Here is a 57,671-nt window from a genome sequence, read left to right on the forward strand (position 1 = left end):
GCTTTTCCGGAACTTGTTTATGCCATCATTTTTGTGAAGATGGTAGGACCCGGACCGTTTGCAGGAGTTTTGGCAATCGGTGTTCATCAAATCGGTATGTTGGGTAAACTATATACAGAAGAAATCGAGTCGATGGATGAAGCACCAGTAGAATCGATGACAGCTGTGGGTGCTAATTTTTGGCAAACGATGTTTTATGCCCGTTTACCGCAGTTGATTCCAACATTTTTATCACTAGCATTGAATCACTTTGAAATAGCGGTTCGTAGTGCCGCAACGCTTGGGTTAGTTGGAGCAGGTGGGATTGGTGCACCAATGATTTTTGCGATTCAATCAAGAGCGTGGGATAAAGTTGGAATCATTTTGTTTGGGATCATTATTACAGTATTCTTGATCGATGCTGGAACTGGTTATTTACGTAAAAAATTACAGTAATTCGTGAGGATAGAAAAATGGATAAAGTAACGATTTTAAGTACAACAGATGTCCATGGTTTTTTGACAGCCGCAGCAAATGAAGAGAACGGTCTTTGTTCTCTTCCGGCGATTGCTGAAAATTATCATGCACCGATTTTGATCGACAACGGTGATTTTTTAGTGGGTAGTCCTCAGACTACTTTTTTTAATACAACAATGGACATATCGCCATTGATTGAACTAGCCAATATCATTGGATTTGATGTAATGATTCCAGGAAATCATGATTTTGATTATGGAATCGATTTTCTGAAACATCAAGTTGCTGCGTTTAATGGAAAGTATCTTTGTGCGAATGTATTAGATATGTCAGATGAACTGATTTTTGAGCCATATACAATCATTGAACGTGGGAATCTAAAAGTTGGTGTAATTGGGGTGATCACGGGTGCAATGCCGCAGATTACTGATTATGAGCAAATCAAAGACCTAAAATTCATCGATGTGATCGAAAGTCTAAAACACTGGGTACCGATTGTAAGAGAACAAGTGGATGTATTGATTGTAAGCTACCATGGTGGAATCGAGCGAGATATGCTCACAGGTCAGCCCACACAATATGATACGGGAGAAGACCAGACCTATCGGATAATCAGTGAGATAGCTGGAATCGATGGCCTGATTTGTGGACACCAGCATCGGGTAAACGCAGGTGTATTGAATGATACTGTGTTTGTGCAACCTGGCTACCGTGGGAATTATATTGGAGAATTAACGTTTTCTATGCAAATGGGTCAAGTGATGAATAGAGTGGGCAGATTAATTGATACCAAGGCTTATCCAGTAAGGGGTTATCAGTTATATAATGAAGCCGACTATGAAAAGTGGCTAGAAAATAAACTCGATTTAAGTTTTTTCGATCAGTATATCGCTAAAAAAGTGCCGGGGACATTTAACGCAGTGAAACTTCAAGGCACAACGATTGGCAGCTTTTTATCTAGTTTTAAGCCGCCATATACGCTTTCAACCTATCATATATCAAAAAATGAGATGGCTGAATTGTTATTAAAACATGAAGTTCAAGGAGTCAGATTAGAAAAAAATCAACTTCTGCCTGAGCAATTAGATTATCGTATAACGACCAATGTACCACTCTTTCCAAGCTATCGTTTGGAAACAAATTATATCTATAATATTTTTGATGAATATATAGCTCGTGTGAATACATATTAATCGAGAAGTGAGGTGAAACGAGATGAAACAACAACTAAAAATTTACTATACATCTGATGTCCATGGGTATTTATTCCCAACTAATTATGCCGATACGCAAGAAAAGGATATGGGGTTATTAAAATGTATCCCTAACTTTAAAAAAGATGAGAATACATTGATCATCGATGGCGGAGATATGCTTCAAGGTTCAGCGTTAGCAACCTACTGTCAAGATCATCCAGAAGAAGGATTTCCTCAGGCTAAAGTATTGAATCATGCAGGGTATGATTTTGTCACATTAGGAAACCATGATGTCAATTATGGCACGAGCTATTTATCTAAGTATTTAGAGTCACTAGATGCAGCTTGTGTTTGTGAGAACTTACTAGATAAAAGCAGCAATACAAAGAAGTTTCCGTGGATAATCAAAACGTTAGGTAACGGTTTAAAAGTGGGAATCGTTGGTATTGTGACCGATTATATCAATGTTTGGGAAAAAGCTGAAAACATCAAGGACATCATGATCACCAATCCGTTTATAGCTGCAAAAAAAGCATTAGACGAGGTCAAGCCGCAAGTTGATCTTACGATTTGCATTTATCATGGCGGGTTTGAAAGAGATGTAAGATCAGGGAAGCTCTTATCTAAAACAAGTGAAAACATTGGGTATAAAATCTGTGAAGAGCTTGATTTTGACTTGTTGTTGACAGGACATCAGCATTTATTGATTGAAGGACAGCTCTTACATGGTACTTATATTGTGCAGCCTTCATCCAATGCACTGAATTATTTTGAAATCGATATTGAAAAAGTGCAAAATAACATCGAAATAACGTCAACAGTGGGGAAACCCACATCTACTCCAGACACGGAGTTAACGAGTCAACTACGGCCATTGGAAATGAACGTACAAAATTGGCTGGACCAAGCAATCGGAACATTGAACAGCGATGCATTAGCTGAAGAAAAGTTGGAAATGGCATTGAATGGAAGCCAGTTGTGGCCTTGATAGGGGAAGTTCAACTACAAGCCAGTAAAGCACAGATTGCAGTGGTTTCTTTAGCTAATACGTCTCCAGGTTTTCATAAGAATGTAACGATGAGAGACGTGATCGCAACCTATCCCTATACCAATCAGCTGATTACATTAAAGATTACTGGGGCACAATTAAGACAGGTTATCGACAAAAATGCGGATTATTTTAGTTTAGATGAACAAAATAAAGTGATTATTTCGCCAAGTTATTTATATCCTAAAGTTGAACATTATCATTTTGACTTCTTTGTTGGGCTTGATTATACGATCGATCTTTGTGCAAAAGTGAGTAAGCGTGTAACGCGACTGTTGTACAACAATAAAATAGTTCAAGATACAGATGAATTTACGATTGCCTTAAGTGATTATCGTGCCAGTGGCGGTGGCGGATTCAAAACGTATCAGGAATGTCCTGTTATTGATGAAGGGGCAAAAGAAATTGTTGAACTGATCGTTGAGTATATTCAGTCAAATGAGGAGATTAAGATACCAAATAACCTGAACTATACAATCGATCATTCGTGTGTATAAAAAGTTTTGATCATCTAGTCAGTACTGAAAAAGCTTTTTCGACAATAGACCTTAAAACCCGTACAATGCGTCTTTTCTGCAGTGTACGGGTTTTAATAGTTCGTCTGTTGAAAAAAATTATGTAGAGGAAAGTATTGCCTATTGTAAAGATAACACTTGTCCAATATAAACAGTTGAATCAGTTAAATTATTTTTTAGCATTAAATCTTGAACAGATATCTTGTTCTTTTCAGCAATTACAGAAAGCGTATCACCAGACTGAACTGTATAAGAAGTTGCAGCAGGCGTTGATGCAGGTTCTGTCGAGCGCTCAGTTTGTTGTTCAGCACCCTCTGATGAAGGAGACGTTTGAACTGGTTGACTCGCACTTTCAGCAGTTGAACTGGTTTCATTCGGGCTGCTTGGTTGGGTAGAACTTTCTCTTACAGGAACATTATGCTCTGTAGTGTTCGTAACAGCTGCTTGATTGGTCGGTTCTTGTCCTTTGTTAAGTTGGTTAACTTGTTTTTCGATATTGTTTAACTGTGTTTCTTGTTTAGAACTTGCTTGAACATTTAAAAATAGCAATACGCCCAATGCGAGTGTATTTATTAATAACAATAAAATAACAGTTACAATAGTAAATTTTGAGTCAGATGCTGGACGCTGTTGTTTACGTCTTGAATATTCTTCTTCCAAAATAGTTTCACTCCTTTCATAACAAATTCACAATAGAAATACTGTGAAACAAAGCATCTCTAGTATATCATAATAGTATAGCACTCTCCAACAGGAAAATAATAAGAGGGATTATCGACTATTATTTGTTAATAAAAAAAGAGAAATAAAAAAACGTTAAAAATTAAAAAAATTATCTATTATTAAATGAAGAATTGAATTGTAGAGCTGAATCGTTTTAATTAAACAAAAAAGTGTTTATTTTGTTTTTTAATTTAGAAAAATACATTTTTTTTTAATTCAACATTTTTTCCTACCGCAATAAATTTGATTTAAACTCAATCGTTTTAGTAAGCATTTCAATAGCTCGTTTAGTTGCCACAGCTTAGTTAGTATATAGTTTCAGTTCTTTTATATTCAAAAAATTTTGACAGCATAAGGCAATTCCACCAAATAGAGTGGCTTGACTGCCTAATTTGCTATTTTGAATTTGAACATTTCTTGCAAAACGGCTAGTCAGATGAGTCTTGATCATGGATAGCAGTGCTGGGTTATTTCGATAAATAGAACTGTTGATCACAACGACTTCTGGATCGTACACCGTAAGAATGTTGTTGATTCCAATGCTAAGTAAAAAAGCATTGTCAGATAAGGCCGCAGCTGTTTTTTCATCATTGACCTCCACCAACTGTTGTACGATGGTGGAATCTACGTACTCTAATTGTTTGATCGAAGCTAAATTCTCGTATAGAACAGTGTTTGAAGCGTATTGCTCTAAGCAACCATGATTGCCGCAAGGGCATTTTTTTCCATTGGGATATAAAATAGAATGACCGATTTCACCGGCTTCTCCAAAATGGCCTTTTCTTAAGGTCCCTCCATCGACGATCCCAGCACCGATCCCACTATGAATACTTAAACTAACCAGCGTTTTACTATCTAAAGAAAAAACGTATTCTCCAAGTGCAGCAAGGTTGGCTTCATTTTCGATAAAGATTGGAAATTCAAAGGAATGGGACAACTTATGATGAAGATCGATCGTATCTAAATCATAATAGGGGGTAAAAACGATCTCGTTTTTATTCACTACACCATGAACGGCTACACACATTCCTACGATCAAGATATCGATGTTGACTGTTAATTCCTTGACACTTTGTTGCAGCAGGTCAATGACAGTTTCAGCTGAAACGACGATTCGTTTTTTCTGAATAGTGACGACTTCTTCACCGTCTAAATAGGCGAGTGTCCCTTTCAAATAATCTACACCGATATCAAAAGATAAAATCACGGCAGCTTTGGGATTGAACTGCAGTAAAATCGGTTTTCTTCCTCCTAATGTGCTGGCGTTGCCAATTCCTGTTTCAAAGATAAGACCGTCATCTAACAAGGTTTTAGTAATAGAAGAAACAGAAGCCTTATTCAAGCCGGTCAATACGGCTAGCTCTGCACGGGAAATATTTTTATGGTCAATGATTCCTTTTAAGATGAGTGATTCATTTTGCTCTCTGATTTTATATTTGTTTACTACCAATTTATCCACCTCTTTATTAAATATAATAAAATGTTTGAAAGCGCTTGACAACTAAATTCAATTGTTTTATATTCTTTATGTAAGTTAGTTTAACTTACTAACTAACTAGAAGCAAGTCATTTATGGGAGGAATTTAGATGAATTATTTTCCACAAGTAGAAAAGGTTTTATATGAAGGTCCTAACTCAAAGAATATGTTTGCGTTTCGTCATTACAAGTCAGATGAAGTGGTCTTAGGAAAAACGATGAAAGAACATTTACGATTTGCAGTCGCTTATTGGCATACGATGACTCAAGATGGTTCAGAACCATTTGGTAAACCTGTGAATCTTCGTTCGTGGGAAGTAAGTGATCCTATGGAAACCGCGAAAAATAGAGTCGCAGCTTTTTTTGAATTATTAGTTAAATTGGATGTGGAATACTTTTGTTTTCATGATGTGGATATTGCACCAGAAGGGGATTCGTTAGAAGAGTTTTTCACTAATCTAGATGAGCTGACGGATTTAATCAAGGTGAAAATGAATGAAACCGGTATCAAATTGTTATGGAACACAGCGAATATGTTTTCAGACCCACGTTTTACAAATGGGGCAGCTTCTTCTAATAATGCTGAAGTCTTTGCTTATGCGGCAGCTCAGGTCAAAAAGGGTTTAGATATCAGTAAAAAGCTTGGTGGTAAAAACTATGTTTTCTGGGGTGGGCGTGAAGGTTATGAGTCATTATTAAATACGGATATGCAATTAGAGCAAGATAATATCGCTCGTTTGTTTAAAATGGCAGTCGCGTATGCTAAAAAAATCGATCATGACGTTCAATTTCTCATTGAACCAAAACCAAAAGAGCCAACCAAACATCAATACGATTTCGATGCTGCAACAGCGATGGCTTTTTTACAAAAATACGATTTAACGGATGCGTTCAAGTTAAACTTAGAAGCAAATCATGCAACTTTAGCTGGACATACGTTTGAACATGAATTAACGGTAGCTCGTTGCTATGATGCGTTAGGATCGATCGATGCCAATCAAGGGGATATGTTACTAGGTTGGGATACAGACGAGTTTCCAACGAATATTTATGATACAACTTTAGCGATGTATGAAATTCTTGAAAATGGTGGGATCGCTCCTGGCGGAATTAATTTTGACTCAAAAGTTCGGCGCTCTTCATTTGAAATGGACGATCTACTCTTAGCTCATATTGCTGGGATGGATACCTTTGCGCGTGGACTAAAAGCTGCCGCTAAACTAAAAGAAGATCGCTTTTTTGATGAATTAAAAGAGCAGCGCTACGCTTCTTACCATACAGGGATCGGCGCTAAAATCCTTGAAAACCAAACCGATTTAGAGACGCTTACAACATATGCTTTAGCACATGACGATGTCACCTTGGAATCTAGCCACTTGGAATATGTTAAGTCACGTTTAAACGACTATTTAGTCTAAGAAAAAGGAGCGGGATAAGAATGAAACGGAGTAAACTTATTTTTTCAGCAACAGTTTTAACAACAGCAGGGCTATTGTTAAGTGCATGCAGCGGAGGTAGTTCTAGTTCGAGTTCAAAAGAGCAAGCCGTAGTAGATGTGTTCAATATCAAAGTTGAAACAAAAGATCAGCTGGATGAGTTAGCGAAAAAATATGAGTCCAGCCATGACGATGTAAAAATCAATGTGACAACTGTGGGCGGTGGACAAGATGCTAATGCAGCATTACAGTCGAAGTTTTCTTCAGGGGATGAGCCTAGTGTTTTTCTTTTGGGTGGGTTAGCTGATGTGGAAAAATGGGGAGATAGTTTAGCGGATTTAAGTGATACAACGTTAGCTAAAACTGCAATCGACGGAACATTAGATGGCGCAACAAAAGATGGGAAAGTTTACGGCTTACCAATGAATATTGAAGGGTTTGGGTTCTTGATCAATAAAGAGTTATTTAAAAAAGCCGGTGTCGATGTTGACAAAATAAAATCGTATCAAGATTTTGAAAAAGCAGTCAAAACGTTAGATAGTAAAAAGGACAGCTTAGAAATGAAAGCGGTTTTTGGTTTTAGTGCTAAGGAATTTTGGGTAGTCAGTCAGTACAGTACTCATTTTGTGTCACCGGAATTTGATGACAATTTACAAAAAGTTTATGATGCAAAAAATATTGAGTTTAAATATGGTGATCAATTTAAAAAATATACAGATTTGATCAATAAATACAATGTGCAGCCAATTTTATCGTTGGATTACAGTACATCTGTCGAGGAAGACTTTGCTAATGATCAAGTAGCGATCGTTCATCAAGGTAACTGGATCGTGCCGACATTGAATAGTTTAGATCCAGAATTTACGAAGGAAAAACTTGGTATTTTACCTCTTTACGTCAAAGATGATACCGATGGCAAAATCGCCGCAGGAGCGCCTTGGTATTGGGGTGTCAATAAAAATAAAGAGGAGAAAGTCGTTCAAGCTAGTAAAGACTTTTTAGAGTGGTTATATACAGATGAGGAGGCGATGAAAGTTGTAACCGACGAGATGGAATTCATCCCGGCCTATACCAACTTCTCATCAGATTCGATCAGTGACCCGACATCAAAAGAGATTTTCAATTATCTATCAGATGGTAAAGTCGTACCTTGGGCACACAATCAATATCCAGATGGCTTTTCTCAAACACAATTTTATCCTGAATTCCAAAAATATTTGAATGGTGATATTTCCTGGGATGAGTTAATGACAAAAGGAAAAGAAGCTTGGGCTGAAGATCGGAAGTAATTCAGACGCTAAAAGAAAGTTGAGACAAAGAAATAGGGTTAAAATTACTTCTTGTCTCTTCTTTCTTGATACATAAAGGCTGAGGAGGGAATCTTATATGAGTAATAAGTCAAAATCTTTTTGGTTGTTCTTAGCACCTAGTTTGATCGGGATGGCGGTCGTGTTGTTTATTCCGCTGATTACAGGTGTTTACTATTCAATGACTGATTGGAACGGAATCAAGATCGAGCAGTTTTTAGGGGTCGAGAATTATGTGCATGCGTTTAAGGATGAACGTTTTTTAAATAGTATTTGGTTTACGACTAAATTTTCTGTAGTAGCTATTTTATTAGTGAATGTGATTGGTTTAGGGTTGGCGTTGTTAGTTACCCAAAAAGCCGACAAATTGAATAACGTATTTCGAACGGTTTTCTTTATGCCAAATTTGATTGGTGGGATTATTTTAGGATTTATTTGGCAGTTTATTTTTATTAAAGCGTTCGCAGCAATTGGTGATGCGACAGGAATCGAGTTTTTTAAAGGCTGGCTTTCAACGACGAATACGGGCTTTTGGGGCTTAGTGATTTTATTTGTATGGCAAATGAGCGGCTATATCATGATCATCTATATTTCGTTTATCAATAATATTCCAGATGAATTGATTGAAGCGGCCGATATTGATGGCGCAACTGCATGGCAGACATTCTGGAAAATCAAGTTTCCGATGTTGGCACCAGCATTTACTGTGAGCTTGTTTTTGACCTTATCGAATGCGTTTAAAATCTATGACCAAAACTTAGCATTAACAGCAGGCGGTCCGTTTGATTCGACGCAAATGGTTGCGATGAATATTGTAAATGAGGCTTTTGCGGTAAGAAATATGGGGTATGCCCAAGCAAAAGCTGTGATTTTCTTAGTGATCATTGCTGTGATTTCTGTCGTGCAGATCAGCATCACCAGAAAACGGGAGGTTGACCTATGAGCAAGCAGAAAAAGAGAAAGGCACTCTGGATCAAGATTGCTGGTATTGCGCTCATCTTGTTGTGGTTATATCCCTTTTATTTGATTGTTGTTAACTCGTTTAAAACAAAATCAGAAATTTTTAAAAATACATTGAATGTCCCGCAAAACTTTACAACAGAGAATTATCCAGTCGCTTTTGAAAAGTTGGATTTTTTTAGAAGTGCGTTTAATTCAATCATGATCACAGCGATTTCCTTATTTGTGATTGTTATCTGTACATCGATGGCGGCTTATGCGTTGTCTAGAAATAAGAGTAAATTGAGTAACACTTTGTATTTTGTGATTGCTATTGGTTTATTGATTCCTTTTCAAGCAATCATGATTCCCTTGGTCTCATTTTTTGGAAAAGCTAATATGTTGAATCGCCCAGGGTTGATCATTATGTATCTTGGGTTAGCCAGTAGTATGGCCATTTTCTTGTATTTTGGTGCATTGAGAAGTATTCCGCAATCCTTGGATGAAGCAGCGACGATCGATGGGGCCTCCAAGTTTCAAATTTATTGGTACATTATTTTACCGTTGTTAAAACCAACCACAGTTACGGTGATCGTACTGAATGCGATTTGGTTTTGGAATGATTATTTATTGCCTTCGTTAGTAATCAACAAGGAAGGGATGTACACGATTCCTTTGAAGATGTTTTATTTCTTCGGACAATATTCAAAACAATGGCATTTAGCTTAGCGGCACTGTTTATAGCGATCGTGCCGATCATTATTCTTTATGTATTCCTGCAAAAATATATTATTAAAGGTATTTCGGATGGTGCTGTTAAGTAAAAAGATTGAATGAGCTTGTTTAGCTTCACGGGCTAGCACTTCGGAAAAAAGATAAATTATAAATGAGGCAAAAACCACCTCAGTCATAATTTTCTATTTTTCTGTCAAGGCTAAACGAGCCTGCTCAGCTTTTAAATTAGGAGGATTCTATGAAATTTACAGATGGTTATTGGATGACGAAAGAAGGATTTACGATTCAATCACCGAAAGAGGTCTTTTCGGTGCAAAAAAAGGCGGATTCAGTGATTCTATATGCACCGTATAAAAAAATTGAACGCCGTGGTGATACGCTGAATTTGGGGATGAGTACGATCACTCTGTCCAGTCCCCAACAAGATATGGTTTCAGTCAAGATCGTTCATCATGAAAAAAACAATTCTGGACCGAATTTTGAATTGAATACAGTAGAAGTTCAGCCGGTGATTGAGGAAACTGAAAATCAAGTGCTATTTACGACTGGAAAATTAAGTGTAGCGGCAACCTTGAATGGTGCTTTTCAATTACAATTCTTTGGTGAAAATAAACTGCTGACAGAATCAAAATTTGGCGCACAAGGAGAAATCACACATACTAGCGGCAAACATTATATGAGAGAACAGCTATCTTTAGGGATCGATGAGCAAATTTATGGGTTAGGTGAACGTTTTACGCCGTTTATCAAAAATGGACAAACAGTTGATATTTGGAATGAAGATGGCGGAACAGGTAGTGAACAGGCGTATAAAAATATTCCATTTTACTTAAGTAGCAATGGGTATGGCGTTTTCGTCAACCAACCAGAAAAAGTTTCGTTTGAGGTTGCTTCTGAAAATGTTTCAAGAGCACAATTTAGTGTAGAAGGTGAAAGTCTAGAGTACATCATTATTTATGGACCCACCCCAAAAGAAATTTTAGAGAAATATACAAATCTGACAGGTAAACCAGCCTTACCTCCAGCTTGGTCATTTGGATTATGGCTGTCAACGTCATTTACAACTGATTATAGTGAACAAACGGTCATGAGCTTTATTGATGGGATGCTAGAACGTGAGATTCCTTTAGAAGTTTTCCATTTTGATTGTTTTTGGATGAAGGCGTTTGAATGGTGCAATTTCAAATGGGATGAAGAATTATTCCCAGATCCAAAAGGGATGCTGCAGCGAATACACGATAAAGGGATCAAAGTTTGTGTGTGGATCAATCCATATATCGGACAAAAATCACCTTTATATGAAGAAGGAAAGAAAAATGGGTATTTCTTGAAACAGCCAGATGGTAATGTTTGGCAATGGGATTTATGGCAAGCAGGACAAGGAATCGTTGACTTTACCAATCCTGCTGCGGTGAAGTGGTATCAAGGCTATTTATCTGATTTGTTGGATATGGGTGTAGATAGTTTTAAAACAGATTTCGGCGAACGGATTCCAACAGATGCGGTTTATTTTGATGGTTCTGATCCAGAAAAAGCTCATAATTATTATAGTTATCTATATAATGAAGTCGTATTTTCATTATTAGAAGAAAAACGTGGGAAAAATGAAGCCGTTTTATTTGCCCGTTCTGGTACGGTTGGTTCACAAAAATTCCCTGTTCATTGGGGCGGTGATAACTTATCTGAGTATGTTTCGATGGCGGAAACGTTACGAGGCGGTTTGTCATTTTTACTATCAGGTTTTGGTTTTTGGAGCCACGATATCGGTGGTTTTGAAGAAAGTGCCTCAGCAGATATTTACAAACGCTGGACGCAATTTGGCCTGTTGTCTACACACAGCCGATATCATGGAAATATTGAATACCGTGTGCCTTGGTTATACGATGAAGAAGCTGTAGCGGTAACACGGAAATTTACTAAGCTAAAAGTTCAGTTGATGCCTTATTTATATACGCAAGCCGTATATACAGCAACAACGGGTGTCCCGATGATGCGTCCACTATTTATGGAGTACACCGCAGATAAAAATACGTATTTTATCGACAAACAATATTTCTTAGGCGATTCATTGCTGATAGCGCCTGTTTTTACTGAGACAGGTCAGGTCGATTACTATTTACCAGAAGGAAAATGGACGCAATTATTAAATGGCGACTATAGAAAAGTGGCTAAAAATGGTCAGTGGCAAACGGAAACGCACGATTATTTAAGCCTACCTGTGTGGGTCAAAGAAAATACGATTTTAATCACAGCACAAACAGAGCATAAAAGCGTAGACTACGCATATAATGACACGATCGAGATTCATTGCTATCAATTATCAGAAGGCCACCATGAGCAAATTATTGTAAATAGTAGTGGAAATCCTCTTGCTAAGATTATAATAGAGAAGGATAATAAAAACGTGGTGATTCGTACTGAAGGTTTAGTCGGAGACAATTACGTTTACATCCACGAAAATGAGCGTGTGATCGAAAGTAAACTGGAGCAAGATGAACAGATGATTTCGGTGACAACGCAATAAAACTGGAGGCAAGTGAAATGGAGCATAAACAACTGGATCAATTTCCTAAAGATTTTCTATGGGGATCAGCTTCTGCTGCTTATCAAGTAGAAGGTGCATGGCAAGAGGACGGCAAAGGTGTTTCTGTTTGGGATGAATTCGTTCGGATTCCTGGGAAAACATTTAAAGGAACAAATGGCGATGTGGCAGTCGATCATTATCATCGTTATAAAGAAGATGTTGCGTTAATGAAAGAACAAGGGTTAAAAGCATATCGTTTCTCTGTAGCTTGGACCCGAATTTTCCCGAATGGCCGCGGTGAAATCAACAAAGCTGGCTTACAATTTTATATCGATCTAGTAGACGAGTTGATCGCAAACCAAATTGAGCCTGTGTTGACCCTTTATCATTGGGATTTACCGCAAGCGCTTCAAGATGAATACCAAGGTTGGGAATCTAGAAAAATCGTAGAAGATTTTACCAATTATGCGACTGTTTTATTTGAAGCTTTTCGTGGAAAAGTAAAATATTGGGTTAGTTTGAATGAGCAAAATATTTTTATCAGTCATGGCTATTTGATGGCATCACATCCACCAGCAGTAAGTGATCCAAAACGAATGTATCAAGCCAATCACAATGCCAATCTGGCTAATGCGTCTGTTATTAAGAAGTTCCACGAAATGGCTATGCCAGGCGGAATCGGACCAAGTTTTGCTTATGGTCCAAACTATGCCTTAAACAGTGATCCTAAAAACGTGTTAGCAGCAGAAGACTCAGAGGATTTGAATGCGCATTTTTGGATGGATGTTTATCTATTCGGAAAATATCCGATAGCGGCTTTGAAAATGCTGAAAGAACAAGGTTTAGCACCCGTAATTGAATCAGGTGATGAAGAACTGTTAGCCGCTGGTAAACCAGACTTTTTAGGCATCAATTATTACCAAACTAACACAGTTGTCTTTAACCCTCTTGACGGTGTTGGCTTAGGCAAAATGAATACAACAGGAGAGAAGGGTTCGTCAGAAGAATCAGGTCTACCGGGTGTTTTCAAGCGTGTAGAAAATCCATTTGTAGAACGGACGAATTGGGATTGGGAAATCGACCCAGAAGGTTTGCGTATTGGTCTTAGAAGAATCACTAGCCGCTATCGAATTCCTGTATTGATCACGGAAAATGGGCTGGGAGAATATGATAAGCTAACCGAAGATAAAGAAATCCATGATGATTATCGTATCGATTATTTAAATAGTCATGTCCATGCGATTAGAGAAGCCATCACAGATGGTGCGGAGGTTTTAGGCTATTGTACTTGGTCATATACTGATTTACTAAGCTGGCTGAATGGCTATCAAAAGCGTTATGGCTTTGTGTATGTAGAACAGGATGAAAATCAAAATGGCAGCTTAAATCGTTATAAAAAAGACAGTTTCTATTGGTACCAAAAAGTCATACAAGAAAATGGCAACAATATCTAATCAACAGGACTGAAAAGAATAATTTAATAGGCTGGACCAAAGCTCAGTGAGTTTTAGCCAGCCTGTTTTAGTTTTCGAAAAAATGTAAACGCTATTATTTTGTAATCTAGAAAGGTGGAACGATATGTCATATGTAATTGGAATCGATCTTGGAACAGGGTCGGTCAAAGGCTTAGTGGTAGATCGAAATGGAGAAGTTGTTTTAGAAGCTGCTGCCCCCTATCCTTCGATCCATTCACAAAAAGGCTATAGCGAACAAGATCCAGCAGAATGGTTGAATGGAACAAAGAATGTTCTGAAGCAATTAATCACTAAGAAGCCTGAACTGAAAGAACAATTGGAAGCCATTAGTTTTTCAGGACAGATGCATAGCTTAGTTTTATTAGACGAAAATCAGCAGCCAATAAGAAATGCCATCCTTTGGAATGACGTTAGAACAACAAAGCAATGTAAAGAAATTACTGAAAAACTTGGTGATCGATTAGTAGAGAAAACTAAAAACCTAGCTTTAGAAGGGTTTACGTTGCCTAAGATACTATGGGTCAAAGAGCATGAACCTGATAACTGGGCTAAAGCGAAACATTTTTTATTACCAAAAGATTATTTAGCATTGCAGCTAACTGGGAATTTACAGATGGAGTATTCAGATGCTGCTGGGACATTATTGTTGAATGTTATGGAAAAAAAATGGGATATGGAAAGTGCGGATGTTTTTGATATTCCTCGTGACATGTTTCCAAAATTAGTTTCCTCATTAGAAAATGTAGGGCAAATCAAGCATTCCCTTCGGGCAGAATTAGGACTCAAAACAGTGGTCAATGTGTTTGCTGGCGGAGCTGACAACGCCTGTGCTGCGTTGGGGGCTGGAATTGTTACGGAAAACCGCGGTTTATGCAGCATTGGCACATCGGGCGTTTTTTTGGCTTATGAAGGAAACCAGGCGAAAGATTACCATGGAAAACTCCATTTCTTCAATCACGTCATTCCTGATACATACTATTCAATGGGCGTAACCTTGGCGGCAGGGCAAAGTTTAACTTGGTTTAAAGAAACATTTGCAAAAGAGCAGACCTTTGAGCAATTGCTAGAAAGTGGTAAAGACAGTAGCATTGGGGCAAATGGTTTGTTATTTACACCTTATATTATGGGAGAGCGGACGCCGCATATCGATAGCAAAATCAGAGGTAGTTTTATTGGCATGGATGCAAGTCACACCATCAATGATTTTACACGGGCCGTTTTAGAAGGCATTATCTTTTCATTAAAAGATACCCAAATGTTGATGGATGAAAATGCTGGGAAAGAATTTGAAGAAATCGTTTCAGTTGGCGGAGGGGCGAAAAGCGAATTGTGGCTACAGATTCAAGCAGATATCTTCAATACCAAAATCGTAACTTTAAAAACCGAACAGGGTCCAGGCCTTGGCGCAGCATGCTTGCGGCAGTTGGTGTTGGCTGGTTTGATACGCTAAAAGATTGTGTAGAGCAGTTTGTTGTCTATGAAAAAGAATACTCTCCTGATCCAAAAGCGGCTGAGAGCTATCAAGACTTCTATAAATTGTATCATCAAGTATATGCGCAAACAAAAGAACTTTGTGAGCAACTGAATGAATTAGAACAATAATTGGTAGGAGGAAAGAAATGAATATACTTGCATTTGACATTGGTGGTAGTGCTGTAAAATACGGGATTTGGCAGGAGAATCAGCTTGTATGTCAGCAGTCACTTCCACTACCTTCTGATTGGGAGACAATGAAACATACGTTAAAACATATTTTTGAGGAGAATAGCAGTAATTTGCCACTTCAAGGGGTTGCCTTCAGTGCGCCTGGTGTAGTCGATGATCAAAATGGGGAAATTCGTGGTGTGAGTGCGGTTCCTTATATCCATCATTTTCCAATCAAAAATGAATTAAACGCTCTATTTGGTGTCCCTGTTTCATTGGAAAATGATGCGAATTGTGCCGCCTTAGCAGAAGTTTGGCTAGGGGCTGCCAGTGATGTAGAAAATTCAGTCTTTTTTGTGATCGGTACAGGGATAGGTGGAGCAATCGTGATCGATCGTAAATTGGTCAAAGGCCGAAATCTTTTCGGCGGTGAGTTTGGTTATATGGCATTGAATGAGTCTGCTTCGTTGAGTGAGATGGGGAGTGTTGTCAAAAGTGTTAAAAAATATAATCGCCTCAAGGGAACTCAGATCAATGGGCATAACTTATTTGAACTAGCAGAGCAAGGGGATGAACTGGCTATCCAATTAACAACAACGTTTTATGTTGGCGTTGCTAGAGGTATTTACAACTTATTAGTTTGCTTTGATCCAGGTAGAATCGTTATTGGCGGTGGGGTATCCGCCAATAAACAATTAATTTCAAACATTGATCGACAGCTACAGCGACTATTATTAGCAAATGCCGTGACAGAATTAGAGTATGAACTCGTTGCATGCCAGTTTGGGAATGATGCGAACTTGATAGGAGCGGTCTATCATTTTATAGAAACCTATCAAAAATAAATCGATCGAAATTAAAACAAAAGTGTTACACTCTGAGAACTAATTAGAGTCTGCTTCTGCGACCACCGTTTATTCGGATTCTGGGTGGTTGGAGTTGTAACGCACATCATTATGATCCAGCCACCTCTAATCTTAGTATGTTTTCATTAAGTTTAGAAGGATGATGAGTACAACAGCCTATCATATGCACTTTATTCACTCCCTTGCTATAATTAAAGTAATCGATTCATTATGATAAATCTTGAGTAAGCTGAAATAAGGAGGATATCCCAATGGAAAATCTTGATGTAATCATCATCGGTAGTGGACCCGGCGGTATGGCAGCCGCTTATGACTTAGTTGCTGAAGGGAGAAAAGTAGCGGTAGTAGAAGCTGATCTTTGGGGCGGAACGTGTCCAAATCGTGGCTGTGATCCAAAAAAGGTTCTTTATGGTGCTGTCGAAGCGAAAGAAAAACTGGCGCAATTGAAGAATCATGGATTTGAGACGATTCCGAAAATCAATTGGCCAGAGTTGATGGCCTTTAAAGAAACATTCACTGAACCAGTACCAGTCGAACAAAAACAAGGATTGGTCAGCGCAGGCATCCAAACGATCACTGGAAAAGCCGTTTTTAAAGATAAGCATACAATCACAGTGGAAAATCAAGACTATCAGGCAAGTCAGTTTATCTTAGCAACAGGGCAACGATCTGCAATCTTGGATATTCCCGGAAAAGAGCACTTTGGAACAAGTACTGATTTTCTAAGCATGAAAGAATTACCTAAATCAATCGTGTTTGTTGGTGGTGGTTATATTTCTCTTGAGCTTGCGAATATCGCCAATAGCAGTGGAAGTGACGTTCATTTAGTGCATCACAATGAGCGGCCGTTAAAAGGATTTGATGAAGCGTTGACGAAAGAATTGATTGAGAATCTTAAAAAACGAGGGATTCATTTTCATTTTAATGAGTCAGCAGAATCTATTTCAAAACAAGGTACACAATATAATGTCACTCTGACGGGAAAAGGCTCATTGCTGGCAGATCGAGTATTTTGTGCAACAGGGCGCATTCCTAATGTAGAAGAATTAAACTTGGAAACAATCGGTGTTGATTATACTCGCAAAGGAATCGCCGTCAATGATCATTTACAAACGACTGTAGATAATATTTATGCATTAGGAGATTGCTTAGCGAAAAACAGACCGAAACTAACACCAGTTGCTAGTCTTGAAGGAAGTTATCTGGCCAAACTGCTTAGCGGAACGACAAATGAAGCTATTCAGTATCCTGAAATTCCAACCATTATTTTCAGCTCACCTAAACTAGCACAAGTTGGGTTAAAAGAGGACGAGGCTTTAGATAATGAAAAATACAAACAACAAACGGTAGATTTATCTCAATGGTTTACCTATAAACACCTCAATGAACCATTAGTCAAAGCTAAGATCATCACGGACAAAGAAACGGGACTATTGGTTGGAGCGACTGTTTTAGGCAATGAAGCAGACCAACTGATCAATTTGTTTACATTGATGATCAATCAAAAAATGACTTCTGACAAGATCAACGAAATGATCATGCTCTATCCAACTGTTTCAAGTGATCTGAGCTACTTATATTAAATTTTAGCTGTAAACAAACGATTTGTGGTCTGTTTACAGCTTTTTTTATTTTGAATAAATTAACTATTGACTTGATGGAAGGTCTAAGCAATAATAGGATAATTATATTAAAAAACAACTATTCATCTGATCAATAAATTTTATTTATCAATTGCATGAAAATAAAGCATTAGATATTATAAAGATTTATTCTTAAACTATAGATAGTGAAACATTGAACAAGGTTGAATTTTAACAGCTAGGAGAATGGCAATGGAAACGAAGAAAAAAAATTATACCCCTTTGATTGGCTCTTTATATACAAATTTTATATTTCAGGGTATGGCGGCGATTATTTTATCACAAAATCTTCATGCTTTGATGAATAGTTGGCAGGCGACTGTTCAACAAGTGACATTAGTTATCAGTGGTATCGGGTTGGGCCGAGTACTGATTTTGTATTTTGCTGGTTACTTTTCAGATAGGTTTGGTCGGAAGAAAACAGTGCAGTTGGGTATTATCAGTTATTTGATTTTCTTCATTGGAATCTTACTTAGTCAAAACTATTTACAAGGGCTCTTTTTTGCCTTATTTGCTGGGTTTAGTAACGCGTTTTTAGATACGAGTACTTATCCAACTTTAATGGAAGCTTACCCAAATGAAAAAGATAATAGTTCTCTTAGTGTGTTGAACAAGGCGTTTATTTCTTTAGGACAGTTTATTTTACCGTTGCTTACAAGATTTATGTTGGATCATGAGATTTATTACGGGCTTGTTTTTATCGGATGTGCATTGGGCTTATTTCTTAATTTACTGTACATTTCTAGGCTGGGTTTCCCTGAAAGAACAACGCTTAAGGAAACGTCGTCACAAGTAGTTGATGAAAACGAAGCAACAGTAAAAGTCAAGCAGCCGCTATTTAAAGTGGAAGGTCTAGCGTTGTTGGTTTTTAGTTTCACTTGTGTTTCAACGTTTAATATTTTTATTTTATGGGTACCTTCTTTTGCGGAATCATTGAATCTTATGAACCATTCAAATAGTTTAGTTCTGGTCAGTGCTTACAGTATTGGTTCCTTTGCATCTGTATTTTTGACGTCATTGATCGTAAAACGTGGTGTTGCACCAACTTTATTACTAGTCTGGTGTACCTTGATTTCATTGTTCTTATTGATCGGCATGACGCTCTTCCCAAGTGTTCCAATGTTTTTAGTTGGTTCGATCGGTATCGGTGTTTTTGCTGCAGGAGGAATTTGGCAGTTGGGACTAGCCGTGTTACTGGAGCTGTTTTCTAAAGGGAAAGGAAGAATCACCAGCTACTATTCGATTGCTACATCGGTTTCGGTGATGATCATACCTTATATCACAGGTCAGTTGGAGAAAATAAATGTGTCGATGATTTTTGGACTGAATATTGTGTTGACGGCAATCGGCGTTGTTGCAGCAGTGATCATCCGCTATCGTTATAAGAAAGTAACCAGTGACTGGCAAGAGAGAAAAGAAGAAATTGTAAAATTAAAAGAGCTCGTAGATCAATAAATAAAAAAAGTATGCTTGAATGTTGAGCATACTTTTTATTTGACGTTTGATGTTATCCAATTAAATTAACCAAGATCCCAGTAATGAAAACAGAGGTGATCGTCACGGTAGAAAACCCGGCAATGACCATTTTGGGTAAAATTTGACCTTCGATCAAGGCAATCTCTTCAGGTGTTCCATTGATACTTTTCGCTGCTTCCTGACTTAAAATCATCGTACCAGGGAAGCCGTATAATGAGGTCAAACCAATGGCAATCGACATAGATAAGCTATAACCAAGGAACTTCCCGGCGATTGCGGCAAATAATACATTTCCTGTGACTCCGACTAAGAATGAAAGTGTCAGAGGCAAAATCAATTCAATCAAATCATGAATAGAAATCGTTGCTAATGGACCGAAAATAATGATTAGAATAGCTAACATCATCAAGCCGTATGCATCAATACCATTTAAGATATTTGGTTTAAAAATGTTCAATTCTCTTAATGCGATCCCGAATAACAAACAAAGGATAAAGGTATTGATCATACCGTTTGTTAAATTATTAACGAATGTTGCTAGTAAAACAGTCACCCCAACAACAAATAGTGTACCTGCTGTTGTATGAAAAAGCTCAGGTAAACGTGTTTTCTTCGTTTCTTTTTCTTCAACTTTTTCAGCGCTAGCAAAAGCGGCTGGATTTGCTTGGTATTCTTGGTGTAATCGATTTGCTTCTTTTCTTAAAATCAGTGAGGTCAGTGGAAACCCGATCAATCCTTGAAACGCAGAAATCAAAACGGGTAAAACAGCAACAGACAATAAACCAGCGGCAATTACAGCGTCTTGAACCATGATGATCGAAATCGTACCGCCGGAAATCGCGCCGATAGCCGCAATTGCATAGCTTTGATCTTCAAATAAAGGACCAACAAGCAATAATGCTGCGACAATTCCCAATGTTGCAGCAACTCCGATTAAAAACGTCCGCCACTGTTGTTTGAATTCTTTTAAACTGATCGTTGTCCCAAGGTGGACTAAAATAAATCCGACTACAGTTGTACCTAAGGCTAATAAGGAAGAACTAGGCAACAGATCTTCTGGAAATAAGTTCGTTTTAAAACCAATCAAGAAGATCAATGAGGCAATCAATAAGGTCGAAAGTAGTGATTTTGTCTTTTTAGAAATATAATCACTGACCGTCCAAACAAGCATAATAATCGTAAAAGCTAACACAGAATTCATAATTTTTGCACTCCTTTTTTAATAGGTTATTTTTATTGAATAGGATGATATGTAAAGCCTAAACCGTGAACTTCAGCAACATTTGAAACAATGACAAATGAGGTCGGATCGATCCGATCAATGGTTTGCATAACTGCAGGGTACTCACTGTTTGAACTGACGATCATCAGCATCTGGTTTTCCTGTTGTGTTTTGCCACCAGTAACATTGAATAACGTGATCCCACGATTGACGGTTTGCAGTAATTCGTCTTTTATTTCAGTTGTTTTATCCTGACTAAAAATCAAAATGGATTTCCTTCGTTTCACGCCTGTTTCGATATAAGTCATGACAATGGATGTAACGATGATTGATAGTATCGCAAACAGAAATGATTCAACCCCAAAAATGAAAACATTCAGTAAGACGATAAAAGCATCTGTTACCAGTAGACCTGTCGAGGTATTGATATGCCAATATTTTTGTAAAATCAGTGGTGGAATCGTCGTTCCGCCGCTGGATGCACCGATTTTATACAGGATCGCAACGCCAATACCAAAAATGGCACTGCCGAAAAGAACAGAAAGTAAGCGATCGGAGGTCACCATTATTTCAGGGACGATAGCTAGAAAAAATGGGAACAGCAAACTGCCGATCAATGTATTGAAAAACACTTTTTTTCCTAAAAAGATGATCGTCAAAAGAAGCATCAAACAATTCAAAGCTAGAACAACAATCGACCGATCAATTGCAAAAGCAGCTTCTGCCAAAATACCTAATCCACTCACGCCGCCTGCTGCAATTTGGTGAGGACCTAAAAACATATTGATCGAAACACTAAGCAGCAAGACTGCGAGAATAATTAATAGAATATTTTGACCTTTACGCAGCGCAGCCATTATACTGAACCTTTAGAAGCTTCGTTGTCAGGCATTTCATTCACGATAGCCAAGGCCAACTCGACTGATTTAAGCATTTCAGCTACAGGAATATACTCATTGACTGTGTGGATTTCTTCATAACCAATCGAGAGATTTAATGTAGGCTTGCCATGAGCATTAAAAATATTAGCGTCACTGCCGCCACCGCTGATTTCAGGTGTGAAAGTACGGCCGATCTTAGTTGCTGCAGCTTTTGCGATTCTAACTGGATCAGAATCATCCGCTAGATGAAAGCCAGTTGCCTTTTGATCGACTGAAAGAGTGAATGTGCCGCCATGTTGTGAAGAGGCAGTTTTGAATTCTTTCTCTAAAGTAGTAAGGAAATCGCGGGCTTTTTCATCAGAGATCGACCGTACTTCGCCTTTGATCGTCAACTGTTCCATCACAACATTGATTCCTGCGCCGCCGTTGATTTTTCCGATGTTTGAAGTAGTATGCTCATCTAAGCGACCAAAAGGAATGTCTTCAAGTGCTTTTTGTGCAATCGTGAATGCTGAGATTCCCTTTTCTGGTTCTAAACCGGCGTGAGCCGCTTTCCCAGTTATTTCAATGTCAAACATATATAAGAAGGGGCTGGCAATGATCCCATTTCCTACAGCGCCAGAGTTATCAAGGACATACCCAAAGGTTGAATCGATCAAGGACATATCCAAGGCCGCAGCTCCGATCAAACCAATTTCTTCACCAGGAGAAAAGACGAACTCGATCGGCCCTGTTTCAATCTTATTTTCATTGATTGTTTCGATCATTTCTAAAAGAATGGCAATACCTGCTTTATTGTCGGCAGCTAAAATCGTTTCATCTTTAGAGTAGAGAATGTCGTTTTTTTCGATCACCTTGATGCCTTCCCCAGGCTCTACAGTATCTACATGGCAAGAAAAGAAAATCGGTTGTTTGTTCAAGTTTCCTTTGTATTTAGCAATCAAATTATTTGAGCCAAGTTTAGTTGTTTTCATTGAATCATCTTCTGTGACAGCTAAACCTAGTGTAGAAAGTTTCTGACTTAACAACTGGACAAATGCCCCTTCTTTTCCAGAAACAGAATCTACTTCTACCAACTCTGTAAAGGTTCTAATCAATCTTTGCTTATTCATTTAAAACATCCTTTCTTATTTAAAAACATTATTCTGTGACCATCCAAACTTCATCGATCAATTTGATTCGATGTAATTTAAAATCTTCTAACAAAGAGATATGAGCAATTATTTTTTCCATGGCAAGCTCTTCATTTGGTTCCATCGAAACAAATTGCTTTGCTATCGTTTCGCCATGTTTATTCAAAAGCTTAGCTTCAAAAAGATATCCGTAAGAAAAGTACTGCTCGATTTTCATTTCTAAACCTCCTTATCATAAAAGCGAGGAGGGCTCGTCCAGCCCCCACAGCTAGATAACATACGGTAACAACATTCCGCTCCGCTACACCTTGTACTTTTCAGCATCAGTTTATTTTTTTCTTGTTTTCTATATCACAAAGTTACCATGAGTAAGGGGCAGAAATGAATGGCAAAAAAAGTGCAAAACTGAACTTTTTTGTCATTTGATTATTTTAATTTAAGTAGAAATCAAGTATGACAAGGGATTGGGCAGGATACTGAATAAGAAGTGACAATATTTTCCTTGAAAGTGAAAAAAATGCCTGTATTCTTGTTTTTTTATCCGCTATTATAATGAATAAATAAGTTGTTTATCCAAGGAAACTCAAATTTATACTAGCATTTGAATTAAAAACTACTGTTATTTAAAAGGAGAAAATCATGAATCCATTATTTCGTCGATTTAGCATTGTTTTATTTGTTCTCATTATCACAATAGGTATTCTTTTTATGTTTTTACCTCAATTTATTTGGGGCATTCTAACTTTGTTTGAAGCGCTGTCGATTTTGTTAAGTATGTATATTGTATTTAAAAGAAACGATGTAACTAGTGTAAAAGTTGCTTGGGTGCTTACGTTGTATTTTCTTCCGATCATTGGTTTGTTCATCTATCTATTCTTTGGACGATCAAATTTAAAAAGCAATCTCGTACAACAGAAAGAGCAAGAGACTTTGGTTCATTATGTGCAAAGTATCAATAGAAACCAAGAAGTAGGATCAGTAAGTTTGTTGGAAGAAAGAAATGAGCGCTTATCTGGAAAGGCAGTGCTAAGTGGAAACGAATTTGATGTACTAACTGATGGGGAAGAGACGTTTTCAGCTATTTTTGAAAGGTTAAATCAAGCAGAGGATCATATTCATTTGTTTTATTTTATAATCAAGGAAGATCAACTTGCAGAGCAACTTAGAAAAATCTTGATCAAAAAAGCCGCTGAAGGTGTCAAAGTTCGCTTTGGGGTGGATGGCTTAGGCTCTATAAAACTATCCAATGAGTATTTGGAGTCATTAAGAATGGCCAAGATCGAGGTAGAAATTTTTAATCCGATCCGTTCGTTTTATCATCTTTCGAGAGCAAATTGGCGTAACCATAGAAAAGTGATTGTTATTGATGGAAAAGTCGGTTTTATAGGAGGATTGAATATAGGGAATGAATATCTAGGCATCACCCCTAAATTTTCACATTGGCGAGATACACATTTACAAATCACAGGACCCTTAGTAACACAATTACAGGAAAGTTTTTTATATGATTGGCTGTATATGAAAAATAGTTCTGGAAGTGCCAATGTATTTCTATCTGAACGGTATTTTCCAGAGATGAGCGTCGGTAATGATACGGGACAAGTGATATACGGTGGACCTTATGATCAAGAGCGAGTGGTTCGGGATGTTCTGTTTAATTTGATCGATTCAGCAAAGGAAAAAGTCTCGATTGCCAGTCCGTACTTTGTTCCAGATGATGAAATGTTGGCGTTACTTAGAAGAGTTGCTCGTAATGGCGTCAAGGTTGAAGTGATCATTCCAGGAAAAGGTGACCGTAAATTATCTTATTATGGCAATGATTTTTACCTCGAGACACTGGTCAGTGCAGGGATCGATGTTTATAAATATGATGATGCAGCTTTTTTACACTGTAAAGTAATGATTATTGATGAGGAGGTAGCGACAATCGGCTCCACAAATTTTGATATCCGTAGTTTTGATATCAATCATGAAGTCTCAGCTATTTTGTATAATGGTCAAGCAATTCATAGACTAGTAGAAAATTTTAAAAGAGATCGAGACAATTCAAAGAAAATCACACTTCGTGAATTAGCACAAAGAAGTACCTGGAAAAAAATCAAAGGGAAAATTTGTGGTTTGTTTGCCCCATTATTATAATGGACTAATCATATTTACCGTGTTTTAAAAGCACTCATGCTATACTATTACAAACGAGTGTAACAAAGAGAACGACACTTCCAAGGGGGCAAAAACATGCGTAAATTGTATATGGATTTAGTCACAGATAAAAAAGCGATCCGGTTGATTCATTTGATTTATTTTTTAGCGGATACCTCTGATCTACTAACAATGGAAGATGTTGCTGCAAACCTGGGTGTGACGAAGAAAACGTTAAAGAGCGATTTAGCATTATTGCAGGAATACAGTCCTGAAATAGACGGCTTTGTGCAAGTAAAAAAAGAAACGATTATTTTTAATCGGGATAGTACGTATACTATTGAAGAAATCTTATCAGATATTATTGACCAGCAACCGCTTTTTACATTACTTAGCGCTCTTTTAGACGGTGAAGAATATTCGATCGAAACTTGGTGTGAGCGAATATGGTTGTCGGAACGAACATTAAGGCGTTATCTGCCTAATTTGACGGAAGTGTTAGAACGATACAATCTGACCTTACAGTTATCGCCTTTCTTAGCCCTAATTGGTGAAGAATCGAGTATTAGATATTTATACTTTGATTACACAAGTCAGCGTGGCTGGCGAGAAGAAGATGTTCACTTGGATAAAATGATCCAAAAGTTTTATTACGAATTTCAAGAGTCTTTCTTGAATCAATATCAACGCGTGTTAACATTAGATGCTAATCGGGTAAAACTATGGCACCATGTTATTTTACAAAGGGTCACGAAGCACTTATTTATCCCACCGAGAACAGACATAAAGCAAAAATATCCAATGACAGAGCGTTTTGATGTATTCTCTGAAATTTATGATCAGTTAATGAAAAAATATTTTTCTATTGAAAATATACCTTATGAAGAACATATTTATGCCTATGTTGTAACGTTGGCCAGTGTGATTTATTTGCCTCCAGAAGGTGAAATCTATTCAATCAACCTTACTCGTAAACATTCATATGAAAATAAGTACAATACGGTTTTTGATTTTAATGGAAGTTTCCCGCTTGATCCTTTGAGAAGCAAGGAGATGTATCATTGTGTGAATTCATTTTTGGAAAATCTAAGTTTGCTTTCAAGAGTAACACCACTCTTTCAGCGTAATTCATATGAGCTGAATCAATATGCGCAAACAGAGTTTCCTGAAATGTATCAAGCGTGTTTATCTAAATTAAAACAAGTAACATTAGCGCATGATGCACCACTAGTATATCCAGAAGATATTGCAACGAATCTGAGTTTGCTTTTCAGCTCTTATTTGATTGATACGACTATTGAAAATAACAAAAAGATTCTTTTAAGTATTTCTGGAGAAGCTTGTTATGTCCAACATTTGATCGCTTTGTTGAAAAAAAGAATCCCAGGGAATTTTGATATTGTTTGGGTATTTAATGAAAAGATTAATGAAGACTATGTAAAAAAAGAAGCAATCGATGTGATTATTTATAATCATGTAATGTTGATCCCAATCGACGGCTGCTTGAATATCAAAGTTTCTCAGTTCCCGGCAACAGGAGAATTAGAACGATTGACGAAAAAGTTATTCGAGCTTTAAACATAGAGTTAGAACGAAAAAGACGAGAGTGCTTTTCCATCTCGTCTTTTTTGTTCTATTTAGTTTAAAAATTGTTTTGCAATGTTTTCGTTGATCGTGATCATTTGGTAAAAGTCATTGATGTTCACAAATTCATTAGGTTGATGTGCATATTTTGTTTCCCCAGGACCTAAAATCAAAATAGGCAATTCTTTTTTTACACGTTCAAATTGAGAACCGTCAGTATATCCTGTCATACCGAATGTATTTGCCGTTTTACCAGTAACGTCAGAAACAACTTTTTGGGTTAGTACAGTGAATGGATCGTCAAGTTCAGTTTTCATAGAAGGTAAATCATTGATGAACTCGATCTCTGCTTTAAAATCAGGAACGGTTGCTGTTAATTTATCCAGCATCTCTTTAAATTGTTGTTTTAATTCAGAATGATTTTGGGCTTTGATCGTCCGAATGTCGATTTCTACGGTACATTTATCGGGAACAACATTGGTTCCGTTACCACCATTGATAATATCTAAGCTGGAAGTTGAGGCACCTACTAAGTCATCTACAGATTGAGAGAAATCAAAGGTTTCTTTAAAGGCATTCAAAACTAAAAGCATATGTTCGATCGCATTCACTCCTTGATCGGGCATTGAGCCATGAGCTGTTTTTCCGTAAGTTGTAATACGAGGCCATAAGGCACCTTTGTGAGCCACGCCAATCTCAACATTTGTAGGTTCACCGATCACTAATGCATCTAAATCATCTGCATAGCCTTTATCAACTAATTGACCAGAGCCGATAGCGCTCGTTTCTTCTCCAACAGTTGCTAAAAGTTTGATGGTTCCTTTAAAATTCGAGCCTGCTTCTTTTAAACGAATCATCGCAACAACTGCTGCAATCAAACCTGACTTCATATCACAGGTTCCGCGTCCATAGAGTAAACCATCTTTTTCAATTGCCGCAAAGGGATCTTCATCCCAAGGAATCTCACCCACAGGAACAACGTCCATATGTCCAGAAAAACCTAGAACAGGACCTGCTTCATTGCCTTTTAGCGTTGCAACGAATTGATTTCGTCCCTCGCTATATTCTACTTGCTCACAAGGAATCCCATGTTTTTCAAAAAGGGCTTGTAGTTTATCTGCAACTAATTTTTCTTTTCCTAAAATACTTTTGATTTGAACGACTTCTTTTAATAATTGTAATGCGTCTTGATTATCCATGAATGCTCTCTCCTTATACTTGTTTTTCTTTTGGAATAATAAATACGATTGACCCTAAGGCTAAAACACAGAAAAGAATATTTGTCAGTAAACCGAATGTCGCTCCTTGAGTATAATTTCCTCCAGTACTAAGGCCGTTATAAACTGCAGCAGAAATGGCTACTCCTAATGCTCCGCCAAGAGAGCTGGCCATTTTATAAATACCGGAAGCGACGCCGGCTTTTTCATTTGGTACACTGGAGATCGCTGTGTCTGTAGAGGGTGTCGCATACATGCCAAGTCCCATTCCGAATAAACTATAACCAATAAAAACTAAGACGAAATAGGCAGTGCCTGTAACCATTGTTAACGCCATCAAACCAACACCTGTTCCAGAAAGAATCGTGCCCCATAACATTGGTTTTTTCGCGCCGATTGTTTGCAATAATTTTTCACCGATTCGAATCGTGATCAAAACCAGACACAAGTAACCGATCGATAACATTCCTGTTTTAGCAGAAGAAAGGCCGCGTCCTTGTTGAACATACGTATTGATAACGATCAAGGTGCCGGCCACAGCATTCAACAAGAAATTAGAAATCGTTGCACCAAGATAACCACGGTTTTCAAATAAAGAAAACTCAACAAAACTATTGTCGATCGCTTGTTCTACTTTATAAAAAGCAATCAGTCCTAAGATCACGACTACGGCTAAAATAAGCACGACTGGACTTGTCCAACCTAATTCAGATCCTTTAGAAACAACAACGTTTAAAGCAACCATTGAAACGATAAATAAAAGTAACCCAATTGAGTCAAATTTACTATTGCTATTACTTACGACCTTACTTTCAGGTGTACCAAAGATCAATAACGCACTACAAATCGAAACAATGATTGAAAAAATAAAGACATACCGCCAGCCTAAAGAACTAGCAATGGCGCCACCAAAGAACGAACATAAACCAGAGCCACCCCAAGAACCGATCGACCAATAACTTAGTGCTCGTTGACGGTCTTTGCCTTCATAATATGTTTTAACTAAGGCCATTGTTGCAGGCATGATACAAGCAGCTGATAATCCTTGTAAAATACGACCACCGATAAATAAAATAGGTCCGTGTGCAATGACTAAAGCTGCTGAACCGATAACACTTAAAATAAGTCCAATATATGTTAATTTCATTCTGCCTAATTTATCCGCTAGACCACCGGCTACGACGATAAAAATACCAGAGAATAAACCAGTCATGGAGATTCCTATGTTTAAAACGCCAGAAGAAACACCTAAATCACTTTGTACGGCTGGCGCCATATTTAGTAAAGATTGAGCAAACAGCCAATAAGTCAAAACGCTTAACACGATGCCTATCAGTAATTTGTTTGTCCCTTTATATGTTGCAGCCTCTGCTGCTGTATGTGTTGTTGCTTTCATGATTAAACTCCTTCAGATAAATAATGTAAAACAGCTGCACCCATTGATTTTGCAGCAATCAATAAACAATCTTCATCAATATAAAATTTGGGATGATGGTGTGGATACATTGGTGTTCCTTCTTTATGCGCACCAACGAAAAAGAAACAGCTTGGTCGCTCTTTAGCATAATAAGCAAAATCTTCAGAAGGGGTTTGTGGTCCACACTCAACTAATTGCTTCACTTCTGGAATTTGCGCTTCATTCAATGCTTTAGCAACCATTTCAGTAGTTTTAGCATCGTTGACACAGACTGGGTAATCATTAGCGTAATCAAGTTCATAGCGGATGCCAAATGTTTGACAGATGCCGTCTAGAATTTGTTTGAATTCTTTTTCTACGATGGCGCGAGTTTCTTCTTTCATGATCCGTACATCGCCTTCAAGCGTCACAGAATCTTTGATAACATTGGCTGAACCTTTGCCGTCAAATGAACCGATTGTGACTGTTGCAGTATCGAAAGGATCAATTCTACGACTAACGATCGTTTGGACAGCAGTGACAAATTGAGAAGCCGCTACGATCGTATCATTGGCATCTTGTGGCGTTGAACCGTGTCCGCCTTTTCCTTGCATCACGACTTTAAATGTTGCCCGACCAGTGTGAACAGGACCCGAATGATAAAGAACATCGCCAAGTGGCATCAAACTCATCACGTGAATTCCTAACACATGATCCACGCCGTCTAAACAACCAGCTTCAATCATCCCTTTAGCGCCACCTGGCGGTACTTCTTCGGCAGGTTGGTGGATCACACGAATCGTGCCGGCTAATTGATCTTTTAATTCAATCAGGGAGTCAGCCAAAATCATCATATAAGCTGTGTGTCCATCGTGTCCGCAGGCGTGCATGACATTTGGCGTTTTTGAAGCAAATAGCAAACCAGTATCCTCTTGGATCGGCAACGCATCAAAATCTGCCCGAATCGCTAAGAAAGGCCCTTTTTTGCCACCATGAATGTCGACTAAAATACCATTACCACCGCCTACATTTGTTTGAACCTCACAGTCTTTTCCAGCGTAAAAATCAGCGATGTATTTTGCTGTTTCTGTTTCGTGAAAAGATAGTTCTGGATTCTCATGAAAATGTCGACGAATCTTGATCATATCTGCTTCTTTTTGTTTAAGTTTTGTAAATAATTGTGTCCGTAAATCATCCATTTAAAATGCTCCTTTCAAATACACTACATATTCTATGCTTAATTAAAAACTTCACAATGCTAGAAATTTCTAAATTTAAGAAGTCACTTTTAGACTATAGCGATTGGAAAATAAAAGACTATCAAACGGACAATATTTTCCTATTTAAGTGCTATAATGAGAAAGAAATAAACAAAAGAGGGAAAAAAATGATTGTAAATGAAAATTATCAGATCGATTATCAACAGTTGCAGATCGAAGAAAGTGCATTTTGCAAAGAAACGGCTATTTTGATCGTTTTAAAAGGCAGTATGTGTATAACTATAGAAGAAATAACAGATCAAATAAGCTCGGGGGAATTAGTCGTAATCAATACAGGAGATCATTTTCTTTTGACTCCTGATAGAGCACAAAGCTGTTCTTATTTGAAATTAAGTATCAATAGTGTGTTCTTCGCCGCTCAATTTCCTGCGTTTTTCTATACACACTTTGACTGTAGACCTATCCAAAAAGAACACGGAAAGATGCATGCAATCGCTGCTTTAAGAAGACAGGTTGCTGAATTATGTTTAGTTGAGTTTAATGAGGACCCTTCAAAACGACTTAAAATCACTTTATTTTTAACGCAAATCATCTTATCTCTTGTCCAACATTTTCAAAGAGAGGAAGTCACAGCGTATCATCCTTCTGACAATCAAAAATTAAGAGAGATTTTAGAATATATCGAAGAGCATTACCACGAAGGAATTTTATTATCAGATGCGGCAGAACAATTTTTTATGTCGGAATCCTCGTTGTCGAAGTTTTTTAAGAAGGAAACGGGAGACTACTTTTCTCACTATGTGCGTACAGTTTGTGTTAAGCATAGTTTGTCCGAGCTGCTATACACGAAAAAAAGTGTGGAACAAATTGCCTTGGACAATGGGTTTAGCAATAGTAAGACCTATCGTCAACACTTTAAAAAAGTTTTTAACGATTCCCCCACTAGCTATCGGTCATCTCACATAACGGAATCGAAAATACCGCAGAAAAGTAAGCAAGCTGTCAAAGTAACTGAGCTTCAAATCAAAGAAATCTTAGTACCGTTGTACAGTTATATGCAAATGGGGCTGGAGGAGTCACGCCCATCAGAATTAACAATAAAGACGAAGCAACTGCATATTACGAAGGGGCAAATTGAGTCTGAGTATTTGAAAAAAGACATAATCATTCATGTTGGTTCGTGGGAAGCTTTAGCATCTAGGAAAATCCAAACAGAAATTCTGGATATAAAGAAACAAATTGGAATCAAGTATATTAGTATCCAATCATTATTCACACAAATCCCTTTATCTGTACAGATTCATCAGGAGGCTGGGATGAATTCCTTTCCTGCCTTTGAGCAATGGGACTATATTTTGGCCTTTTTAGAAGAGGCACAGCTGGGTATCTTTTTTCAGTTATCACTTGGGGAATTTAAACAACTTAATGGTAGAGTAAAAGACATTTGTCTTAAGTTTTTTCAACATATTCAAAATAAATTTGGCACCAAAATGACTGAGCAATGGAAGGTCAATTGTCTATTTAAAAGTCAAAATCTTGCTGATTATTATTCTGAATTTCTAGAGGTGAAAAAGGGCTTATTTGAGGTTTCGCCTAAAATAGAAGTAGCGCAGAAATTCCTTTGCCAGACCCATTCTTTGAGCAAAAAGACTCAGAGCAAACACGATTTTTTTGTGAGACGATTGCGATAAACAGTGATTTTCTGTCCTTTTCTGCAGAGCCTAACTATGTATTTCAAAATTTAGACAGCCCTTTTCCAGATTTGAAAAATTATCATCAATACGTGCTGAATAAAACCTTGCATATCAAGCACGTTTTGAAAGAATATGACATTCAACTACCATTGTATCTTACGGAATGGAACACATTGACTGGGATGACGAGAAATAGTAATGGCACATTCTTTAGAGGAGCGATTATTTTAAAAGATCTCTTAATGCTGGACACCTTAGTAGATGGTTTCGGTTTTTGGTTGAATATTGAATTGTATGAAAAACAGACACAAGATCGGCCGTTAAAAAATGATGGTTTAGAACTACTTCATTTTTATAGTGGGAAAAGACCTGTCTATTTTTGTTTATGGTTAGCTAGAAGAATAGCAGGATCAGTTTTAGCTCAAGGGGAAGAATATTTATTGACCTATCTGGACGGGAAGTATCAGCTGTTATTGTTGAATACAAATTATTTTGATCCTCATCTTTCTTCAGAGGAAGCGTTTCTGAAAAGTCAGGCAGTGGCTTTTGAAATAGAATTAACAAATGTTGAACCAGGCAACTATCAAATTAAGCAAATCGACTTTAACCGGCATAATGGCGCATTGTTTTATACGTATGAAGAGTTTCATAATGCAGATACACTTGATTTAGAGACGCAAAAATATGTTGTAGAGGGAACGCGACCGAAGATAAAGGTTTTTGATACTCAAATTAATGATATCTTTAACTATTATGCAACGCTAGATACGAATGGCATTGTACTACTAGAATTAACGCCAATTTTAGGATAAATCAAAGGTCGTTTCCTTGACGAAAACTATCCTACTAGCTAGTATTTAGTTAGACAGGTAACTTGAGAGGGAGAAGTAAAATGAGTATTTATGATTATCAAGTGAAAACAACAAATGATGAGACTGTTTCGATGGAAGAGTATCGGGGAAAAGTGCTCCTGATCGTAAATACAGCGACGGGCTGCGGGTTTACACCTCAATATGAAGGACTAGAAGAGTTATATAAAAAATACCGTGAACAAGGCCTAGAAATTTTAGATTTTCCGTGCAATCAATTTGGACACCAAGCACCTGGTACGAATCAAGAAATTAGTGATTTTTGCCAATTGACGTATCAAACGACGTTTCAAACGTTTGGGAAAATCGATGTAAATGGTGAACAGACTGATCCATTGTATGATTATTTAAAAGGTGAAAAAGGTGGGCTGTTGGGTGGTGCGATCAAGTGGAACTTTACTAAGTTTTTAGTAGATCGTGAAGGCAATGTGGTCAAACGCTTTGCACCAACTGTTGAACCAGAAAAAATTGCTGGAGATATTGAAAAACTGTTATAAGTAATACTTTTTCAGTTCTTGATATCAATAATCATCTCATAGTATTATGGTTTTGCTAAGAAAGAACATAAAGAGCAAGCTCCTGGAGAATTCGACTCTCCAGGAGCTTTTTTTGACTAATGTAACCATATCTACTGTTACTTCTTGTACTTATTATTCAGCAATACTCAAATAATGACAGTAAATTCACTTTTACGGATGTTTTGGCTTGGAATAAATTGAAACCCCTTACCAGTATAAAGATCGTATAAAGAACCAACCCCAACTTTAACACTATCTTTATATAAAATTTGATATCCTAATCTCATCAAATGAAGGAGAGGAATTTTGATGACGATTATTACTGGAATTATCGCAGGATTACTGCTTATTTATTTATTTTACCAACTACTTTGGGGGGATCAACAGTGAGTGCAATCATTATCCAACAAGCTATCTTTTTCATCATCTTGCTCGGCCTAGCCGTTCCGTTAGGTTTTTATATCCATAAAGTGATGACCAATCAAAAAACGATCCTGACAAAAATCATTAGTCCAATCGAAACAAAAATCTATCACTTTTTAGGAACACCAGCGCAAAAAGAAATGACAGCCAAACAATATGGATCGAGCGTTTTATTTTTTAGCTTCTTTTCACTTATTATCTTGATGGCGATGCTTATGTCACAAGGTTTTTTACCATTAAATCCAGAAAACCTACCAGGAACGAGCCTATCACTTGCCTTCAATACAGCTGCTAGCTTTGTGACAAATACAAACTGGCAAGCGTATGCTGGTGAAGATACGTTATCGATCTTTACACAAGCCTTTGGGCTGACGGTTCAAAACTTTGTTTCTGCAGGTGTTGGGATTGCGGTATTATTTGTTTTACTTCGTGGGTTCACGAATCGGACAACGAAGCAGATCGGCAATTTTTGGCAAGATTTAACGAAAATCATTTTATATGTCTTGTTGCCGCTTTCTTTTGTCGCATCCTTACTATTGATTTCTCAAGGCGTTGTTCAAACCTTTGCTGGTTCAGTTGAAACGACCAGTTTAGAATTAGGTCAAAAAATCTTTTTACCCTTAGGAACAGTTGCTAGTCAAGTAGCGATCAAACAATTAGGGACAAACGGTGGAGGCTATTTTGGCGCTAACTCCGCCCATCCATTTGAAAATCCTAATTTAATCAGTAACTTTATTGAAAATATTTCCATACTCTTAATTCCAGCAGCGTTGATTGTAGCTTTCGGTCTATTTGTGAAAGATTGGAAACAAGGTAGAACGATCATGATCGTTTCACTAGGATTTTTGATTGCAGCCTTGATAGGTGTGACGTTAAGTGAATATTACGGACCGCAATTCAGTCATGTAATCGGTCAAATGAATATGGAAGGCAAAGAAACACGTTTTGGTGTTGGCTGGTCTGCTCTTTGGGCAGTTAGCACGACGGCCGCATCTAATGGTTCTATCAATGCGATGTTGGATAGTTTTACACCACTTGGTGGGTTGATTCCAATGTTCTTGATGCAGTTGGGTGAAATCATCTTTGGTGGTGCTGGCAGTGGCCTTTACGGGATGATCGTTTTCATCTTGCTAGCCATTTTTATTGCTGGTCTGTTGGTGGGAAGAACACCAGAATATTTAGGGAAAAAAATTGAACCTTTCGATATGAAAATGGCTTGTCTAGTGATTTTGACCCCATTATTGCTGACATTGCTGGGAACGATGTTGTTTATTTTGAACCCTCAAGCAATGTCATGGTTGACCAATCAAGGACCGCATGGTTTTTCTGAGGTTCTCTACGCTTTTTCTTCTTTGGCTAACAATAATGGTAGTGCTTTTGCTGGCTTAACGACTGATACGACATTCTTGAATGTATTGGGAGGGATCATTATGATTCTTTCCCGATTTATCCCGATGGTGGCTGTCATCTATTTAGCTTCCAATTTAGGGAAAAAGAAAATCGTAGCGACAGGATCAGGAACGCTATCAACTACAAACGCAACATTTGTTACGATGTTGATCATTGTGATTTTAGTCATCGGAGCCTTAAGTTTCTTGCCGTCTATGGCATTAGGACCGATTGCAGAACACTTTATGACAAAATAAAGTAAAGAAGGGGAAACCAGTGAAAAATACACAAAATAAGCGCCACGTTTATCTTGATGCAGTTCGTTCATCTTTTAAAAAGTTGGCACCAAACATTCAAATCAAAAATCCAGTCATGTTAGTTGTTTATCTGGGTGCGATTTTAACAACGATTTTATATGTGCTAACCTTTTTTGGATATACAGATGCAAAACCATTCTTTATCTTAGCCATTACTATTATTTTATGGCTAACGATTTTATTCGCTAATTTTGCTGAAGCGATCGCTGAAGGCCGCGGAAAAGCGCAAGCGGAAAGTTTAAAGCAAGCGAAAAAAGATGTCATAGCGCATAAAGTTGCTTCAATAGAAGACGCGAAAACAAAAAAATTCATGGAAATAAAATCATCAGAATTGAAAAAAGGGGATCTCGTTTATGTAGCAGTCAACGAACAAATTCCGATGGACGGTGACGTGATCGATGGTGCAGCATCTGTTGACGAAAGTGCCATCACAGGAGAATCAGCACCAGTAATCCGTGAATCTGGTGGTGACCGCAGTGCGGTTACTGGAGGTACAACGGTCGTTTCTGATTATTTAGTGATCAAAGTGACCGCTGAAAATGGCGAATCCTTCTTAGATAAAATGATTTCCATGGTTGAAGGGACCGAACGGAAAAAAACACCGAATGAAATCGGTCTGCAAATTATTTTGATCATGTTGACGATCATCTTTTTAGTTGTTTCTGCAACCTTATTGCCGTTCACCAAATTCTCAAGTGAACTTGTAGGAAACGGTTCTGCATTAGCCTTAACAACGATTATCGCATTATTGGTTTGCTTAGCACCGACGACGATCGGCGCCTTGGTTTCTTCTATTGGTATCGCTGGAATGAGCCGATTAAACAAAGAAAATGTCATTGCGATGAGTGGACGTGCAATTGAAGCCGCTGGCGATGTAGATATTTTATTATTAGATAAAACAGGAACAATCACGTTAGGTAACCGTCGCGCAAGTGAGTTTATTCCAGTCGCAGGTATCAGTGAATTTGACTTAGCCGATGCAGCTCAATTATCTTCATTAGCCGATGAAACAGCTGAAGGACGCAGTATCGTTATTCTAGCGAAAGAAAAATTTGATATTCGCGGCCGTGAATTAAATCAGGTAGAAGTCGAATTCATCGAATTTACAGCAAAAACCAGAATGAGCGGTATCAATTATCAAGGGGATGAAATCCGTAAAGGCGCAGCTGATACAATGAAAAAATATGTGGAAGAAAAAGGCAATCGCTATCCTGAAGAATGTGATACCATCGTACAGCGAGTAGCCAATGAAGGCGGCACACCTTTAGTTGTGGTTAAAAATAATCAAGTTTTCGGCGTAATCTACTTAAAAGATATCGTCAAAAATGGTGTGAAAGAAAAATTTGAAGATATGCGTAAAATGGGAATCAAAACAATCATGATCACAGGGGATAATCCAATGACAGCCGCTGCAATTGCCGCCGAGGCGGGTGTAGACGATTTTCTAGCAGAAGCAACGCCAGAAAATAAAATGAGTTTGATCCGTGATTATCAAGAAAAAGGACACTTAGTCGCAATGACAGGTGATGGCACCAATGATGCGCCGGCATTGGCTCAGGCGGATGTTGCTGTTGCCATGAATACAGGCACACAAGCGGCCAAAGAAGCTGGAAATATGATTGATCTAGATTCTAGCCCAACCAAATTGATCAGTATTGTAAAAATCGGGAAACAATTATTGATGACACGTGGTGCATTGACAACGTTTAGTATCGCTAATGATATTGCAAAATATTTTGCGATCATTCCAGTCTTGTTTTTCAGTATTTATCCAGCGTTAGATGCCTTGAACATCATGAAACTGACAAACCCAACTACAGCGATTTTATCTGCGATCATCTACAATGCTTTTATTATTGTAGCGTTGATTCCCTTAGCATTAAAAGGTGTTTCATATAAAGAAAAACCAGCAAGTAAAATTTTAAGTCACAACTTATTAGTTTATGGATTAGGCGGTGTCGTAGCACCGTTTATCGCGATTAAACTAATCGATATCGTGTTGACATTTATTTTGTATTGACGGAATAATCCAACAGTAAATGGTACACGATATTGAAAAATTGTTGCTCATTTTTTATAGGAGAAGAGGACATATGAAAAAAATAATGATTGCTTCATTAAAAAGTATTTTGATCTTTACCATACTCTGTGGAGTGGTATACACTGCAGCCGTTACAGCAGTCGGACAAGTTTTATTTCCAACTCAAGCTAACGGTAGTTTGATCAAAGAACAAAAAACGGATAACCCAGTTATCCTAGGTTCAAAATTGATTGGACAGTCTTTTACAGAAGAAAAATATTTACATGGACGCCCTGTTCAGGTCAGCCAATTATCTCCCGTTTCCAAGGAACAAAAAGCTCGTGTAGAAGAACGAGTACAAAATGCTGAGACAAAAGAAGTTCCTATTGAGCTGGTCACGGCTTCTGCCAGCGGTGTTGATCCTGAGATTTCGCTAGAAGCCGCAATGACTCAAGTGGAGCGCATCGCTGTGGCCAGAAATATGAAAAACACGCAAGTCCGTGCTATAATCAAACAAAATACTACTGGACTTAAAATCGGACTAGTTGATTCAAAACGTGTGAACGTACTAGGAGTCAATCGATTATTAGATAAGTCTGAATAACTGTTAGAAATCAGAAGTAAATGATACTCCATTTCAAGCATATTCCATTCTAAGAGGTAAACCGCTTAGAATGGAAGGTCTTAGATGTTGGCGTGAAACACTTCTGCTCTAATCTATGAATAAAGGATGGCATAACAAGTGGAAGATGAACGCTTAGATCCAGAGCACCTATTAGAAAAATGGAAGAAAAACGAACAAAGCCTGAGGTCTGGTCGACTGAAGGTTTTCTTCGGTTATGCGGCAGGAGTAGGGAAAACATATGCCATGTTAAAAGAAGCTCACGAACAACTTGCAGAAGGCAAGAGCGTTTTAGTAGGCTATGTAGAACCCCATGCTCGCCCAGAAACGGAAGCGTTAGTAGCTGGTTTACCTACATTACCAACGAAACCATACGAATATAAAGGCATCACGATCAATGAGTTTGATGTGGACGCTGCCTTAAAAGCACAAGCAGAAATTATTCTAGTCGACGAACTAGCGCATACAAATGCAATCGGTGCTAGAAATAGAAAAAGATATCAAGATATTGAAGAACTATTAAAGGCTGGTATCGATGTCTATACAACCGTTAATGTTCAACATATTGAAAGTCTAAACGACGTAGTGGAGCAAGTCACCGGCATCCATATTTCTGAAACGGTACCAGATACATTTTTTGAAACGAGTGCATTAAAAGTCGTAGATATTGAAACCGAAGAATTATTGGAGCGGTTAAAACAAGGAAAAATTTATCATTCAGAAAATGCTAAAAAAGCGATGGCTAATTTTTTTAAATCCGATAATTTAACTTTACTAAGAGGGTTAGCGATCCGCAAGGCCTCAGATCATATCAATACAACCAATCAGCAAGAAACACAAAAGAATACAGGTATCCATTCTAAATTACTAACGATCATCGATGAAAAAAATCCTGATATGACAAAAAAATGTTTGCGTTGGACCGCTCGTCTGGCTCAAGCGCTAGGTACAGAATGGATCGCCTTAGAAATTTTGGAAGATATGTCTGAGCATTCTGAGTCTGATAATTCTAAATTAGCAACAAAACTTGGTGGCGAAGTGGTCACCTTAGAAAGTGACAATCAACGAGAAACGATCATTCAATATGTAAAAATGCGTGGTGTGACAGATCTCGTAATGGGCAAGGTCATCAAGCGCTCGCGTTTTATCCGTCTGTATCGACCAGATTTAGAAGACGAACTTGTTTCCTTTATTCCAGATGTGGATATTCATTTAGTTCCTTATCAATCATCTAAGTATTTATTAAACAACTATACTACTAAGAAAAAGAATTTGAAAAGTATTTTTACATGGAAAGATTTTTATATGACCTTAGGGTTGTTGGCCATCGCTACACTGCTATCTGAGTTAGGTTCCTATTATCATATTGGGGATCAAAATTTGATTTTGATTTATATTTTGTTTGTTTTGCTGGTGGCCCGGGTAACCACAGGATATTTATGGGCAGCTTTAGCCTCAATTGCCAGTGTATTGATGTTCAATTGGTTTTTTGTAGAGCCGCTTTATTCACTGACGGTGTACAAACAAGGCTATCCAGTGACGCTGATCTTTATGCTTTTAGTGGCATTATTGGTCAGCAATTTGATGATGCAGATCAAAAAACAAGCCTTTTATGCAATGAAACGTGAACATCAGCTAGAAATCTTATATGAACTGAATAAAAAGTACCTAGTGACCCATGATCAAAAAGAAATCTTGTCGACAACCGCTGAATATTTATCAAATATGTTGGATCGAGAAGTAGTTTTGTATGGCGAACAAGAAGTGAAAAATCCCGTGGGAGCGCCAATTAAAGGACCATTAAGAAGTCTAGAAGAGCTAGCTGTTGCTAATTGGGTTTTTGTAAATCAAAAAGAAGCAGGCTATGGGACAGATACATTGATGGGAGCGAAAGCTCTTTATTTACCTGTGTTATCAAATGGCGTTACATTAGCTGTGATCGGAATCGAAAAAAGCAAAGAAAATCCAATCACAGATGAAATCATCAGCTTTTTAGAATTGATTTCTACTCAACTTTCTCTGGCAATCGAACAAAATAAATTAACGTCAGAGCGTCAGCAAATTTTATTTGAAAGTGAAAAAGAACGGATGCGTGGGAATTTATTACGAGCAATTTCTCATGATTTGCGTACACCTTTGACTGGGATTTCTGGTTCAGTTGAAACGATTCTAAATGATCGTGAAACTGCAAAACTTCCAGAAGAAACCAAGCGTAAACTCCTTACAGGGATCAAAGAGGATGCAGATTGGCTAATTCGGATGGTTGAAAACTTACTATCAATTACTCGTATCAATGAAGAGACCATGAAGGTTGCAAAAAGCAAAGAAGCCGCAGAAGAAGTGGTTTCTACAGCTATTCAGCGCATCAGAAAAAGTTATCCAGATAGTGAAATCAATGTAACTTTACCAGAGGAGTTTGTGCTAGTACCGATGGACTCGATCTTAATCGAGCAAGTGCTATTTAACTTGATGGAAAATGCAATTAGACATTCAAATAGTGATTCTGCAATTTTTGTGACTGTTTCTTTAAATGAAAAAGAAATCACATTTGAAATAGCTGATCAAGGAAAGGGTTTGACCGCAGAGCAACTCAAACTGTTGTTTAGCGGGATGACCAAACAAAGTACGCCAGTGGATTCTAAGAGCGGAATGGGAATTGGTTTATCTATTGTAAAAACGATCATCATGGCACACGACGGAACGCTGACTGCTGGGAATAGACCTCAAGGAGGAGCGAGTTTTACATTCACTTTACCACTGGAGCGAAAGGAGTAGAGAAAATGGCGACGATTTTGATTATTGAAGATGATGATGTGATTGCTGAATTTATGGGGGCAGTTTTAGAAAAAGAGAAGCATACGATCCACTTAGCGCATTCAGCGTTAGAGGGCTTATCGACATTTCGGATGTGGACGATGGATTTGATTTTACTTGATTTAGGCTTGCCAGACCAAGATGGGATCGAAGTCTTGAAGAAAATCCGCGAAACATCCTCGATACCAATTATTATTATTTCAGCCCGTGATCATGAAAATAATAAGGTCGAAGCGCTGGATCTGGGTGCAGATGATTACATTACAAAACCCTTTGGCACACCTGAATTGCTTGCTAGAATTAGAACAGCCTTAAGGCACGCTACAAATAATGCCAGTCCTGAAACGGAACTGAAGAAAGTCACTAATGGGGATTTATGCATCGATATAGAACATCACACCGTCAGTAAACAAGGGCGAGTGATCCATCTAACACCTAACGAATATAAGATCATCCAAGTTCTTGGTGAAAATATTGGAAAAGTACTGACACATACTTACATTTCTCAAAAAGTTTGGGGACCGTACAGTAATGAAAGCCAAACACTTCGAGTCAATATGTCAAATATTCGCAAGAAAATCGAGGATAATCCGGTTGAACCAGAGTATATTTTAACAGAAATCGGGATTGGGTATCGCATGTTGGAAAAATAGCGTGAATCACATGCTGAAGATCAAAGAGTGGTAAAATAAGGAGTATCAATGTAGATAGACGGAGGGGAGAAAATGAATATTGTCACAGCTATTGACTCTATGAAAGGCTCGTTATCCAGTATTGAAGCGAATCAAATTGTTGCAAAGATCTTTAAGGAACAAGGACATGCAGTGAAAGAAGTAGCTATCGCAGATGGTGGTGAAGGAACGGTCACAGCTGTTGTAAAAAATGGCGCCGGGCAGAAAATATCTGCACAAGTAAAAGCGTTAGATGGACAGCTAGTCACAGTTGATTTTGGCTGGTTTGACTCAGAAAAATTAGCTGTGATCGAATCCGCCTCAGCTTCAGGGATTCACTATTTAGACGGAACGGAAAAGACCCATCCTTCAAATACGTCTTCTTATGGTACAGGAGAGCTGATTTTGGCAGCCATGGATCAAGGGGCTAAAACGATTGTTATCGGATTGGGCGGAACAGGGACAGTCGATGGTGGAATTGGTTTATTAAGTGCTTTAGGGCTTAGATTTTTTGATCAAGCGGGACAACTATTGCCAGCTAAAGGAAGCAGCTTAGAAAAAATCACTCATTTTTCAGATGAATGTTTGGACCCACGTTTGGCAGAAATCACTTTTTTGATTGCATCTGATGTCACGAGCCCATTATTAGGTGATTCAGGGGCCGTTTACATGTTTGGCCGCCAAAAAGGTTTAACAGAAAATGAAGTAGACAGATATGAATGTGGCATGAAGAACTATCAAGAAGTAGTGAGCGGAACCTTAAATTCTTTTGTAGGAGATGGTGCAGCTGGGGGATTGGGCTTTGCTATCAGAGTGTTTCTAAAAGGAACCGTGCACTCCGGGTTTGAGTTTATTTCAGCACAAGTAGATTTAGAAAATGCAATCAAACACGCTGATTTAGTCATTACTGGCGAAGGGCAGATGGATGATCAAAGCCTTCAAGGAAAAGTCCCGATTGGAATTGGCCGGATTGCCCAAAAATATAATGTACCAGTGATCGCATTCGTAGGTAGTTTTAAGGGGGACCAAAGACGATTCAGTGAAGAAGGCGTTTCAGTGGTCATCCCCATCATTGATCATATAACAACATTGGATGAAGCGATGAGCGAAGCCAAAACAAACTTAGAAAAATCAGTGAAGCGTACATTAGATATATTAGTACTGATGAAAGAATCTGAGAAATAGTTCAATTTATTTTTGTTATAAAAAGTAATATAAAACAACACTTGTTAGCGCTAACAGCTGATGGGTGTTGTTTTTTATCCATCTTAAGTCCGTAAAATATAGGTCTTAGGTACCATGACAAGTTCGTTGAATTACCGCAAAATAGTAAGAGAAAGAAGCAGGAAGGAGTAAATGAAAAAGAAAAATTAGGTTTGTAAAATAACAATGGAATGTGTAACAAAGTGATAGAATTAATGGAGGGGAAAGCATGTCTGTAATTGAAGCAAGAAACATAAAGAAAAGCTACGGCCGTAATGAATCAAAATTTGATGCATTAAAAGGCGTGGATTTAAAAATAGAAGAAGGTGAATCGGTTGCGATCATCGGAAAAAGTGGATCAGGTAAATCGACCTTTATGCATATTTTAGCATTACTAGATAAACCGACATCTGGTGAAATTTTACTGAATAACCAAGATGTAACGAGTATTGGTAAAAAAGAATTAGACAAGACAAGAAACAAACAGTTTGGATTTGTGTTTCAGCAATTTTTCATGAATTCGAAAGATACAGTACTAAATAATGTCATGTTACCACTAAAAATCGGTGGTATTTCAAATGGTAAACGCAAAGAAATGGCACTTGAAGCGCTAAAAGCGGTTGAATTAGACGATAAAATCAATAACAAAGCCAACAATCTATCTGGTGGTCAAAAGCAACGAGTGTGTATTGCGCGAGCGTTGGTCAATAATCCTAAAATCATTTTTGCAGATGAACCAACAGGAAATCTAGATTCAACCACAGGGGATAAAATCGAGCAGCTATTATTTGATTTAAATAAAGAAAAAGGGATCACACTGATCATCGTCACTCATGATCCAGAACTTGCCGCACGTTGTGATCGTCAAATCCATGTGCGTGACGGATTAATTGTAGGAGGGGACGAGTAGATGAAATTTAGTGATATTTTAAAATCAGCTAGTTCAAATTTAATGCGCAATAAAGGGCGGACGATATTAACGATCGTAGCCATTTTTATAGGAGCCTTTACCATTTCGCTGACAACAGGTGTTAATATTGGGGTCAATGATTATATTGATAAACAAGTTGGCAGTGTTGGTGGAGAAAATCAAATCATGATCCAACCTAAAATGACTGGTGGACCAAGTGAAGATGGCGAGCCACAAAAATATGATGAAGACAAAAAAACAAGCTCGATGCAGCAACAAGAAGCATTAGATAGCAAAGATCTTGATAAAATCAAAGCGATCAAAGGAATCGAAAATGCAGAAGCAATGCAATCTGTTGCGATAAGTTATATTTCGGGAAAGAATAACGAAAAATATGTCTTTTCTGCAATGCCGATTCTAGAGGAATTAAGTGTCGATCTTGAAGCAGGGAAGGCAGCAGATCAAAATAGTTCAGAGTTTCAAATCAATTTAGCACCAGAGTATGTAAAAGCTTTAGGTTACAAATCAAGCGAAGAAGCCATTGGTAAAACAGTTAAAATTGCGGCACCTTCTACTGCTACTGGAGAAGAAAAAGTAGTTGAAGCGACTATTGTTGGTGTACGTAATACGAGCTTGATCCAAGGCGGAATGTCTCTTTTGAACCGTTCACTTGTTGATGAAATCTCAAAAATCAACGAAGAAGGATTACCAGAAACGATGACTGGACAATACGGTTTGATCATGGGTGAAATGAGTAAAGATGTAACAAAAGCAGAAATCGCTGATGTAAAAGAACGTTTAGATAAAGCAGGTTATGCGGGACAAACCGTTGAAGACCAAATCGGCATGATCAGAAACGTGATCAATGCGATCACAGGTGTTTTAACAATGTTTGGTGCCATTGCGTTATTAGCTGCAAGTTTTGGGATCATCAACACATTGTATATGTCAGTCCAAGAACGTACGAGAGAAATTGGCTTGATGAAAGCGATGGGACTTAGCAGCGGCAAAGTCTTCACGATTTTCAGTGTGGAAGCAGCGTTGATCGGATTTTTAGGTTCCCTTTTAGGTATTTTAGGGGCAGTTGGTGCAGGTGCGTTGATCAATCAAATTGCAGCTGACTCATTCTTGAAATCATTAACCGGCTTTACCTTGATCCAATTTTCAGCCTCTTCATCTGCAGTGATCATTCTAGTCATCATGGGAATCGCATTCCTTGCAGGAACATTGCCAGCTAGAAGAGCAGCGAAATTAGATCCAATTGAGTCATTACGTTATGAATAAACGTTAAACGATGAGAACAAAGCATTTATTGCTTTGTTCTTATTTTTGTAAGCATATTTTTTACCTAAATAAACGATAAGGAGTATACTAAATGCACATTTAGTTGAAAAATGGAGGAATCATAACTATGAAAGCAGTAGTCATCAATCAATATGGCAGTAAAGAAGAATTAACCGAACAAGACGTGACCTTACCTGAATTGAAAGAACATCAAGTACTTGTCAAAGAGCATGCAACATCGATCAATCCGATCGACTGGAAATTAAGAGAAGGCTATTTAAAACAAATGTTTGACTGGCCGTTCCCAATTATTTTAGGGTGGGATGTCGCTGGTGTTATCACAGAAGTCGGTAGTGCCGTGACTGACTGGAAAGTTGGCGATAAAGTTTTCGCTCGTCCGGAAACAACACGTTTTGGAACGTATGCAGAAGAAACGATCGTTGATGATAACTTATTAGCGAAAATTCCAGACAACATCAGCTTTGAAGAAGCAGCGGCTGTTCCTTTAGCTGGATTAACAGCGTTACAAGCACTTTTTGATCATGGAAAACTTCAAAAAGGTGAAAAAGTCTTGATCCATGCTGGAGCTGGTGGTGTAGGAACGTATGCGATCCAATTAGCGAAACAAGCTGGGGCTTATGTCATTACGACTGCTAGCGAAAAAAATCATGAATTACTTAAAAAGCTAGGGGCAGATGAAGTGATCGATTATCATACGACAAACTTTGCTGACGTGTTAACAGATATTGATCTAGTCTTTGATACGATGGGTGGCGATGTCCAAAAAGCAAGTTTCTCTGTGCTAAAACCAAATACAGGCCGTTTAATTTCAATCGTTGGGATTGCGGACGAAGCGTTGGCTAAAGAAAAAAATATTACAGCTGAAAGCATCTGGCTTCAAACAAATGGAAAACAATTACAAGAAATTGCAGATTTAATGGCTTCTGGCAAAGTGATCTCAGTTGTTGGTGAAGTTTTCCCATTTTCTAGACAAGGTGTTTATGATGCGCATGCCTTGAGTGAAACGCATCATGCAGTTGGGAAAATCGTTGTGAAAATGGCCGATTAGGCTGCTTTTTCAACTATTCATTTGGATTCAAAGGGACTTAGACATAACTCAAGGAGTTACGTCTAAGTCCCTTTTTTAATGTTTACACTTTTGAAAAATAGTCTAAAATACTACTTAAAACAAATTTTTCCACATTCAAATAATTTTTTTTCTTCTGTCTACAAACCGTTACTTTCCACGACAACGGATGATGCATTCGGACTGCCCTATAATCTCTTTCTTGGATAAAATCCTTAACTGGAGCAGGTAAAATGGTCAAAAATGGTGTATCAAATGTTGTTTTTAACAATAGATCCCAGGCCCCAGATTGAATTTTGACTGCTGGTTTTAAATTTAATTTTTCAAAATAGCTCATAACCAGATGATGAATCATAAACGTATCATTAAATAATGCCAACGGCTCTTTGGCTAGTTCCTCCCAAGAAATAAATTCCTGTTCAGCGTACTTGTTGTTGATACTCATGAATGCATATAATTCGTCTTCGACTAAAGTATGTTCTTCAATATTTGTTAGTTCGGTCGGCTGCAGCAAGATCGCTAAATCAATTTCATTCACCAACAGCATCTTTTTCAATTCATAAGCTCCTTCTTCAATAATATTGATTTTAATCTCTGGGTGCTCAAGAATAAATTTAGATAAAAAATTAGCAAAAACTAATGAAAGAATCAATGGAGGAATCCCAATCGTGATAGTGCCTTTCAAAAAGCGATTTTTCTCTTCCAATTGCTTCATCATTTCTTCATACGTGGTAATAACTTCAAGGGCCTGTTCATAAAACATTTCGCCAACGGTCGTTAATGAGGATAGCTTCCCTTGATTGCGGACGAATAATTCTACGTTTTCTTCTTCTTCAAACGTCTTGATCATTTTACTCAATGCTGGTTGGGACAGATGGATTTTCTTTGCGGCAGCAGATAAATTATTATCTGAATCAACGATCGTAACGAAGTATTTCAATTGTTTAATATCCAAAATAAATGCCCTCCAAAAAGTGTTTCTTTTTACTAACTATTTTATACCTATAACTTTAACATATAGGTGATATGAAAATAAAGTCTTAGACATAGATCGATAGAATGATATTATAGAGCTATGAAAGAAATGCAACCGTTTTATTTTAAGTTGTTGGAGGTAGTTATGAAAAGGATAAATAAAGAAGAATTGATAAATTATATTCATACCGGTGACACAATTATGATTGGAGGATTTATGTCTGTTGGGATTCCTGAGACTGCTATCGATCAACTTGTTCAAACGGATATTGAAAATTTAACGATCATAGCAAATGATACGGGGGTTTTAGCTGGAGAAGATCAGAGTAACCTTGGTGTCGGTCATTTATTATTGCATCGAAAAGTTGACAAAGTTATTGCTTCTCATATCGGGATGAATGCAGAAACAGGACGACAAATGATCAGTGAAGAAATAGCTGTAGAGTTGATTCCTCAAGGAACACTGGCTGAAAAAATCCATGCTGGTGGCTCTGGCTTAGGTGGTTTTTTAACCCCAACAGGCGTTGGAACGATTGTTGAAGAGGGCAAAGAAATAATCGAGATCGATGGCCGAAAGTATCTTTTAGAAATGCCGCTTAAAGCAGATGTAGCATTGATCAAAGCACATAAGGCAGACGAGTTAGGCAATCTTGTTTACCAACAAGCAGCCCGTAATTTTAATCCTGTCATGGCACTTGCTGCTGACACTGTGATTGTAGAAGTCGATGAAATCGTAAAAGCTGGTGAATTAGACCCAGAAGCAATCGTTACACCGTTTGTAGTTATTGATAAAATTTTGGTGAAGGAGCAGTAGTCATGCAGCAGAAACAGTTGTCATTAAAAGAAAAAATTACCCAAAGAGTCGCACAAGAATTAAAGGATGGCGACGTTGTCAATTTAGGGATTGGGATGCCTACACTAGTTTCAAATTATATTGATCCTGATATCACCGTTTTTCTGCAATCGGAAAATGGCGTGGTGGGTATCGACAAGCCTTCTGAAAATCAAGAAACATCAACCTTAGTCAATGCTGGTGGGGCGCCAGCAGGAATTATCAAAGGCGGCGCGTTTATTGATAGTTTAACATCATTTTCACTGATTCGAGGTGGACATATCGATATCACCGTTTTAGGCGGACTACAAGTAGATCAAAAAGGGAATTTAGCCAATTGGATGATTCCAGGAAAGTTAATTCCAGGAATGGGTGGTGCAATGGACCTTGTTGCAGGCGCTAAAAAAGTGATTATTGCAATGGAGCATACAACGAAGAAGAATGAGGCGAAAATCCTAAAAGAATGTTTATTGCCACTGACAGCAAGTGGTGTGGTATCGATGATCGTTACAGAGCTAGCCGTTTTTGAATTTATCGAGGGACAATTAACCTTGATCGAACTTTGCGACGGAAGTACTTTAAAGGAGATCAAAGCAAAAACAGAGGCTGATTTTGCTATCAGCACGTCATTGCTTGAGGAAAAAGGAGAGGGAGTTGTTTTATGAAAGAAGTCGTGATCGTATCCGCAATGAGGACCCCAATTGGGAGCTTCGGCGGTTCACTTGCACAATTTTCAGCTGTTGATTTAGGTGTCAAGGCAGTGGAAGGAGTCCTTGAAAAAGCAGGTATTGCCAAAGAATTGATTGAAGAAGTGATTATCGGTAATGTTTTATCAGCGGGTAAAGGTCAAAATGTTGCTCGTCAAATTGCTGTAAATGCGGGTATTCCTTTCACTGTTCCTGCATCGACTGTGGGTAATGTGTGTGGTTCGGGGCTAAAAGCTGTGATCAATGGCGCCCAAGCAATTTTGTCAGGAGATCGGGAAGTTGTGTTAGTGGGCGGTAGTGAAAGCATGAGTCAGGCAGGCTATGTTTCATCTGATAGCCGTTGGGGGTTACGAATGGGTCATGGTCAGTTAACGGATACGATTTTATCCGATGGGTTGACGGATGCTTTTTCTGGGATTCATATGGGCATCACCGCTGAGAATTTGGCGGTGCAATTTAACATTACACGAGCAGAACAAGATGCGTTTGCGTTAAGTAGTCAGGAAAAAGCCTTAAAAGCAATTGAGGAACATGCCTTTGACGAACAGATCGTTCCGATAACGATCCCTAGAAAAAAACAGGACCCTTTGATCATGATGGCAGATGAAGGACCTCGAGCTGGGTTATCTATTGAAAAGTTAGGTCAATTAAAATCAGCCTTCAAAGAACAAGGAACGGTTACAGCAGGCAATGCATCAGGCATTAATGACGGTGCTGCGATGATGCTCTTAATGAGTAAAGAAAAAGCAGAATTACTTGGTATTTCCTACATGGCAACAATCAAAGGCTATGCGTTTGAAGGGGTAGATCCAACAATCATGGGCTATGGACCTGTAGTTTCAACAAAAAAAGTACTACAAAAAACAGGACTGACAATTGAAGCAATTGATTTAGTTGAGTCAAATGAAGCATTTGCTGCACAATCGTTGACTGTTGCAAAAGAACTAAATTTAGATTTAGAAAAAACGAATATTCACGGCGGTGCGATCGCTTTAGGCCATCCAATCGGCGCTTCAGGAGCCAGAATTTTAACGACTTTATTGTATGGATTAGAGGAGACACAATCAAAAATGGGCTTGGCAACACTGTGTGTTGGCGGCGGTATGGGTGTGTCGATGATTGTTGAAAGAAGGGAGTCTAGATAATGGACATTTTGGCAATTGTTGGAGTTATATTTGCTACTGGATTGATCATTTATCTGTCACTCAAAGGTGTGAATATTTTAGTGATTTCCCCTTTGTGCGCGTTGCTTGTAATGTTGACGAACCAGATGCCGATTTTGGATAGTCTGTTAAAAGGACCCAATTCTTATATGGGCGGCTTATCTGGATTTGTTGCCTCTTTCTTTATTATTTTCCTGCTGGGATCAGTTTTGGCAAAATACATTGAAGAAAGTGGTGCCGCAAACTCCATCGCAAATGGTATTCTAAAATTAACAGGAACTGAAAAACCGTATTCTGTATTAGTAGCTATTTTTCTAATGAGCTTATTATTGACATACGGTGGTGTGAGCCTGTTTGTGGTGCTTTTTGCAGTCGTTCCTTTAGCTAGAAACTTGTTTGAAAAACTAAATATTCCTTGGCGCTTGATCATCACTCCATATTTTCTTGGCGTTGCGACTGTCACGATGACCATGATGCCAGGAACCCCGGCTATTCAAAATGTTATTCCTACAATGACATTAGGGACAACACTAACGGCGGCACCAATGTTAGGAATTGTAGCATCGATCGTTGTAACGATCTGGGGTTTATGGTGTATGAAAAGAGAACTGAAAACGGCCTTGAATAATGGTGAAACATTCGATCCAAAATATTCAAAAAAAGAAGATCAAAAAGAACAGAAAAATAGTCCAAGTTTATTTTTAAGTTTGCTTCCTTTAGTCACATTGATCATCATCATTTTTGTTGGAAGCTTCCTTAAAATCGGAAATATCATTATACCGGCTTTGACAGTATCGATCATTGTTTCTGGTCTTGCCTTTCATAAATATATAGACAGTCATAAGCAAGTGTTGAATTTAGGTGCTACGGGCGCAGTTTCACCAACGATTTTTTCAGCGTCAGCAGTTGGTTTTGGATCTGTAGTCGCTTCGGCAGCAGGCTTTCAAACGATTTTAGCAGGTATTCAAAGTATTCCAGGGAATCCTTTGCTTAGTTTATCGATTTTAACTGGTGCAATGGCTGGTGTAACAGGTTCCTCTTCGGGTGCTTTAGGTATTGTGATGAATAATTTTGTTCAGCCTTATGTGGACATGGGGATTGATCCTGCAATTATTCACCGGATGTCTGCCATTGCTTCAGGCGTATTGACTTGTTTACCGCAATGCGGTGCGCTGTTGTCAATGTATGCTCTGACCGGTTTGACACATAAAGAAACCTATAAAAATTTATTTATTTCTGTAGTAGTAGGAAGTTTTATCGCGTTTATCGCAGCATTTATTTTAGCTGTTTTATTTTAGTAAAAGGAAGTATCTTTGGGCGCACGAGCTAGTCATTACGCTTTTAAAATAAGGAGGAAACAACATGAAATTTATCGATTTAAGTACAACTATTGAAAGTGATTTGCCATCTGATCCAGTGGGGATGATCCCTGAGATCAAATACAAGGATCATAAGGACAGCATCGATTATATGCTGAGCTTTTTCGGAACCGCAACAACAGAAGATCTTCCAGAAGGGTTAGCTTGGGCATTAGAAGATGTTTCTTTGACTACGCATGCGGGAACGCATTTAGATGCACCGTATCATTATCACCCAACAATGAATAATGGCCAAAGAGCTTGGACAATTGACGAAGTTCCTTTAGAATGGTGTTATGGCGATGGTGTAGTAGTTGATTTTACGGACAAACCTGATGGATCTGCCGCTACGATCGAAGATTTTGAAAAAGAGTTTGCACGCTTAAACTATACATTGAAACCTGGGGATATCGTTTTAGTCAATACAGGTGCGTCAAAAAAATGGGGGACGATCGATTATCTTTCAGCAGGGTGTGGCATGGGTCGTGAGGTTACTTTGTGGCTGATCGATCAAGGGATTCATGTGATGGGAACCGATGCTTGGAGTTGGGATCGACCACTGAAAATCGTTGGGAAAGAATTTGATGAAACAGGCGATAAAAGTATTATTTGGGAAGGGCATTTTGCTGGTATTGAAAAAGCATATTGCCATATAGAAAAACTGGCAAATCTAGATCAAGTACCAGCAACAGGATTTAAATTCAGTTGTTTCCCTGTAAAATTAAAAGCAGCAAGCGCAGGCTGGATTAGAGCTGTCGCAATGATTGAGGAATAGAAAGGCTTTGATAAAATTGAAAAATAAAGTAATCATTACAGTTGCTACTACAGGCGGCTATACAACAAAAGAACATAACCCTAATGTCCCATTGACTCCTATGGAAATTGCAGAAGAAGTCTATAAATGTTACCAAGCAGGAGCAGCAATTGCTCATATTCATGTCAGAGATGACGAGGGTAACCCTACGATGGATTTTGAGAAATTCAAAGAAACAGTCGATTTGATCAGAGCAAAATGTGATATTGTTATCAACATCACGACTTCTGGCGGTACAGGATTTAATGATGATGAACGAATGAAACCATTTGTTGAATTATTACCTGAAATCGCAAGCTATGATTGCGGGACGATGAATTGGCAGCATACGACTGTATTTGAAAACAATCCACTATTTTTAGAAAAACTAGGGAAAAAAATGCAGGAAGTCAATGTTAAACCAGAAATTGAAGTATTTGATCCTGGTATGCTGTACAATGCACTATATTATGCCAAAAAAGGGATTCTTACAGAACCGCTTCATTTTCAATTTGTATTAGGAGCACCTGGTGGGATTGCGGCAACAGTCGAAAATCTAGTCTATCTAAAAAGTTTACTGCCGGAAAATGCTACATGGAGCGCTTTTGGTATCGGTAAAGAAAGCACACCGATTCTAATGACAACATTAGCGCTTGGTGGACATGTTCGGGTCGGCATGGAAGATAATAGTTATCTATTTAAAGGCCAGTTAGCGAAATCAAATGTTGAGTTTGTAGAGCGGGCAAAAACGTTGATCGCTGAATTAGGGAAAGAAGTTGCTACGCCTGATGAAGCAAGAGCAGCATTAGGTCTTACGAAAAAAGTTTAATCCGAAACAAATAAACCATCATCGACAAAATAATCTGTTGATGATGGCTTATTTGTTTGCTTTTCCTGCCCTGAAGCGGACCAATTCTAATAGTCCAGGTAATTCTTGCTGGATGTAGTCTTGATTTAAAACATAGGTCTTAGTGGTCCCTGTCTTGATTTCTTGAATCAATTGAGCATCTTTAAGGAGTTTTATATGGTGAGATAAGGTAGATTTTACAATATTGTATTTTTCTGACGTTATCCTTTTCTCACCGTCGATCAGCAAACAAGTAACGATATTCAAACGGATCGGATCACTAACGGCTTGCAGTGCTTGAAGAACAGGATCATTGTTGTTAGTCATTTTATTTTTCATAAACCGATTATAACACAAACTTTCTACTTTACATATTGCTGAGAGAGTGCTATATTTTTAATGTTCGAAAATAATCGAACTAAAGAAGGAAATGAGGGATATTATGGAAAACACATATAGAGAAAATAATTTTGAGACGATCATGAAAGGTAGGAGATCAGTTCGTAACTACGATCCTGCAGTTAAAATCAGTCATGAGGAAATGGAGCAAATCATCAATGATACAGTGAAAGCACCGTCTTCAGTAAACATGCAACCATGGCGTTTTACGGTTGTTGAAAGTGAGGCAGGCAAAGCAACCTTAGCTCCTCTTGTTCGTTTTAATAAATTACAAAATGACACATCAGCTGCGATGATCGTAATTTTCGGTGATTTAAATAGCTTTGAACATGCTGAAAAAATTTACGGTACAGCTGTTGAACAAAATCTAATGCCGCAAGAAGTCAAAGAGCGTCAATTAGAAGTATTGAGTCCGTTATTTGAACAAATGTCAACAGAGGACAAAAAAGAAATGGCAACGATCGATGGCGCCCTAGCTGCGATGAACCTGATGCTAGTTGCCAGAGCGTATGGCTATGATACAAATCCAATCGGTGGCTTTGAGCGTGAACAAATCGCTGAAGCACTAGGCATGGATAAAGAGCGTTATTATCCAGTTATGATCGTTTCAATTGGTAAAGCTAACGAAGAAGGCTATCATTCTTATCGCTTACCTGCAACTGATATCACAACTTGGAAATAGGAGGAGAAGCTCATGCATATTATTCCGTTAGTATTAGCTGTGATCGTAGCGCTTGAACATTATTACATTTTATATTTAGAAATGTTTCAAACGACATCTCCTGCAGCACAACGTAGCTTTGGATTGGATAAAGCATTTTTGGATGATCCAAGAGTCCAAACGTTATTCAAAAATCAAGGACTATACAACGGCTTTTTAGCTACTGGAATTTTATGGGGCGCATTTTTTGCCGTTAATAGTTGGAGCGTGGTAACGTTCTTCATCATTTGTGTGGTTGTTGCGGCAGTATATGGCGGGCTGACATCCTCCAAATCGATTTTGATAAAACAAGGGATTCCAGCAATTATTACTTTGATTACACTACTGATTTTTAGATAATGAAGAAAAAGTTTGAGGCAAGAAATCCCTTGTTTTAGACTTTTTTCTTTTATTTTGAAAAAAACTTATAAAAAGTAAGTCAAAATTCTTTACTTACTTTTAGTAAGGCGATATACTATGCAAGTAATCTAAAAACTAATTGAAATCGAAAAGGAGCAATACACATGACAGAATTTATCCAAGCATTAAAAAAACGCCGTTCAATCTACGCTTTAGGAGATAACCTACCACAATCACAAGAAGAAATCACAGCTTTGGTGAAAGAAATCGTTAGAGAAAGTCCTTCATCTTTTAACTCACAAACACAACGCGTGGTTTTCTTATTCGGAGATGCACACAAAAAATTATGGTCAATCACAGAAGAAGCTTTGAAACCTTTAACACCTGCAGAAGCTTTCCCAAATACACAAGCAAAATTACAAAGCTTTGCAGCTGGATACGGTACATTACTTTTCTTTGAAGATATGGATATCGTTAAAAACCTACAAGAACAATTTGAACTATACGCAGATAACTTCCCAGTATGGTCAGAACAAGCAAGTGGTTTGACTCAAGCCAATGTTTGGACTGCCTTAGCACAAGAAAATATTGGTGCAAATTTACAACATTACAATCCAGTCATCGATGAAGCTGTAGCAAAAGAATGGTCTATTCCTAGCCAATGGAAATTAAGAGCACAACTTGTTTTCGGTTCGATCGAAGCGCCAGCTGGCGAAAAAGAATACATGGAAGATAGCGCACGTTTCTTAGAATTTAACTAATAGCGAGCAAATGGAGGAGAGAAGCATGTACACATTACCTAAAGAAACGATTGTAAAACAAGTAAAATTGAAAGTAAAAAATCTCGATGTTATGACGGAATTTTATACGCAGATGATTGGACTTGTTTTACTGAAAAAAGAACAAAACACAGCTTTTTTAGGTGCACAAGAATCTTCTGAGGCAATCATCGTTCTGGAAGAACTTGTTGATCCTGTAGTGAAAGATAAAACGACTGGATTGTATCATACGGCTTTTCTCTTACCTTCTCGCAAAGATCTAGGCAATAGCTTATTATGGCTACTACAAAACAATGTTGAGGTCGGTGCGGCTGATCATGGATACAGCGAAGCAATCTATTTGAGCGATCCAGAAGGCAATGGTATCGAAATCTATCGAGATAAACCGATGACTGAATGGGATATTCGAGCAGATGGAGAAATCATTGGTGTGACGGAAGAGCTAGATGGAGATGCTGTAGTCGGAGAAGCAGATGGTCAGTGGTTAGGCATGGCGCCAGGCTCAAGAATTGGGCATGTCCATTTACAAGTCGCAGATTTAGATGAGACGGAGAAGTTTTATGAGCAACTTGGGTTTGCTTTGAAGTCTAATTTTGGTAGACAAGCTAAATTCTTTGCAGCGGGTGGTTATCATCATCATATTGGAACGAATATTTGGAATGGCCGTAACGTAGATTTGATTGGTGAAAATCAGTTAGGATTAGCATGGTATACATTCCAGTTGCCGTCTAAAGATGAGTTTGAGTTGTTTGTTGAACAGCTGGATGAAGCATCTGTTGAGTATGCGAATGTTAATGAGCAGGTAGTGATTCAAGATCCGAATGGGATGCAGATTAGATTTGGATATTAATTTGGGAAAGTCAACTTCTTAGAGGTTGGCTTTTTTTGTTTTGATTTGTAAAATTAGCAAGTCGTAAGGGTAGGGAATATGGGGGGGGATTAAAAACGACGGTTTTAAGAAAGAAGAAAGGATGAACAAATATTGATAAATTTTATAATAGGAATGGTAGTTGGTAGTTTTGGTAGCATTTTAATTCTGCTGTTTTTTCAGGGAACATATAAAGGTGATCATACTTGGAAAATGAAATGTGATAGACAATATTTAGAAAATCAAAAAGAACCTGCTTTGCGCTCACAAAGCAGATCTAAAAGCAACAAATAAAACGTACTACCGTATTCTTTGCTACTAATTTAATATAACAAAATTAGTAGCATTGTTCAATTAGGTAAAAAAGATGGTTTTTAGGAGAGGTGAAAAATGAAAGAGAAAGTTCTGTATGAACCAGTGAAAGAATGGCTGCTAAATGAAGTAGGCTGTGAAAATGTGTATCCTGAAATTTCAGATGCTGATGTTCTCGGAATTTCAGGAAGCACTAATATAATTGTAGAACTAAAAACTAGATTTTCCTTTAAGTTGCTAGAGCAGGCAGAGGAACGCTTGCAATACGCACAGTATGTCTATATAGCTGTTCCTTATCCTAAAAGTAGTGGGTTTAGTAAACCATTAGAAGAACGGCTATTAACTGAAGGGTATTCGTCTATTGTGCCAAATAAGTCGAAAGAAATTTTGCCATTTAAATTAAAAAGTGACAGGAGCTAGTACTAGTTGTTTTTTAGAGTAAATTTTGAAAGGAAACTAACTCTATAGATAAGCTGATATCCAACTTTAAAACTAAGAAATATTATGCAAATAAGCATAATATCAATACTTCTATTTACAAATAATTGGAATAATGTTATTTTTTTATTAAGTATAGCGCTTACTTTAATAAAAATATGGAGGTTCATTGAATGTTTAAAAAATCAAAATTTCTATGTCTTATTGCTGGAATATTCATGGGATTAATTCCATTAGCAACTTCGAGTAGTTATGTTTATGCTAACGAAACTTATAAACAAAGTTTAAATGAGACACAAAAAGTTGTAGATGAACAATTAAAAAAAATGGAAAATATGACTCTTGAAGAGAAAGAAGCTGAAGTCAATCGTTTATTAAAACAATACGATGGAATGACTGTAACTTTATATACTTCAGGTAATCCAATACTTAGAAATGCTCAACCTTCTACGGGAATTAAAGTCATTAATGGAGGAATGAATTTCTTTGCATACAATAAAGCAGGAATAAATAAATTGGCTAATCTTTTTGGTCAACTTTCGTTCGCTGAAGGAGCTTCAGGAGGCGCATCAGGTATGGCTGCTATTATTGCGGGTGCTCTAGGAGTTGCTACAGCAGCAACAGCAGGATTAGCAGCTATAATAGCAGCTATGGGAGCGTATGCTTTCCAACAGTTTGCAGATGCTAACAAAGTAATGCGTGAACATGAAAAAGCAGGGCATTCCAAAGCAGGTGTAAGGATTACCTTTACAGAGGTTCTTGATATTACTAATATGGGAATTAATGCTTATGGATAAAAAAATTCAAGGGATATTATTTTTAATTGTAATTACTATTCTTATTACTTTTCTATTCCTTGTGACGCATAACCGAAGTGGTTATGCGTCATTGCTCTTTTATATTTTTGCACCAATCATAAGCTATTTTGTTGGTAAAAATAACGGAAAGTAATATATAACAAACAAAAAAGTTTTTAGGCAAATAAAAAGACAAAAGGAGTTTTTTTATGAAAAGAAAATTAACTGTTTTTATATCTATCTCATTATTGTTAGTTACAACGGCTATCT

50 protein-coding genes and 2 pseudogenes (2 of these 52 cut by a window edge) are annotated in these 57,671 nt (G+C 37.8%); 41 read left to right on the forward strand and 11 right to left on the reverse strand.

Annotated features, from left to right (window positions below; genetic code table 11):
• The 4 genes in view from phnE to V192_RS22170 are tightly spaced (at most 22 nt apart) and all read left to right on the forward strand, a layout consistent with a single transcriptional unit that may run on beyond the window.
• Positions 1–435 carry the 3' portion of a phosphonate ABC transporter, permease protein PhnE gene (phnE, locus tag V192_RS0110000; protein WP_025871330.1) on the forward strand. Its footprint begins 345 nt before the window's first position, so only the last 435 of its 780 coding nucleotides appear in the window; the start codon falls outside the window, past its left edge; it ends in the stop codon at positions 433–435.
• A gap of 17 nt (positions 436–452) precedes the next feature.
• A complete protein-coding gene (locus V192_RS0110005; protein WP_025871332.1) occupies positions 453–1,649 on the forward strand; it encodes a metallophosphoesterase in 1,197 nt (398 codons plus the stop codon).
• A 22-nt stretch (positions 1,650–1,671) separates the two neighbouring features.
• On the forward strand, positions 1,672–2,640 hold the full coding sequence (locus tag V192_RS22165) for a bifunctional metallophosphatase/5'-nucleotidase (RefSeq protein ID WP_239644636.1): 969 nt from the start codon (positions 1,672–1,674) through the stop codon (positions 2,638–2,640).
• Complete coding sequence (locus V192_RS22170) at positions 2,631–3,197, forward strand: 5'-nucleotidase C-terminal domain-containing protein (RefSeq protein ID WP_239644637.1); 567 nt, start codon at positions 2,631–2,633, stop codon at positions 3,195–3,197. The genes V192_RS22165 and V192_RS22170 overlap by 10 nt, the downstream gene beginning before the upstream one ends.
• 138 nt (positions 3,198–3,335) lie before the next feature.
• Here V192_RS22170 and V192_RS0110015 read toward each other — a convergent pair whose 3' ends face one another.
• Positions 3,336–3,875 carry a LysM peptidoglycan-binding domain-containing protein gene (locus V192_RS0110015; protein WP_025871334.1) on the reverse strand — a complete coding sequence of 180 codons (540 nt, stop codon included), beginning with the start codon at positions 3,873–3,875 and terminating at the stop codon, positions 3,336–3,338.
• A gap of 364 nt (positions 3,876–4,239) precedes the next feature.
• On the reverse strand, positions 4,240–5,388 hold the full coding sequence (locus V192_RS0110020; protein ID WP_025871336.1) for an ROK family transcriptional regulator: 1,149 nt from the start codon (positions 5,386–5,388) through the stop codon (positions 4,240–4,242).
• A 137-nt stretch (positions 5,389–5,525) separates the two neighbouring features.
• Between V192_RS0110020 and xylA the strand changes: the two genes are divergently transcribed.
• The 10 genes and pseudogenes from xylA (at position 5,526) to V192_RS0110070 (ending at position 19,439) form a co-directional block, all read left to right on the forward strand.
• Positions 5,526–6,833, forward strand: a complete 1,308-nt coding sequence (xylA, locus tag V192_RS0110025; protein WP_025871338.1) for a xylose isomerase — start codon at positions 5,526–5,528, stop codon at positions 6,831–6,833.
• Positions 6,834–6,853: 20 nt separating this feature from the next.
• Positions 6,854–8,140: an ABC transporter substrate-binding protein gene (locus V192_RS0110030; protein ID WP_025871340.1), complete on the forward strand. Its 1,287-nt coding sequence runs from the start codon at positions 6,854–6,856 to the stop codon at positions 8,138–8,140.
• A 97-nt stretch (positions 8,141–8,237) separates the two neighbouring features.
• Complete coding sequence (locus tag V192_RS0110035; RefSeq protein ID WP_025871342.1) at positions 8,238–9,101, forward strand: carbohydrate ABC transporter permease; 864 nt, start codon at positions 8,238–8,240, stop codon at positions 9,099–9,101.
• Positions 9,098–9,921: pseudogene (locus tag V192_RS19885) on the forward strand (carbohydrate ABC transporter permease). Before V192_RS0110035 ends, V192_RS19885 begins: the two are co-directional and overlap by 4 nt.
• A gap of 149 nt (positions 9,922–10,070) precedes the next feature.
• The gene (gene yicI / locus V192_RS0110045; RefSeq protein WP_025871344.1) at positions 10,071–12,356 is read left to right on the forward strand and encodes an alpha-xylosidase; all 2,286 of its coding nucleotides are present in this window, start codon (positions 10,071–10,073) and stop codon (positions 12,354–12,356) included.
• A gap of 17 nt (positions 12,357–12,373) precedes the next feature.
• The gene (locus V192_RS0110050) at positions 12,374–13,810 is read left to right on the forward strand and encodes a glycoside hydrolase family 1 protein (RefSeq protein WP_025871346.1); all 1,437 of its coding nucleotides are present in this window, start codon (positions 12,374–12,376) and stop codon (positions 13,808–13,810) included.
• Between the two features lie 124 nt (positions 13,811–13,934).
• Positions 13,935–15,433: pseudogene (gene xylB / locus V192_RS19890) on the forward strand (xylulokinase).
• A gap of 17 nt (positions 15,434–15,450) precedes the next feature.
• On the forward strand, positions 15,451–16,320 hold the full coding sequence (locus tag V192_RS0110060; protein WP_025871348.1) for an ROK family protein: 870 nt from the start codon (positions 15,451–15,453) through the stop codon (positions 16,318–16,320).
• A gap of 272 nt (positions 16,321–16,592) precedes the next feature.
• On the forward strand, positions 16,593–17,924 hold the full coding sequence (locus tag V192_RS0110065) for a dihydrolipoyl dehydrogenase family protein (RefSeq protein ID WP_025871350.1): 1,332 nt from the start codon (positions 16,593–16,595) through the stop codon (positions 17,922–17,924).
• 252 nt (positions 17,925–18,176) lie between these two features.
• Complete coding sequence (locus V192_RS0110070; protein WP_025871352.1) at positions 18,177–19,439, forward strand: MFS transporter; 1,263 nt, start codon at positions 18,177–18,179, stop codon at positions 19,437–19,439.
• A 52-nt stretch (positions 19,440–19,491) separates the two neighbouring features.
• Here the strand turns inward: V192_RS0110070 and V192_RS0110075 are convergent, their stop codons facing one another.
• Genes V192_RS0110075 through V192_RS0110090 form a run of 4 tightly spaced genes read right to left on the reverse strand, consistent with a single transcriptional unit; the run spans position 19,492 to position 22,913 of the window.
• Positions 19,492–20,661, reverse strand: a complete 1,170-nt coding sequence (locus V192_RS0110075; RefSeq protein ID WP_025871354.1) for a hypothetical protein — start codon at positions 20,659–20,661, stop codon at positions 19,492–19,494.
• 32 nt (positions 20,662–20,693) lie between these two features.
• Positions 20,694–21,539 carry a YitT family protein gene (locus V192_RS0110080; RefSeq protein WP_025871356.1) on the reverse strand — a complete coding sequence of 282 codons (846 nt, stop codon included), beginning with the start codon at positions 21,537–21,539 and terminating at the stop codon, positions 20,694–20,696.
• Positions 21,539–22,675 carry a M20/M25/M40 family metallo-hydrolase gene (locus tag V192_RS0110085; RefSeq protein ID WP_025871358.1) on the reverse strand — a complete coding sequence of 379 codons (1,137 nt, stop codon included), beginning with the start codon at positions 22,673–22,675 and terminating at the stop codon, positions 21,539–21,541. The genes V192_RS0110080 and V192_RS0110085 overlap by 1 nt, the downstream gene beginning before the upstream one ends.
• Before the next feature lie 28 nt (positions 22,676–22,703).
• The gene (locus V192_RS0110090) at positions 22,704–22,913 is read right to left on the reverse strand and encodes a hypothetical protein (protein WP_025871361.1); all 210 of its coding nucleotides are present in this window, start codon (positions 22,911–22,913) and stop codon (positions 22,704–22,706) included.
• 422 nt (positions 22,914–23,335) lie between these two features.
• On the opposite strand from V192_RS0110090, the gene cls reads away from it, so the two are divergent.
• Both cls and V192_RS0110100 read left to right on the forward strand, forming a co-directional pair.
• Entirely contained in the window at positions 23,336–24,835 is a 1,500-nt protein-coding gene (gene cls, locus V192_RS0110095) for a cardiolipin synthase (RefSeq protein ID WP_029948214.1), read from the forward strand.
• Between the two features lie 96 nt (positions 24,836–24,931).
• On the forward strand, positions 24,932–26,413 hold the full coding sequence (locus V192_RS0110100; RefSeq protein WP_025871365.1) for an AcpB/EbpR/MafR family transcriptional regulator: 1,482 nt from the start codon (positions 24,932–24,934) through the stop codon (positions 26,411–26,413).
• Positions 26,414–26,472: 59 nt separating this feature from the next.
• Here the strand turns inward: V192_RS0110100 and V192_RS0110105 are convergent, their stop codons facing one another.
• Genes V192_RS0110105 through V192_RS0110115 form a run of 3 tightly spaced genes read right to left on the reverse strand, consistent with a single transcriptional unit; the run spans position 26,473 to position 30,231 of the window.
• Entirely contained in the window at positions 26,473–27,618 is a 1,146-nt protein-coding gene (locus V192_RS0110105; RefSeq protein WP_025871367.1) for an ArgE/DapE family deacylase, read from the reverse strand.
• Between the two features lie 13 nt (positions 27,619–27,631).
• Entirely contained in the window at positions 27,632–29,032 is a 1,401-nt protein-coding gene (locus tag V192_RS0110110; protein ID WP_025871369.1) for an MFS transporter, read from the reverse strand.
• 2 nt (positions 29,033–29,034) lie between these two features.
• The gene (locus V192_RS0110115) at positions 29,035–30,231 is read right to left on the reverse strand and encodes a M20 family metallopeptidase (RefSeq protein ID WP_025871371.1); all 1,197 of its coding nucleotides are present in this window, start codon (positions 30,229–30,231) and stop codon (positions 29,035–29,037) included.
• A gap of 188 nt (positions 30,232–30,419) precedes the next feature.
• On the opposite strand from V192_RS0110115, the gene V192_RS19895 reads away from it, so the two are divergent.
• The 12 genes from V192_RS19895 to V192_RS0110175 all read left to right on the forward strand — a co-directional run bounded on the left by V192_RS19895 (position 30,420) and on the right by V192_RS0110175 (position 46,055).
• Positions 30,420–31,943 (forward strand): helix-turn-helix domain-containing protein, encoded by a 1,524-nt coding sequence (locus tag V192_RS19895; RefSeq protein ID WP_239644638.1) that lies wholly within the window; start codon positions 30,420–30,422, stop codon positions 31,941–31,943.
• Positions 31,874–32,758, forward strand: a complete 885-nt coding sequence (locus V192_RS22175; protein ID WP_239644639.1) for a hypothetical protein — start codon at positions 31,874–31,876, stop codon at positions 32,756–32,758. The genes V192_RS19895 and V192_RS22175 overlap by 70 nt, the downstream gene beginning before the upstream one ends.
• 80 nt (positions 32,759–32,838) lie before the next feature.
• The gene (locus V192_RS0110125) at positions 32,839–33,312 is read left to right on the forward strand and encodes a glutathione peroxidase (protein WP_025871373.1); all 474 of its coding nucleotides are present in this window, start codon (positions 32,839–32,841) and stop codon (positions 33,310–33,312) included.
• A 407-nt stretch (positions 33,313–33,719) separates the two neighbouring features.
• Complete coding sequence (gene kdpA, locus V192_RS0110135) at positions 33,720–35,402, forward strand: potassium-transporting ATPase subunit KdpA (RefSeq protein WP_025871376.1); 1,683 nt, start codon at positions 33,720–33,722, stop codon at positions 35,400–35,402.
• Positions 35,403–35,421: 19 nt separating this feature from the next.
• Positions 35,422–37,482 carry a potassium-transporting ATPase subunit KdpB gene (gene kdpB, locus V192_RS0110140; RefSeq protein ID WP_025871378.1) on the forward strand — a complete coding sequence of 687 codons (2,061 nt, stop codon included), beginning with the start codon at positions 35,422–35,424 and terminating at the stop codon, positions 37,480–37,482.
• Between the two features lie 73 nt (positions 37,483–37,555).
• Complete coding sequence (locus V192_RS0110145) at positions 37,556–38,086, forward strand: potassium-transporting ATPase subunit C (protein WP_025871380.1); 531 nt, start codon at positions 37,556–37,558, stop codon at positions 38,084–38,086.
• 138 nt (positions 38,087–38,224) lie between these two features.
• Complete coding sequence (locus V192_RS0110150; RefSeq protein ID WP_025871382.1) at positions 38,225–40,879, forward strand: sensor histidine kinase; 2,655 nt, start codon at positions 38,225–38,227, stop codon at positions 40,877–40,879.
• Between the two features lie 5 nt (positions 40,880–40,884).
• Positions 40,885–41,571, forward strand: coding sequence for a response regulator transcription factor (locus V192_RS0110155; RefSeq protein WP_025871384.1), 687 nt, complete (start codon positions 40,885–40,887; stop codon positions 41,569–41,571).
• A gap of 72 nt (positions 41,572–41,643) precedes the next feature.
• Positions 41,644–42,774, forward strand: coding sequence for a glycerate kinase (locus V192_RS0110160; RefSeq protein ID WP_025871386.1), 1,131 nt, complete (start codon positions 41,644–41,646; stop codon positions 42,772–42,774).
• Positions 42,775–43,021: 247 nt separating this feature from the next.
• Positions 43,022–43,702 (forward strand): ABC transporter ATP-binding protein, encoded by a 681-nt coding sequence (locus V192_RS0110165; protein WP_025871388.1) that lies wholly within the window; start codon positions 43,022–43,024, stop codon positions 43,700–43,702.
• On the forward strand, positions 43,703–44,986 hold the full coding sequence (locus V192_RS0110170) for an ABC transporter permease (protein WP_025871390.1): 1,284 nt from the start codon (positions 43,703–43,705) through the stop codon (positions 44,984–44,986).
• A 127-nt stretch (positions 44,987–45,113) separates the two neighbouring features.
• Positions 45,114–46,055, forward strand: a complete 942-nt coding sequence (locus V192_RS0110175) for an NADP-dependent oxidoreductase (protein WP_025871392.1) — start codon at positions 45,114–45,116, stop codon at positions 46,053–46,055.
• An 82-nt stretch (positions 46,056–46,137) separates the two neighbouring features.
• On the opposite strand, the gene V192_RS0110180 is transcribed toward V192_RS0110175, so the two are convergent.
• Positions 46,138–47,028 (reverse strand): LysR family transcriptional regulator, encoded by an 891-nt coding sequence (locus V192_RS0110180; RefSeq protein WP_025871393.1) that lies wholly within the window; start codon positions 47,026–47,028, stop codon positions 46,138–46,140.
• Positions 47,029–47,193: 165 nt separating this feature from the next.
• Between V192_RS0110180 and V192_RS0110185 the strand changes: the two genes are divergently transcribed.
• The 6 genes from V192_RS0110185 to V192_RS0110210 all read left to right on the forward strand — a co-directional run bounded on the left by V192_RS0110185 (position 47,194) and on the right by V192_RS0110210 (position 52,730).
• Entirely contained in the window at positions 47,194–47,862 is a 669-nt protein-coding gene (locus tag V192_RS0110185) for a CoA transferase subunit A (RefSeq protein ID WP_025871394.1), read from the forward strand.
• 2 nt (positions 47,863–47,864) lie between these two features.
• Positions 47,865–48,545, forward strand: coding sequence for a 3-oxoacid CoA-transferase subunit B (locus V192_RS0110190; RefSeq protein WP_035011240.1), 681 nt, complete (start codon positions 47,865–47,867; stop codon positions 48,543–48,545).
• Positions 48,542–49,732: an acetyl-CoA C-acetyltransferase gene (locus tag V192_RS0110195; RefSeq protein WP_025871396.1), complete on the forward strand. Its 1,191-nt coding sequence runs from the start codon at positions 48,542–48,544 to the stop codon at positions 49,730–49,732. The genes V192_RS0110190 and V192_RS0110195 overlap by 4 nt, the downstream gene beginning before the upstream one ends.
• Positions 49,732–51,048 carry a GntP family permease gene (locus V192_RS0110200; protein WP_025871397.1) on the forward strand — a complete coding sequence of 439 codons (1,317 nt, stop codon included), beginning with the start codon at positions 49,732–49,734 and terminating at the stop codon, positions 51,046–51,048. The genes V192_RS0110195 and V192_RS0110200 overlap by 1 nt, the downstream gene beginning before the upstream one ends.
• A 64-nt stretch (positions 51,049–51,112) precedes the next feature.
• Positions 51,113–51,883, forward strand: a complete 771-nt coding sequence (locus V192_RS0110205) for a cyclase family protein (RefSeq protein ID WP_025871398.1) — start codon at positions 51,113–51,115, stop codon at positions 51,881–51,883.
• A 7-nt stretch (positions 51,884–51,890) separates the two neighbouring features.
• A complete protein-coding gene (locus V192_RS0110210; RefSeq protein ID WP_035011243.1) occupies positions 51,891–52,730 on the forward strand; it encodes a beta-keto acid cleavage family enzyme in 840 nt (279 codons plus the stop codon).
• Between the two features lie 48 nt (positions 52,731–52,778).
• On the opposite strand, the gene V192_RS0110215 is transcribed toward V192_RS0110210, so the two are convergent.
• Positions 52,779–53,075, reverse strand: a complete 297-nt coding sequence (locus tag V192_RS0110215; RefSeq protein WP_239644640.1) for an ArsR/SmtB family transcription factor — start codon at positions 53,073–53,075, stop codon at positions 52,779–52,781.
• 115 nt (positions 53,076–53,190) lie between these two features.
• Here V192_RS0110215 and V192_RS0110220 point away from each other — a divergent pair, with 115 nt between their 5' ends.
• The 7 genes from V192_RS0110220 to V192_RS0110260 all read left to right on the forward strand — a co-directional run.
• The gene (locus tag V192_RS0110220; RefSeq protein WP_025871404.1) at positions 53,191–53,829 is read left to right on the forward strand and encodes a nitroreductase family protein; all 639 of its coding nucleotides are present in this window, start codon (positions 53,191–53,193) and stop codon (positions 53,827–53,829) included.
• Between the two features lie 12 nt (positions 53,830–53,841).
• Positions 53,842–54,207 (forward strand): DUF1304 domain-containing protein, encoded by a 366-nt coding sequence (locus V192_RS0110225; RefSeq protein ID WP_025871406.1) that lies wholly within the window; start codon positions 53,842–53,844, stop codon positions 54,205–54,207.
• Between the two features lie 164 nt (positions 54,208–54,371).
• Positions 54,372–54,968, forward strand: a complete 597-nt coding sequence (locus V192_RS0110230) for a nitroreductase family protein (RefSeq protein WP_025871407.1) — start codon at positions 54,372–54,374, stop codon at positions 54,966–54,968.
• Between the two features lie 25 nt (positions 54,969–54,993).
• A complete protein-coding gene (locus V192_RS0110235; RefSeq protein ID WP_025871408.1) occupies positions 54,994–55,836 on the forward strand; it encodes a VOC family protein in 843 nt (280 codons plus the stop codon).
• A gap of 408 nt (positions 55,837–56,244) precedes the next feature.
• Complete coding sequence (locus tag V192_RS20910) at positions 56,245–56,586, forward strand: hypothetical protein (protein ID WP_025871410.1); 342 nt, start codon at positions 56,245–56,247, stop codon at positions 56,584–56,586.
• 191 nt (positions 56,587–56,777) lie between these two features.
• The gene (locus tag V192_RS0110250) at positions 56,778–57,401 is read left to right on the forward strand and encodes a hypothetical protein (RefSeq protein ID WP_025871412.1); all 624 of its coding nucleotides are present in this window, start codon (positions 56,778–56,780) and stop codon (positions 57,399–57,401) included.
• A 209-nt stretch (positions 57,402–57,610) separates the two neighbouring features.
• Positions 57,611–57,671 carry the 5' end (the start) of a hypothetical protein gene (locus V192_RS0110260; RefSeq protein ID WP_025871415.1) on the forward strand. The gene runs 599 nt beyond the window's last position, so the window shows 61 of its 660 coding nt (coding positions 1–61); it begins with the start codon at positions 57,611–57,613; the stop codon falls past the right edge of the window.

Origin of the sequence: Enterococcus crotali, from assembly GCF_000633635.1 — a bacterium.
Taxonomy (GTDB): Bacteria; Bacillota; Bacilli; order Lactobacillales; family Enterococcaceae; genus Enterococcus_L; species Enterococcus_L crotali.

Bases quoted from the DNA above. Each gene is read 5' to 3' on its own strand.
- xylA (WP_025871338.1), top strand. From the start codon at position 5,526: ATGAATTATTTTCCACAAGTAGAAAAGGTTTTATATGAAGGTCCTAAC.
- V192_RS0110190 (WP_035011240.1), top strand. From the start codon at position 47,865: ATGCAGCAGAAACAGTTGTCATTAAAAGAAAAAATTACCCAAAGAGTC.
- V192_RS0110110 (WP_025871369.1), bottom strand. From the start codon at position 29,032: ATGAAAGCAACAACACATACAGCAGCAGAGGCTGCAACATATAAAGGG.
- V192_RS0110230 (WP_025871407.1), top strand. From the start codon at position 54,372: ATGACAGAATTTATCCAAGCATTAAAAAAACGCCGTTCAATCTACGCT.
- V192_RS0110220 (WP_025871404.1), top strand. From the start codon at position 53,191: ATGGAAAACACATATAGAGAAAATAATTTTGAGACGATCATGAAAGGT.
- V192_RS0110175 (WP_025871392.1), top strand. From the start codon at position 45,114: ATGAAAGCAGTAGTCATCAATCAATATGGCAGTAAAGAAGAATTAACC.
- cls (WP_029948214.1), top strand. From the start codon at position 23,336: ATGAATCCATTATTTCGTCGATTTAGCATTGTTTTATTTGTTCTCATT.
- V192_RS20910 (WP_025871410.1), top strand. From the start codon at position 56,245: ATGAAAGAGAAAGTTCTGTATGAACCAGTGAAAGAATGGCTGCTAAAT.
- V192_RS0110070 (WP_025871352.1), top strand. From the start codon at position 18,177: ATGGAAACGAAGAAAAAAAATTATACCCCTTTGATTGGCTCTTTATAT.
- V192_RS0110200 (WP_025871397.1), top strand. From the start codon at position 49,732: ATGGACATTTTGGCAATTGTTGGAGTTATATTTGCTACTGGATTGATC.
- V192_RS0110075 (WP_025871354.1), bottom strand. From the start codon at position 20,661: ATGAATTCTGTGTTAGCTTTTACGATTATTATGCTTGTTTGGACGGTC.
- V192_RS0110145 (WP_025871380.1), top strand. From the start codon at position 37,556: ATGAAAAAAATAATGATTGCTTCATTAAAAAGTATTTTGATCTTTACC.
- V192_RS0110205 (WP_025871398.1), top strand. From the start codon at position 51,113: ATGAAATTTATCGATTTAAGTACAACTATTGAAAGTGATTTGCCATCT.
- V192_RS0110215 (WP_239644640.1), bottom strand. From the start codon at position 53,075: ATGACTAACAACAATGATCCTGTTCTTCAAGCACTGCAAGCCGTTAGT.
- V192_RS0110185 (WP_025871394.1), top strand. From the start codon at position 47,194: ATGAAAAGGATAAATAAAGAAGAATTGATAAATTATATTCATACCGGT.
- V192_RS22165 (WP_239644636.1), top strand. From the start codon at position 1,672: ATGAAACAACAACTAAAAATTTACTATACATCTGATGTCCATGGGTAT.
- V192_RS0110090 (WP_025871361.1), bottom strand. From the start codon at position 22,913: ATGAAAATCGAGCAGTACTTTTCTTACGGATATCTTTTTGAAGCTAAG.
- V192_RS0110100 (WP_025871365.1), top strand. From the start codon at position 24,932: ATGCGTAAATTGTATATGGATTTAGTCACAGATAAAAAAGCGATCCGG.
- V192_RS0110195 (WP_025871396.1), top strand. From the start codon at position 48,542: ATGAAAGAAGTCGTGATCGTATCCGCAATGAGGACCCCAATTGGGAGC.
- V192_RS0110115 (WP_025871371.1), bottom strand. From the start codon at position 30,231: ATGGATGATTTACGGACACAATTATTTACAAAACTTAAACAAAAAGAA.
- V192_RS0110030 (WP_025871340.1), top strand. From the start codon at position 6,854: ATGAAACGGAGTAAACTTATTTTTTCAGCAACAGTTTTAACAACAGCA.
- V192_RS0110005 (WP_025871332.1), top strand. From the start codon at position 453: ATGGATAAAGTAACGATTTTAAGTACAACAGATGTCCATGGTTTTTTG.
- V192_RS0110080 (WP_025871356.1), bottom strand. From the start codon at position 21,539: ATGGCTGCGCTGCGTAAAGGTCAAAATATTCTATTAATTATTCTCGCA.
- V192_RS0110105 (WP_025871367.1), bottom strand. From the start codon at position 27,618: ATGGATAATCAAGACGCATTACAATTATTAAAAGAAGTCGTTCAAATC.
- V192_RS0110250 (WP_025871412.1), top strand. From the start codon at position 56,778: ATGTTTAAAAAATCAAAATTTCTATGTCTTATTGCTGGAATATTCATG.
- V192_RS0110035 (WP_025871342.1), top strand. From the start codon at position 8,238: ATGAGTAATAAGTCAAAATCTTTTTGGTTGTTCTTAGCACCTAGTTTG.
- V192_RS0110225 (WP_025871406.1), top strand. From the start codon at position 53,842: ATGCATATTATTCCGTTAGTATTAGCTGTGATCGTAGCGCTTGAACAT.
- V192_RS0110155 (WP_025871384.1), top strand. From the start codon at position 40,885: ATGGCGACGATTTTGATTATTGAAGATGATGATGTGATTGCTGAATTT.
- V192_RS0110050 (WP_025871346.1), top strand. From the start codon at position 12,374: ATGGAGCATAAACAACTGGATCAATTTCCTAAAGATTTTCTATGGGGA.
- V192_RS0110085 (WP_025871358.1), bottom strand. From the start codon at position 22,675: ATGAATAAGCAAAGATTGATTAGAACCTTTACAGAGTTGGTAGAAGTA.
- V192_RS0110160 (WP_025871386.1), top strand. From the start codon at position 41,644: ATGAATATTGTCACAGCTATTGACTCTATGAAAGGCTCGTTATCCAGT.
- V192_RS0110170 (WP_025871390.1), top strand. From the start codon at position 43,703: ATGAAATTTAGTGATATTTTAAAATCAGCTAGTTCAAATTTAATGCGC.
- V192_RS0110235 (WP_025871408.1), top strand. From the start codon at position 54,994: ATGTACACATTACCTAAAGAAACGATTGTAAAACAAGTAAAATTGAAA.
- V192_RS0110165 (WP_025871388.1), top strand. From the start codon at position 43,022: ATGTCTGTAATTGAAGCAAGAAACATAAAGAAAAGCTACGGCCGTAAT.
- V192_RS0110065 (WP_025871350.1), top strand. From the start codon at position 16,593: ATGGAAAATCTTGATGTAATCATCATCGGTAGTGGACCCGGCGGTATG.
- yicI (WP_025871344.1), top strand. From the start codon at position 10,071: ATGAAATTTACAGATGGTTATTGGATGACGAAAGAAGGATTTACGATT.
- V192_RS0110060 (WP_025871348.1), top strand. From the start codon at position 15,451: ATGAATATACTTGCATTTGACATTGGTGGTAGTGCTGTAAAATACGGG.
- V192_RS0110125 (WP_025871373.1), top strand. From the start codon at position 32,839: ATGAGTATTTATGATTATCAAGTGAAAACAACAAATGATGAGACTGTT.
- V192_RS19895 (WP_239644638.1), top strand. From the start codon at position 30,420: ATGATTGTAAATGAAAATTATCAGATCGATTATCAACAGTTGCAGATC.